At 43.9% G+C, this 57,671-nt stretch carries 56 protein-coding genes, 1 other RNA gene and 1 riboswitch (1 of these 58 running past the window's edge); of the genes, 23 read left to right on the top strand and 34 right to left on the bottom strand.

Annotated elements, in window-relative coordinates; all coding sequences use genetic code 11:
* Together A6K76_RS01315 and A6K76_RS01310 are read left to right on the top strand one after the other, a co-directional pair.
* Positions 1-873: the 3' portion of an ornithine--oxo-acid transaminase gene (locus A6K76_RS01315; protein WP_066461327.1), read on the top strand. 318 nt of this gene lie to the left of the window's left edge; 873 of the gene's 1,191 nt are visible here — the last part of the coding sequence; its start codon lies off the left edge, out of view; it ends in the stop codon at positions 871-873.
* A 160-nt stretch (positions 874-1,033) separates the two neighbouring features.
* On the top strand, positions 1,034-2,053 hold the full coding sequence (locus A6K76_RS01310) for a DUF2804 domain-containing protein (RefSeq protein WP_066461325.1): 1,020 nt from the start codon (positions 1,034-1,036) through the stop codon (positions 2,051-2,053).
* Between the two features lie 53 nt (positions 2,054-2,106).
* On the opposite strand, the gene putP is transcribed toward A6K76_RS01310, so the two are convergent.
* From putP to A6K76_RS01295, 3 genes are all read right to left on the bottom strand, one after another.
* Entirely contained in the window at positions 2,107-3,591 is a 1,485-nt protein-coding gene (gene putP, locus A6K76_RS01305) for a sodium/proline symporter PutP (protein ID WP_066461323.1), read from the bottom strand.
* Positions 3,592-3,645: 54 nt separating this feature from the next.
* Entirely contained in the window at positions 3,646-4,614 is a 969-nt protein-coding gene (locus A6K76_RS01300; RefSeq protein ID WP_066461322.1) for a proline dehydrogenase family protein, read from the bottom strand.
* A 251-nt stretch (positions 4,615-4,865) separates the two neighbouring features.
* The gene (locus A6K76_RS01295) at positions 4,866-6,155 is read right to left on the bottom strand and encodes an AAA-type ATPase lid domain-containing protein (protein ID WP_066461321.1); all 1,290 of its coding nucleotides are present in this window, start codon (positions 6,153-6,155) and stop codon (positions 4,866-4,868) included.
* A gap of 171 nt (positions 6,156-6,326) precedes the next feature.
* Between A6K76_RS01295 and pruA the strand changes: the two genes are divergently transcribed.
* Both pruA and A6K76_RS01285 read left to right on the top strand, forming a co-directional pair.
* Entirely contained in the window at positions 6,327-7,871 is a 1,545-nt protein-coding gene (gene pruA / locus A6K76_RS01290; RefSeq protein ID WP_066461320.1) for an L-glutamate gamma-semialdehyde dehydrogenase, read from the top strand.
* A gap of 303 nt (positions 7,872-8,174) precedes the next feature.
* A complete protein-coding gene (locus A6K76_RS01285) occupies positions 8,175-9,269 on the top strand; it encodes an S-layer homology domain-containing protein (RefSeq protein WP_066461316.1) in 1,095 nt (364 codons plus the stop codon).
* 65 nt (positions 9,270-9,334) lie between these two features.
* Here A6K76_RS01285 and A6K76_RS17155 read toward each other — a convergent pair whose 3' ends face one another.
* From A6K76_RS17155 to A6K76_RS17135, 5 genes are all read right to left on the bottom strand, one after another.
* Positions 9,335-9,460: a hypothetical protein gene (locus A6K76_RS17155; protein ID WP_281181400.1), complete on the bottom strand. Its 126-nt coding sequence runs from the start codon at positions 9,458-9,460 to the stop codon at positions 9,335-9,337.
* Positions 9,461-9,520: 60 nt separating this feature from the next.
* Entirely contained in the window at positions 9,521-9,646 is a 126-nt protein-coding gene (locus A6K76_RS17150; RefSeq protein WP_281181399.1) for a hypothetical protein, read from the bottom strand.
* Positions 9,647-9,706: 60 nt separating this feature from the next.
* A complete protein-coding gene (locus A6K76_RS17145; protein ID WP_281181398.1) occupies positions 9,707-9,832 on the bottom strand; it encodes a hypothetical protein in 126 nt (41 codons plus the stop codon).
* Between the two features lie 60 nt (positions 9,833-9,892).
* Entirely contained in the window at positions 9,893-10,018 is a 126-nt protein-coding gene (locus tag A6K76_RS17140) for a hypothetical protein (RefSeq protein WP_281181398.1), read from the bottom strand.
* A 61-nt stretch (positions 10,019-10,079) separates the two neighbouring features.
* Positions 10,080-10,205, bottom strand: coding sequence for a hypothetical protein (locus A6K76_RS17135; protein ID WP_281181397.1), 126 nt, complete (start codon positions 10,203-10,205; stop codon positions 10,080-10,082).
* A gap of 676 nt (positions 10,206-10,881) precedes the next feature.
* Here A6K76_RS17135 and helD point away from each other — a divergent pair.
* Entirely contained in the window at positions 10,882-13,122 is a 2,241-nt protein-coding gene (gene helD, locus A6K76_RS01280; protein ID WP_066461314.1) for an RNA polymerase recycling motor HelD, read from the top strand.
* Between the two features lie 39 nt (positions 13,123-13,161).
* Here helD and A6K76_RS01275 read toward each other — a convergent pair whose 3' ends face one another.
* The 8 genes from A6K76_RS01275 to A6K76_RS01240 all read right to left on the bottom strand — a co-directional run bounded on the left by A6K76_RS01275 (position 13,162) and on the right by A6K76_RS01240 (position 22,232).
* Positions 13,162-14,172, bottom strand: coding sequence for an ABC transporter substrate-binding protein (locus A6K76_RS01275; RefSeq protein ID WP_066461311.1), 1,011 nt, complete (start codon positions 14,170-14,172; stop codon positions 13,162-13,164).
* An 11-nt stretch (positions 14,173-14,183) separates the two neighbouring features.
* A complete protein-coding gene (locus tag A6K76_RS01270) occupies positions 14,184-15,521 on the bottom strand; it encodes an LLM class flavin-dependent oxidoreductase (RefSeq protein WP_066461309.1) in 1,338 nt (445 codons plus the stop codon).
* A gap of 50 nt (positions 15,522-15,571) precedes the next feature.
* Positions 15,572-16,387 (bottom strand): ABC transporter permease, encoded by an 816-nt coding sequence (locus A6K76_RS01265; RefSeq protein ID WP_066461307.1) that lies wholly within the window; start codon positions 16,385-16,387, stop codon positions 15,572-15,574.
* Between the two features lie 14 nt (positions 16,388-16,401).
* Complete coding sequence (locus A6K76_RS01260) at positions 16,402-17,202, bottom strand: ABC transporter ATP-binding protein (RefSeq protein ID WP_083995167.1); 801 nt, start codon at positions 17,200-17,202, stop codon at positions 16,402-16,404.
* On the bottom strand, positions 17,153-17,497 hold the full coding sequence (locus A6K76_RS01255; RefSeq protein WP_139108626.1) for a hypothetical protein: 345 nt from the start codon (positions 17,495-17,497) through the stop codon (positions 17,153-17,155). Before A6K76_RS01255 ends, A6K76_RS01260 begins: the two co-directional genes overlap by 50 nt.
* A 153-nt stretch (positions 17,498-17,650) precedes the next feature.
* The gene (locus A6K76_RS01250; protein ID WP_066461301.1) at positions 17,651-18,511 is read right to left on the bottom strand and encodes a GNAT family N-acetyltransferase; all 861 of its coding nucleotides are present in this window, start codon (positions 18,509-18,511) and stop codon (positions 17,651-17,653) included.
* A 209-nt stretch (positions 18,512-18,720) separates the two neighbouring features.
* Complete coding sequence (locus tag A6K76_RS01245; protein ID WP_066461298.1) at positions 18,721-20,517, bottom strand: ABC transporter ATP-binding protein; 1,797 nt, start codon at positions 20,515-20,517, stop codon at positions 18,721-18,723.
* Complete coding sequence (locus A6K76_RS01240) at positions 20,514-22,232, bottom strand: ABC transporter ATP-binding protein (protein WP_066461296.1); 1,719 nt, start codon at positions 22,230-22,232, stop codon at positions 20,514-20,516. The genes A6K76_RS01245 and A6K76_RS01240 overlap by 4 nt, the downstream gene beginning before the upstream one ends.
* A 554-nt stretch (positions 22,233-22,786) precedes the next feature.
* Between A6K76_RS01240 and A6K76_RS01235 the strand changes: the two genes are divergently transcribed.
* Positions 22,787-24,802 (top strand): bifunctional diguanylate cyclase/phosphodiesterase, encoded by a 2,016-nt coding sequence (locus A6K76_RS01235; protein ID WP_066461294.1) that lies wholly within the window; start codon positions 22,787-22,789, stop codon positions 24,800-24,802.
* A 50-nt stretch (positions 24,803-24,852) separates the two neighbouring features.
* Here the strand turns inward: A6K76_RS01235 and A6K76_RS01230 are convergent, their stop codons facing one another.
* Both A6K76_RS01230 and A6K76_RS01225 read right to left on the bottom strand, forming a co-directional pair.
* Positions 24,853-25,302, bottom strand: a complete 450-nt coding sequence (locus tag A6K76_RS01230; protein ID WP_066461291.1) for a threonine/serine exporter family protein — start codon at positions 25,300-25,302, stop codon at positions 24,853-24,855.
* 12 nt (positions 25,303-25,314) lie between these two features.
* The gene (locus tag A6K76_RS01225) at positions 25,315-26,067 is read right to left on the bottom strand and encodes a threonine/serine exporter family protein (protein WP_281181396.1); all 753 of its coding nucleotides are present in this window, start codon (positions 26,065-26,067) and stop codon (positions 25,315-25,317) included.
* Between the two features lie 131 nt (positions 26,068-26,198).
* Here A6K76_RS01225 and A6K76_RS01220 point away from each other — a divergent pair, with 131 nt between their 5' ends.
* The gene (locus tag A6K76_RS01220) at positions 26,199-27,584 is read left to right on the top strand and encodes a polysaccharide deacetylase family protein (RefSeq protein WP_066461290.1); all 1,386 of its coding nucleotides are present in this window, start codon (positions 26,199-26,201) and stop codon (positions 27,582-27,584) included.
* A 94-nt stretch (positions 27,585-27,678) separates the two neighbouring features.
* Here A6K76_RS01220 and A6K76_RS01215 read toward each other — a convergent pair whose 3' ends face one another.
* Both A6K76_RS01215 and A6K76_RS01210 read right to left on the bottom strand, forming a co-directional pair.
* Positions 27,679-28,848 (bottom strand): saccharopine dehydrogenase family protein, encoded by a 1,170-nt coding sequence (locus tag A6K76_RS01215; protein ID WP_066461288.1) that lies wholly within the window; start codon positions 28,846-28,848, stop codon positions 27,679-27,681.
* Between the two features lie 171 nt (positions 28,849-29,019).
* The gene (locus A6K76_RS01210) at positions 29,020-29,979 is read right to left on the bottom strand and encodes a 2-hydroxyacid dehydrogenase (RefSeq protein ID WP_066461286.1); all 960 of its coding nucleotides are present in this window, start codon (positions 29,977-29,979) and stop codon (positions 29,020-29,022) included.
* A 159-nt stretch (positions 29,980-30,138) separates the two neighbouring features.
* Here A6K76_RS01210 and A6K76_RS01205 point away from each other — a divergent pair, with 159 nt between their 5' ends.
* From A6K76_RS01205 to A6K76_RS01195, 3 genes are all read left to right on the top strand, one after another.
* Complete coding sequence (locus A6K76_RS01205; protein WP_066461284.1) at positions 30,139-30,372, top strand: MerR family transcriptional regulator; 234 nt, start codon at positions 30,139-30,141, stop codon at positions 30,370-30,372.
* Between the two features lie 326 nt (positions 30,373-30,698).
* Positions 30,699-31,832 (top strand): acyl-CoA dehydrogenase family protein, encoded by a 1,134-nt coding sequence (locus A6K76_RS01200; protein ID WP_066461282.1) that lies wholly within the window; start codon positions 30,699-30,701, stop codon positions 31,830-31,832.
* Positions 31,833-31,848: 16 nt separating this feature from the next.
* Positions 31,849-32,163, top strand: a complete 315-nt coding sequence (locus A6K76_RS01195) for a YbjQ family protein (RefSeq protein WP_066461280.1) — start codon at positions 31,849-31,851, stop codon at positions 32,161-32,163.
* A 216-nt stretch (positions 32,164-32,379) separates the two neighbouring features.
* On the opposite strand, the gene A6K76_RS01190 is transcribed toward A6K76_RS01195, so the two are convergent.
* Positions 32,380-33,366: a homoserine dehydrogenase gene (locus tag A6K76_RS01190; protein ID WP_066461277.1), complete on the bottom strand. Its 987-nt coding sequence runs from the start codon at positions 33,364-33,366 to the stop codon at positions 32,380-32,382.
* A 270-nt stretch (positions 33,367-33,636) separates the two neighbouring features.
* Here A6K76_RS01190 and A6K76_RS01185 point away from each other — a divergent pair, with 270 nt between their 5' ends.
* Positions 33,637-36,060, top strand: a complete 2,424-nt coding sequence (locus tag A6K76_RS01185) for a coiled-coil domain-containing protein (RefSeq protein ID WP_066461276.1) — start codon at positions 33,637-33,639, stop codon at positions 36,058-36,060.
* Between the two features lie 50 nt (positions 36,061-36,110).
* Here A6K76_RS01185 and A6K76_RS01180 read toward each other — a convergent pair whose 3' ends face one another.
* Positions 36,111-36,491, bottom strand: a complete 381-nt coding sequence (locus A6K76_RS01180) for a hypothetical protein (protein WP_066461274.1) — start codon at positions 36,489-36,491, stop codon at positions 36,111-36,113.
* A gap of 462 nt (positions 36,492-36,953) precedes the next feature.
* Positions 36,954-37,068: riboswitch (SAM riboswitch) on the bottom strand.
* A 335-nt stretch (positions 37,069-37,403) separates the two neighbouring features.
* Here A6K76_RS01180 and A6K76_RS01175 point away from each other — a divergent pair.
* From A6K76_RS01175 to A6K76_RS01165, 3 genes are all read left to right on the top strand, one after another.
* Positions 37,404-38,897 (top strand): DASS family sodium-coupled anion symporter, encoded by a 1,494-nt coding sequence (locus A6K76_RS01175; RefSeq protein ID WP_066461272.1) that lies wholly within the window; start codon positions 37,404-37,406, stop codon positions 38,895-38,897.
* Between the two features lie 276 nt (positions 38,898-39,173).
* Positions 39,174-39,905, top strand: a complete 732-nt coding sequence (gene nfsA, locus A6K76_RS01170) for an oxygen-insensitive NADPH nitroreductase (RefSeq protein ID WP_066461268.1) — start codon at positions 39,174-39,176, stop codon at positions 39,903-39,905.
* A 130-nt stretch (positions 39,906-40,035) separates the two neighbouring features.
* The gene (locus tag A6K76_RS01165; RefSeq protein ID WP_066461267.1) at positions 40,036-40,464 is read left to right on the top strand and encodes a hypothetical protein; all 429 of its coding nucleotides are present in this window, start codon (positions 40,036-40,038) and stop codon (positions 40,462-40,464) included.
* A gap of 18 nt (positions 40,465-40,482) precedes the next feature.
* Here the strand turns inward: A6K76_RS01165 and A6K76_RS01160 are convergent, their stop codons facing one another.
* Entirely contained in the window at positions 40,483-42,156 is a 1,674-nt protein-coding gene (locus A6K76_RS01160; RefSeq protein ID WP_066461266.1) for a hypothetical protein, read from the bottom strand.
* A gap of 261 nt (positions 42,157-42,417) precedes the next feature.
* On the opposite strand from A6K76_RS01160, the gene pepT reads away from it, so the two are divergent.
* Entirely contained in the window at positions 42,418-43,644 is a 1,227-nt protein-coding gene (gene pepT / locus A6K76_RS01155; RefSeq protein WP_066461264.1) for a peptidase T, read from the top strand.
* 233 nt (positions 43,645-43,877) lie between these two features.
* Here the strand turns inward: pepT and glpK are convergent, their stop codons facing one another.
* The 4 genes from glpK to A6K76_RS01140 form a co-directional block, all read right to left on the bottom strand.
* Positions 43,878-45,371, bottom strand: coding sequence for a glycerol kinase GlpK (gene glpK, locus A6K76_RS01150; protein WP_066461262.1), 1,494 nt, complete (start codon positions 45,369-45,371; stop codon positions 43,878-43,880).
* 13 nt (positions 45,372-45,384) lie between these two features.
* Entirely contained in the window at positions 45,385-46,182 is a 798-nt protein-coding gene (locus A6K76_RS01145; RefSeq protein ID WP_066461261.1) for an MIP/aquaporin family protein, read from the bottom strand.
* Positions 46,183-46,389: 207 nt separating this feature from the next.
* A complete protein-coding gene (locus A6K76_RS16700) occupies positions 46,390-46,539 on the bottom strand; it encodes a hypothetical protein (RefSeq protein WP_169817971.1) in 150 nt (49 codons plus the stop codon).
* Between the two features lie 589 nt (positions 46,540-47,128).
* Entirely contained in the window at positions 47,129-47,545 is a 417-nt protein-coding gene (locus A6K76_RS01140) for a DUF4395 domain-containing protein (RefSeq protein WP_066461259.1), read from the bottom strand.
* A 145-nt stretch (positions 47,546-47,690) separates the two neighbouring features.
* Here A6K76_RS01140 and A6K76_RS01135 point away from each other — a divergent pair, with 145 nt between their 5' ends.
* Positions 47,691-48,404, top strand: coding sequence for a Fe-S oxidoreductase (locus tag A6K76_RS01135; protein WP_066461257.1), 714 nt, complete (start codon positions 47,691-47,693; stop codon positions 48,402-48,404).
* 48 nt (positions 48,405-48,452) lie between these two features.
* Here A6K76_RS01135 and A6K76_RS01130 read toward each other — a convergent pair whose 3' ends face one another.
* The 6 genes from A6K76_RS01130 to A6K76_RS01110 form a co-directional block, all read right to left on the bottom strand.
* Positions 48,453-48,698, bottom strand: coding sequence for a hypothetical protein (locus tag A6K76_RS01130; RefSeq protein ID WP_066461254.1), 246 nt, complete (start codon positions 48,696-48,698; stop codon positions 48,453-48,455).
* Between the two features lie 132 nt (positions 48,699-48,830).
* A complete protein-coding gene (locus tag A6K76_RS01125; RefSeq protein WP_066461251.1) occupies positions 48,831-49,376 on the bottom strand; it encodes a 5' nucleotidase, NT5C type in 546 nt (181 codons plus the stop codon).
* A gap of 61 nt (positions 49,377-49,437) precedes the next feature.
* Positions 49,438-50,547 (bottom strand): amidohydrolase, encoded by a 1,110-nt coding sequence (locus A6K76_RS01120; RefSeq protein ID WP_066461250.1) that lies wholly within the window; start codon positions 50,545-50,547, stop codon positions 49,438-49,440.
* 85 nt (positions 50,548-50,632) lie between these two features.
* Positions 50,633-50,758: a hypothetical protein gene (locus A6K76_RS17130; protein WP_281181395.1), complete on the bottom strand. Its 126-nt coding sequence runs from the start codon at positions 50,756-50,758 to the stop codon at positions 50,633-50,635.
* Between the two features lie 114 nt (positions 50,759-50,872).
* The gene (locus A6K76_RS01115) at positions 50,873-51,757 is read right to left on the bottom strand and encodes a DMT family transporter (protein ID WP_066461248.1); all 885 of its coding nucleotides are present in this window, start codon (positions 51,755-51,757) and stop codon (positions 50,873-50,875) included.
* A gap of 162 nt (positions 51,758-51,919) precedes the next feature.
* Positions 51,920-52,684: a LysM peptidoglycan-binding domain-containing protein gene (locus tag A6K76_RS01110; RefSeq protein ID WP_066461246.1), complete on the bottom strand. Its 765-nt coding sequence runs from the start codon at positions 52,682-52,684 to the stop codon at positions 51,920-51,922.
* A gap of 321 nt (positions 52,685-53,005) precedes the next feature.
* Between A6K76_RS01110 and A6K76_RS01105 the strand changes: the two genes are divergently transcribed.
* From A6K76_RS01105 to A6K76_RS01075, 7 genes are all read left to right on the top strand, one after another.
* Entirely contained in the window at positions 53,006-53,188 is a 183-nt protein-coding gene (locus A6K76_RS01105; protein ID WP_066461244.1) for a putative motility protein, read from the top strand.
* A gap of 199 nt (positions 53,189-53,387) precedes the next feature.
* On the top strand, positions 53,388-54,020 hold the full coding sequence (locus A6K76_RS01100; protein ID WP_066461241.1) for a YfbR-like 5'-deoxynucleotidase: 633 nt from the start codon (positions 53,388-53,390) through the stop codon (positions 54,018-54,020).
* 147 nt (positions 54,021-54,167) lie between these two features.
* Positions 54,168-54,357, top strand: a non-coding RNA gene (gene ssrS / locus A6K76_RS01095) — 6S RNA.
* Between the two features lie 708 nt (positions 54,358-55,065).
* Positions 55,066-55,491 carry a helical membrane plugin domain-containing protein gene (locus A6K76_RS01090; RefSeq protein WP_066461239.1) on the top strand — a complete coding sequence of 142 codons (426 nt, stop codon included), beginning with the start codon at positions 55,066-55,068 and terminating at the stop codon, positions 55,489-55,491.
* A 34-nt stretch (positions 55,492-55,525) separates the two neighbouring features.
* On the top strand, positions 55,526-56,710 hold the full coding sequence (locus tag A6K76_RS01085) for an NAD(P)/FAD-dependent oxidoreductase (protein ID WP_066461237.1): 1,185 nt from the start codon (positions 55,526-55,528) through the stop codon (positions 56,708-56,710).
* 172 nt (positions 56,711-56,882) lie between these two features.
* Complete coding sequence (locus tag A6K76_RS01080; protein WP_066461235.1) at positions 56,883-57,170, top strand: hypothetical protein; 288 nt, start codon at positions 56,883-56,885, stop codon at positions 57,168-57,170.
* Positions 57,171-57,233: 63 nt separating this feature from the next.
* Positions 57,234-57,503: a hypothetical protein gene (locus tag A6K76_RS01075; RefSeq protein ID WP_066461234.1), complete on the top strand. Its 270-nt coding sequence runs from the start codon at positions 57,234-57,236 to the stop codon at positions 57,501-57,503.
* On the opposite strand, the gene A6K76_RS16875 is transcribed toward A6K76_RS01075, so the two are convergent.
* Positions 57,482-57,671, bottom strand: a 190-nt coding sequence (locus A6K76_RS16875; RefSeq protein ID WP_211271714.1) for a hypothetical protein, incomplete at its 5' end; no start/stop codon positions are given. The two genes, A6K76_RS01075 and A6K76_RS16875, sit on opposite strands and share 22 nt — an antisense overlap.

The following is a 57,671-nucleotide window of genomic DNA, read 5'->3' as shown; positions in this document are numbered from 1 at the left end:
GCAGAGGCAGTCGAATCCGCGATTAAAGCGGCACGTCGTTGGGGCTACGATGTAAAAGGCGTCGAGAAAAATAAAGCGCACATTATCGGCTGTGAAGGAAATTTTCACGGGCGAACGATGGCGGCTGTATCACTTTCGTCTGAAGCGGCATACAAGCGCGGCTTTGAACCTATGCTGCCTGGCTTTTCGCTCATTCCGTACGGGGACATTAATGCGTTAAAGGACGCCATTACGCCGAACACAGTCGCATTTTTAGTCGAGCCGATTCAAGGTGAGGCTGGTATTATCGTGCCGTCCGATGCATTCCTACAACAAGCAGAGGCACTTTGTCGCGAGCATAATGTGCTGCTCATACTCGATGAAATTCAAACCGGCTTAGCGCGCACCGGTAAAATGTTTGCGTACGAATGGAGCAGCATTACACCTGACATGCTGCTGCTCGGCAAAGCCCTCGGTGGCGGCGTATTTCCGATTTCATGCATCGCTGCGAATGAAGATATTTTAAGTGTCTTTAATCCTGGCTCACACGGCTCGACGTTCGGTGGCAATCCGCTCGCATGTGCCGTGTCGATTGCGGCGATTGACGTGTTGCTCGATGAACAGCTAGCGGCACGGTCACTGGAGCTGGGCACGTATTTTAAAGAGCAGCTACTCACGATCGATAGCCCGCTCATTCAGGAGGTGCGCGGTCGCGGGTTGTTTATCGGCGTGGAGCTAACGACATCGGCACGACCGTATTGCGAGGCTCTCATGCATAAAGGCTTGCTTTGTAAGGAAACGCACGATACTGTCATTCGCATCGCCCCACCGCTCATTATCGAAAAACCCGATTTAGATTGGGCAATTGCACAAATTCGCGACGTATTGTCGTAAATGTATATATATTTTCAGCCGTCATGCTACCCAAACATGACGGCATATTTTTTTGTAACTTTTTAGTCGAAACGCATAATATTTCACCCATTTCTGACGAATATTTGATACAATTCAAGATAGAATATAACGGTAATTTTATAGGAAAGGATGTTCGTGATTGCAACACGTTGAAAAGGAAATTGTCGAACCCGTCGTTTTATGTGATCGAAAAGGAAAATTAAACCCAGCGGCAATTGGCTATGCGAAAAAGCCGCTCATTCAATGTAATTTAACAGGACATTTTATGCGAAAAAAGAAGTGGAACTATTGGTGTGTGTACGGCGATGAGCTCATGTTTTCTGCCACGATTAGCCACCTCGATTACGCCGCTGTATGCTTCGTCTACATTTTTGAATACGAAACACAGCGCTATTTTGAAAAAACGATTACGATTCCACTTGGCACAGCTGTCAAAATGTCAAACAACGTATATGAGACCGTATCTTTCCGCTCACACGACATGACGATTCAATTTCGTTATCAGGCGAACGCGACATATATTGACGTACATATTGCCAATTTTGATAACGAAGTATTAGACGTGAAGCTACAAGTCGAGCATCCGATTAATGATGATTCATTAAACGTCACCATTCCATGGGATCGACAAACGTTTCAATTTACAGCGAAGCATCATACGTTGCCGACGACTGGCTACGTAAAAATCGGCTCGCGCACGTTTGAATTTTTCGCTGACGAAAGCTTCGCGGTACTTGATTACGGGCGTGGTGTTTGGCCACGCAAAGCGACGTGGAACTGGGGCATGGCGTCACAGCGGCTCGGTCGTCGGCGCATCGGCTTAAACTTTGGTGGTCAATGGACGGACGGCACGGGCATGACCGAAAATGCGGTGTTCGTAAACGGGAAAATGCATAAAATTTCTGAGGATGTGCAATTTTTGTACGACCGCAGCAATTTCATGCAACGCTGGACGATTGAAACGAAATTTTCAAACCGCGTGCAGCTAACATTTGAGCCGTTTTTCGAGCGCGTTGCTACGACGGACGTTAAGCTAGTGAAATCTGAAGTGCATCAGCTAATCGGCTATTATACCGGGCGCGTACAGCTTGACAACGATACGTGGCTTCACATTCCGCAAATGCTCGGCTGCATTGAGGAACACGTTGCGAAATGGTGAAAAGGTGAGTGCAAAGTGTCTCGTTCGACATTTTGCACTCACCTTTTCTGTTGTTAACGATTTTCTTTTAATAAGCGCTCTGTTTCTGTAAACTCCGCTTCGATTTCCTCATTGCGCTTGTACGTTACTAAACTTACAACGATCGCTACGATTAACGCGAGCACAAAGCCTGGCACGATTTCATAAAGCATCGATGAAAGCGACTCGACTGTCCCCCACACGAACGCAACGACGGCACCTGTTACCATACCCGCGAGCGCACCGTAGTTCGTCAGCTTGCGCCAGTAAAGTGATAATAAAATAACTGGACCGAACGCAGCACCGAACCCCGCCCACGCAAAGCCGACTAAATCTAAAATTGAGCTGTTCGGATTCCATGCAACGACTGCCGCAACAATCGCGACAACTAATACAGCCATACGTCCACTAAATACGTAATGCGCATCGGTCGCATCCTTTTTTACAAGCTCCTTATAAATATCTTCAATTAACGCTGAAGATGTTACGATTAATTGAGACGAAATCGTACTCATCACCGCCGCTAAAATTGCCGCTAAAATAATGCCTGCAATGAACGGATGGAAAATAATTTGCCCAAGTACGATGAATACCGTTTCACTATCGTCTAATGCAATGCCTTGCTGCTGGAAGTACGCAACCCCAACGAGCGCCGTTACAATCGCACCGAGCAAGCTGAAAATCATCCAGCCAATACCGATGCGACGCGCACTTTTCGTTTCTTTCACTGAGCTAATCGCCATGAAGCGCACGATAATATGTGGCTGACCGAAATAGCCTAACCCCCACGCAACAGACGAAATAATTGCCGCCGCTGAAGCAGTTGCTGGCAATAAGCTTAAATGCTCTGGATTCACTAGCTTAATCGATTCAATCGTCTCGCCAATACCGCCTGTTAAGAAAATACCAAATGCGGGTACTGCAATTAACGCTGTTACCATAATTAATCCTTGTAAAAAGTCCGTATAACTTACCGCTAAGAAGCCACCGAATAACGTGTAGCCTACTACAACGAGCGATACGACGATTAAACCGACGTGGTAATCAAAGCCAAATGAGCTTTCGAAAAACTTGCCGCCTGATACCATCCCTGATGATACGTAAAACGTAAAGAATACTAAAATAATAATACCTGAAGCAATGCGTAACAGTTTCGTGTTGTCACGTAGTCGGTTATCTAAATAACTCGGAATCGTAATCGAATCTTTCGTTACTTGTGTGTACACGCGCAGTCGCGGTGCTACAAACATCCAGTTTAAATACGCACCAATTGTTAAACCGATTGCAATCCATGCTTCAACCATACCTGATAAATAAATCGCACCTGGTAAGCCCATTAATAGCCAACCAGACATGTCCGCTGCCCCAGCACTTAACGCTGTAACAGCAGGACCAAGACCGCGCCCACCTAACATGTAATCTGTTAAGTTCGTCGTCTTTTTATACGCGTACCAACCAATCCAAATCATCGTCAGCATGTACAAAATAATGGCGAGCAATTGGAAGCTGTAATCGTTCATGTGCAGTCCCTCCTAAGTTGTCATTTCTAATTAAGCTTTCATTATAGTAATATATTACTTCTTCGACAATCTGCCTAAAATGAATGCACCTGCACCGACTGCGAGCAGCGTCTTCGTTTTCTTCGTTAACAGCTCATTCGTTACGAGCGCAACGTTTTGCGGACGTTCTGCTAGGCGGCGCATAAAGTACCCATACCAATCATTCCCAAATGGCAAGTACGTGCAAAAATTATAGCCCTCTGCTGCCAACTGTAATTGCATCTCTTTTCGGAAACCGTACAGCATTTGAAACTCGAACTGATCTTTCGGAATGTCGTGCTGTGCAACGAACTGCTTCACATGCTCAATGACGTTATGGTCGTGCGTCGCAATCGATGTAAATTTGCCGTGCAATAAATGGTATTCGATGAGCTTCACGTAATTTTGATCAATGTCTAGCTTTGATTGATATGCGACGTCCGCCGATTCTTTATACGCGCCTTTTACGATTCGCAGTCGCACGTCCTTATACTTTTCCAAATTGTCCATCGCCTCAAAAAAGTACGCTTGAATGACCGTGCCGACGTTATCAAATTGCTCTAGCAGTCGCTCCATAAACGTAAATGACGAGTGTAGCCGCGCGTAATTTTCCATATCGAAGTTAACGAAAATGCCGTGCGCGTGCGCCGCTTTCACAATGTCATACAAATTGTCGTAGCAAAATGCCTCATCAATATCTTGCCCGAGCTGCGACGGCTTTAGCGAAATGTGCGCATCGACTCCTTCTGTATGAATGCGCTCGATCACTTGTAAAATATTGTCCTTTGCTTGCAATGCGTGCTCCTTGTCATATACAAATTCCCCTAAGTTATCGACTGTACATGAAATCCCTTGTGCGTTTAACGCTTTAATGCTCTCCATCACTTCATCAATGTTCGTGCCAGCGACGACACTTTGCGCACCGAGCTGCAACCCGTACTTTTGCGCCGCGCTGTTTAATACTTCATTTTCCGATAAATATAAAAATACGTCCTTTAAGCTCATAAAATCTCCTCCAAGCACTATTTTTCGTTATTGTTACTCGGAGTATAATACAAAAATTTGAAAACGCAAAGAAATATTTACACGTATAAACGCGCAAAATAGACGTCAAAACGAGCAAAATCAACGTTTATTGCATTAAAAATTTTTTTCTGCGTCATGAAAATTTTCGTAGCTTAAACATAAGTGCAATCATTTTTTGCATCATTAAACAAAAAAATCATTCGAAACAATATCGTCTCGAATGATTGTATTTACTTCCGCTTTAGGCGATATTGTAAACCTTGTCGGTGAAGCCCGAGCGTCTTCGCAGTTTGTGAAATGTTGCCGTTATGCAGTGCGAGCGCGTGCGAAATGTAATATTCCTCGACTTCGCGCATATATTCATCAAGCGGGCGCAAATCTTGCTTTTCACGAAACGTAAACAAATCGTTTTGCGTGCCGTCTTCTTCCTTCACTTTCCACTTGAAATACGCCGGCAGCATCGCCATTTCAACGACTTCCTCATTCGTCAGCAACGCACAAATATCATCGAGCAGCACTTCTAGCTCCTTTAAGTTGCCCGGCCAATCGTACGTCATAAATAGCTGTTCGACGTTCGGCGCAAGCTTTTGCACTTTCACGCCAAAGTTTCGGCGGCGACGCTCAAAGTAGTCGTTCACAAACGGCATAATGTCCTCGCGTCGTGTGCGCAGTGCTGGCACATGAATCGTTAAATTCGAAAATAAATAATATAAGTTTTTCGATAGCTTACCTGCTGCGATTAAGTCGATTGGGTCTGTGCCGATGCTTGCGATGAACACATGTCCACGATCGGCATGCTCCGTTAACATCGCTAAAATTTTCTCCTGCGCGGGCATCGATAAAAATTCAATGCGCTCAGCAAAAAATGTGTAATTGCTTGATTCAGCAATATATTTTTCGATTTGCTGAATGAGCGTCTGTTCGTTGCGGCGACAAAGTAGCGTAATGAAGCGCTCGTTTTGCTCCGCTAGCTCATGATGAATGCCTTCTGCAATCATATCCTTCCCCGTGCCCGATTCGCCAACGAGCATAACCGGAATGCGACCGATTGCGGCAATTTTTGCTTGCTGAATGACTTGCTGCATCGCCTTTGATACGGCCGTAATAATATCAAATGTAAGCGGCGCTCCGTAACGACTAAGCGGCTGATCCATTAAAAATTCCTGCTGCGTAATGTCACGCGCAAATTGCACACCGAGCACTTCACCAGACGATAGCGTAAACGGACGATAATCGCTCATAATCGTCACTTCCTCGCCGTTTTTATTCCAAAACGTTTGCTTCTGATGCAGCACCGGCTCGTTCGTCGCAATGACTTGATGCAGTAGCTGCTGCCCTAAGTCAACGTCAAGCAGCTCCGTAATGATGCGGCGCTCGATTTCTTGCTTCGACACGCCTGTAATGTCACTCATTTTATTATTGTATAAAACGACGCGACCATTTTCGTCAATTGCACAAATGCCCGTCGTAATATGTTGCTCCATAAATTGATATAGCTCGATGTACTGTTGTAATTGCATTGTTAACTCTCCTTATCCGCCTTATTTTATCACGTTTTACGAGCCTTTCCTGTCGAAAATTCAAATTTTTCGTCACGTAACGATTGATTTATGCAATTATATAATGCACAATAGAAATAAATAAAGCGTGAACACGCAAAATTATTTTGCATACTTGAGGAGGTATTTTACATGATCAATTATCAGCACGAGCCTTTCAAAGATTTCTCACTCGAACAAAACCGTCAAGCTTACACGGACGCCTTAGCACTTGTTGAATCGTATTTAGGTCAAGACTACCCGCTCATCATCGGCGGCGAGCGCATTACGACTGACGACAAAATTGAATCGTACAATCCAGCGAACCATTCACAGCTCATCGGTCGCGTGTCAAAAGCTACGAAGGAACATGCCGAGCAAGCGATGCAAATTGCGGACGCTACGTTTAAAACATGGAAAAAAGTAAAACCAGAATCACGCGCAGACGTTTTATTTAAAGCAGCGGCAATCATTCGTCGACGCCATTTCGAATTTAGCGCATTGCTCACAAAAGAGGCAGGTAAAACGTGGGTCGAAGCAGATGTCGAAACAGCAGAGTGCATCGACTTTTTAGAATATTACGGACGTCAAATGCTTGAGATGAAGGACGGTCGCCCAGTCGCAAGTCGAAAAGACGAGTTCAACCGCTACGACTATATCCCACTCGGTGTCGGCGTCGTCATTTCACCGTGGAATTTCCCGTTTGCGATTATGGGCGGCACAACAACAGCGGCACTCGTAACAGGTAATACCGTATTACTGAAGCCCGCTTCGACAACGCCAGTCATTGCGTATAAGTTTATGGAAGTACTTGAGGAAGCCGGATTACCTGCAGGTGTCGTCAACTTCATTCCCGGTGGCGGCGGCGAAATCGGTGACTATTTAGTTGACCATCACCGCACGCGCTTCATTAGCTTCACGGGCTCACGCGACGTCGGCTTACGCATTAATAAGCGCGCGTCGGTACTCAATGAAGGGCAAATTTGGCTCAAGCGCATCATTGCGGAAATGGGCGGCAAAGATACAATCGTAGTAGACGCAGAAGCCGATTTAGAGCTTGCGGCACAATCGATTGTGAAGTCGGCGTTTGGCTTCTCAGGGCAAAAATGCTCGGCTTGTTCGCGTGCCGTCATCGTTGCGGACGTATATGATGACGTTGTTTCACGCGTAATAGAGCTAACGAACGCATTGACGGTCGGCTCACCAGAGGACGTTAACAATTTCGTCGGCTCCGTAATTGATGCAGCAGCGTATAAAAAAATTACGGAATACATTGAAATCGGAAAAGGCGAAGGAAAGCTCGTTGCAGGTGGCACAGCAGACGACTCGACTGGCTACTTCGTGCACCCGACTGTTTTCGTCGACGTTGCACCCGATGCACGCATTATGAAAGAGGAAATTTTCGGACCGGTACTCGCAGTCGCAAAGGCAGCAACGTTTGAAGAAGCAATCGACATCGCGAACAATACGGAATACGGCTTAACAGGCGCGGTCATTACGAAAAACCGTGCGCATCAAGAATATGCACGTGAGGAATTCCACGTCGGCAACTTGTACTTTAACCGCGGCTGTACAGGTGCAATCGTCGGCTATCAACCGTTTGGCGGCTTCAACATGTCCGGCACCGACTCTAAAGCAGGCGGACCAGATTACTTAACGCTCCATATGCAGGCGAAAACGACGTCTGAAATGTATTAACGAAAAAACCGAAAGCACTTCGCTAATGCGAGCCGCTTTCGGTTTTGTTTAGTTTAAAATAAAAATAATCGCTACAATAATGATCGCTAACACTGGTGGTGATGTAAAAAACTTCTTCATCGTTCGTCAAATCCTTTCGTGCAAATATCCTTTATTTCTATTATACAAGGCATTCGTCGTCTTCACTATCTTATAACTCACCCATTGTCACAAACTAAATTTACAGAACAGTGAAATATATATAGAAATTTTACAATAAAATGCATACAATGAAATCATCTGTATAATTAGGAAGAAAAGACTATGAAAAAATGGCTACTAGCTACTGCATTAGCAGGCGCATTATTATTACCTCAGCAAGCAGAAGCAACGGAGCAAGCGTTTAAAGATGTAACAGACGCTCGCCAAAATCATATTTTATTAAAGCTTGTGTCAAAAGATATTTTGGATCGTGATCAATATTTTTTACCAGCAACAGGTATGACACGTGCAGAAATGGCAGATGTAATTTCTCGTGCATACAAACTTTATACGAAGCGTCCGGCTACTGAATTTGCAGACGTACCAACAGACCATGAACATTATGATGCAATTCAAGCATTATACCAAGCAGGCATTGTCGATGGAAATGAAGGAAACTTTAATCCAGATGGTATCGTAAAACGTGCGCACGTTGCAAAAGTATTAACAAATTTATTGTCGTTAACGCCAAAGCAAACAACTGCTTTTAAAGATGTGCCATTGACAGATGCAAACAATACATATGTCGGCGCACTCGTTCAAAAAGGATTAACGACTGGTTTTGAAGATGGCACGTTCAGACCGAATCAGCACGTAACAAAAGTACAGTTTGCGACATTTGTTTACCGTGCACTTTACGGTAAAGAGCCTGATTTAAAAACACGTCAAATTGGGTCTAATTTAGATTTCGCACCAACAAAAATTTCTGCAGCGAACTATAACATTCCTTTTTTAGAAACAGGCTCACAAACATATATCAAATATGATAAAAATGGCTTCGGTCAATCAAATGGTGCAGATGGGTATCCAATCCTTGTAACGTTTAATAAATCAAGTATCATGATAGGTTTAGATGGTAGTGACTTTATTTTTTATAATGTAGATTTACGTGGCTTAACGGAATTTAAAGAAAGTAAAGGTGTGGACTACGAGTATGATTGGGACAATACATATGAACATCCATATACTGCAACAGTTTCATTTGACGAAACAGTGAAAACAAGCAAATTAACAATTCAAGGTGCTACAAAAATAACGCATTACTATAGTAAAGATGATAGACGTGTAGAATATTACTTCAAAGAAGGCTTCGGTCTTATAAAACAACTTACGGATAGAGAAACAATGTGGGAATTAACGAGCTACAAACTTCGCTAATCTTCTTATAACGTCAAAAAAGCCCCTAGCAAAGTCGATTGCTAGAGGCTTTTCTATATGATTAATTATTTCGTGTAAGAAAGAATCGCTGTTTCGTTCATTGCTTTTAATGCTTGCGTCGCTTCATTTTTCTCCGCATATTCAAACATGCGCACATTATAGTTATCTTCAAATACTGTAATTACCCACATAATTCATTCTCCTCTTTGCGTTCGGTTTTGTGTCAGTTGGCAGCAGCTACGGTCGGTCGATTATTTTGTGTAAGAAAGGATTGCTGTTTGGTTGAAGCCTTTTAACGCTTGCGTTGCCTCGTTTTTCTCTGCGTATTCAAACATGCGTACATTATAGTTGTCTTCAAATACTGTAATTACCCACATAGTTCATTCTCCTCTTTGCGTTCGGTTTTGTGTCAGTTGGCAGCAGCTACGGTCGGTCGATTATTTTGTGTAAGAAAGAATTGCTGTTTGCTCGAAGCCTTTTAATGCTTGCGTTGCCTCGTTTTTCTCTGCGTATTCAAACATGCGCACATTATAGTTGTCTTCAAATACTGTAATTACCCACATAGTTCATTCTCCTCTTTGCGTTCGGTTTTGTGTCAGTTGGCAGCAGCTACGGTCGGTCGATTATTTTGTGTAAGAAAGAATTGCTGTTTGCTCGAAACCTTTTAATGCTTGCGTCGCTTCGTTTTTCTCCGCATATTCAAACATGCGCACATTATAGTTGTCTTCAAATACTGTAATTACCCACATCGTTTATTCTCCTCTTTGTGTAAAGCTGTATTAGTTTTTTATATTAAGTGACTGAGTTGTATTATTTTGTGTAAGAAAGGATTGCTGTTTGGCTGAATGATTTTAATGCTTGAGTTGCCTCGTTTTTCTCTGCGTATTCAAACATGCGTACGTTAAATTGATCTTCGAAAACTGTGATTACCCACATAATTCATTCTCCTCTTTGTGTGAAACTGTATTATTACAGAAGCTATTTTTCTGTTTTTTTCTCGTTACTGTTATACCACAGTATACGCTCATTTTTTTAAAAAGAAAGTAGTTTGTGCACACTTTCACAATTCGTTCAAAAACAGCGCGAATTTTGAGACAACTTTATGAACGTGTATTTTTTTAGCTCGTTTAAACCGTTTTCTTCACCATTTGCAAAATTTTTATGAAAACGTTCTCAAATATTATTCACAAGTATGCACTATTTTTCACGTAAAATTATGATAGGATATACATCTGTCATTTTTTTCGACAGTTAATTAACGATTACTTTCACAGTTCAACAAGCGTGTTGATTAACCAGCTAATAGGCAGGAGCGTATTGCGGCTCGCTTTCCTGGGGCATGGCTTGAGCCTGTAGTCTCAAGCTCATGCTATTCCCCAAGGAGTCTCGCCGCACGCCCATTGCCACTGATATACAGCATTTTTCAGCTTAGTTGCTAAAAAATCATAGATTGCACTTTATAAAAACGGCTAACCAACAGACTTGATAGTTCAATTCATATTTTCATCATTAAATATGAATAACAGGATTGCTCGACACGAGGCAGACTCCAGTGGAAAGCAACGCCACATTATAGTGAATAGTCACTTTTTTCGAAACGGAGGGATTTTTTATGCAGCACGAAGATTTTCAATCGGAGCAGCTTTATTTGCACAACGCACGACAATATATGGAGGAAATTTTGCGCGACTCTGCACGCGATTTAAAAACAGCGCAAGACAACATTCGCACATCGCTCGCTGACTTGGACTATTTAGATTCAAGTTTGAGCTATTTGAACATTTTGGCGAACGCGCGCTTTTTCGAAATGGCACAAACGCAGCAAGATAGTTTACTTGCCGTCAAAAATAGACCGTACTTTGCTCGCATCGATTTTCAGCGCGACGGAGCGGTAGAAACCGAACAGCTTTACATCGGTAAAACGTCGCTGTTTCATCGCGATACGCACGAGCCAATCATCGTCGACTGGCGCTCACCTGTTGCGAACGTCTATTACGACGGGCGGCTCGGGCATCTTTCCTACGATGTGCGCGGTGAGGAATATCGCGGCGAGCTGCATAAAAAGCGCCAATATAAAATTGAAGCTGGCGAACTGCTCGACATTCGCGACGTTGACTTAACGACGACCGACGAACTATTGCAAGAAGCGCTCGCTGGCAAAGCGGACGTGCGATTGACGGAAATTGTATCGACCATTCAAAAGGAACAAAACGACATTATGCGCGCGCACTTAAAGCAGCCGATTATCGTGCAAGGTGCGGCGGGCTCCGGGAAAACGACGATTGCACTGCACCGCATTTCGTATTTCCTCTATACAATGGGCGAGCATTTCAACGCGAAAGATTTAATGATTTTAACGCCGAGCAAGCTGTTTACAAATTACATTGCGGACGTGCTGCCAGATTTAGGTGTCGGCAACATTCGCCAAACGACGTATAGCGATTACGTCAAGGCGGCGCTAAAGCTCAAAGTAAAACTTGCACCGGACAATGTATGGCTCGAACAATTAATAGAAGAAAAGCCACAGCCGTACGAGTGGCTCATTGCGCTAAAAGGCTCGCTGCAATTTCAACAGCTGCTCGATCGCTACGTAGCGCGACTAGAGCATGACATGACGGCGCAGTTTGGAGACGTGTTTTTAGAAAAGTACCGCATCGTGAAAAAGGCGCGATTACAAAAGCTGTTCGCTGAGGAGTTTGCGTACTTGCCGATTGAGAAGCGACTTGCCCGCATTAAGAAGGTGCTACAAGCGGACGTGAAGCGAAAAGAAAAAGCGGTTTATGATGCGTTGTCACAGCGCTATGAAGATACGCTCGATAAAATTTTAAACGGCATTCGCGATCAAGAAAAACGTCGCCGCCTCATTTTCCAATATACGGACGAGCGCGATGCACGACTGCCACAAATAAAGGAAGAAGCGCGCACGAAAACGTCTACGTACATGCGCCGCTTCAAAAAAGTGAACGTCAAGGCGATGTACCGCGAGCTGCTGACGGATCCGATGCTACTTGCCGAGCTTGCGTACGACTGGACGTTCGAACAGCAATCGCAGTTTTTAGCGTTTCATCAAAAGGAGCAATGGCACGCCGATGATTTGGCGGCACTGTACTATTTAACAGCACGCATTAAAGGCATTGATGAAGCGCATAAAGTGAAAGTTGTATTTATTGATGAAGTGCAAGATTATAGCGTTATGCAGCTTGCGGCACTACAAGCAGGACTTGAAACGGATATGTTTACGATGGTTGGTGATTTGGCACAAGGTATTCATAGCTATCGCTCGCTTACAAATTGGCAGGACGTGCAACAACTATTTCCGCGCGTGACGTACACGACGCTCCAAAAAAGCTACCGTACGACGATTGACATTATGCATGTCGCAAACGATGTGCTGTCGAAAATGGAGGACGACTTGCCACTTGTTGAGCCGGTCGTACGCCGCGGTGAAAAGCCTCGATTCATCGCGCGTCATACGTTCGATGTCGAAACAGTTGCCAATGAAGTTGCGCGCATGCGACAACATAGCTTCCGTTCAATTGCACTCATTTGTAAATCGACGAGCGATGCGGTCGACTATGCCGAACGTTTACGTGACGTGCTCGATGTACAGTTGCTGACGACCGATTCCGAGCTTGACCAACAGAAGTTGCTTATCGTGCCGAGCCATTTAGCGAAAGGGCTTGAGTTTGATGCGGTCATCGTGACGGCGTTTGACGTGCCGTTTTATGATCGTCCGCTCGACCGCAAGCTATTGTACGTTGCGTTAACGCGCGCGATGCATGCATTGACGCTGATTGGACCATCGACCGACGCCTTTTTATTAAATGATGCGACGCTTGTAGATGAAGTATAAAAAAACGTAGTGCGGCAATGCTGCCCACTACGTTCTTTATTATTTTGCATACGGATTAAATTCGTTCGTATAAATGTCGCCAATATCGACCGCACCTTCTTTAATCGTGCCGTCCTCCTCTAGCGTTTTTAGCCATACAGCGAAATCTTCATCTGTTAATAAGCCCCCTTGTGCTGATACACCTGGGGATTGGAAGAAGCGCGTATTTTCAACCGCATCGTCTTGCCCGCGCTTCGTTAAAATTGTCGAGTATAGCTCAATTACTTCTTCTTTGTCAGCTTGTTGTAACCAGTCGATTGCTTTTGCTGTGCCTGCTACGAACGTTTTAACGGTATGCGGATTTTCCTCTATATAATCGTCGCTGAAAATTGTCGGTCCAGCTGTAAAGTGACGGTCGTATACGTCAATGTCGCGTGCAACCGTTGCAATGCCGCCACGCTCTAGCGCTAAGTCACGCGCTAAGCCGTTCATAATGACCGCATCGATTTGACCGCTTCGTAACGTTTGCTCAGCTGTTGCCATCGGAATGACGACCGCCGATACTTGTTTGCGCTCCTCCTCCGTTAATCCTTGCTCCTTTAAATAATCCGCTAAAAAAAATTCGTAATGTGCCCCAAGTGTGTTCACGCCGACTTTTTTGCCGATTAAATCTTTCCCTGATGCAATGCCGCTTCCCTCTAGCGCATACAAGCTCGTCGCTGTTGCTTCGTCACTGCCGTACGCCGCGATGACCGCCTTGATCGGTACGTTTTTTGCCGCCGACTTTAAAATCGCACCTGTAAATGCATAGCCGAAGTCAATTTGACCGGTCGCAACGAGCTGAATGCTTTCTGGTCCGCCGACGTAATTGCCGATTATTTCAAGTGTCACATCATCTAAATAGCCAAGCTCTTGCGCTACTTCTGGAAACGTCACAACGCCGGGCTGTGATTGATATTGTAATACTTTATCTTGCTCATCTGCGCTTGCGACTTCCTTTTCACCGCCGCACGCTGCTAATAAGCTACTTCCTAAAATTGCTGCTAATCCGAATGCTTTCCACTTCTTCATACCGTTTCCCCCTATACGTTCGTTACTTGTTGTCGCTTCGCTGGGTGCGTTAACCCTAAATGCTCGCGCAACGTACTGCCATTATATTCTGTGCGGAAAATGCCGCGGCGTTGTAATTCGGGAATAACTAGCTTGATGAAATCATCAAACCCTTGTGGATAAGTCGGCGCTAAAATGTTGAAGCCATCTGCCGCACCGTTTTCGAGCCAACTTTCCATAATGTCCGCAATTTGTGCTGCTGTGCCGACAACTTCGTAATGCCCGCGCCCACCAGAAATGCGCTGATATAGCTGACGAATCGTTAAGTTTTCCTTTTTCGCTAAGTCGACAATTAAATCGTGGCGACTGCCGATACCATTCACTTGCTCGCGTGGAATGTTTGGAAGCGGTCCATCGACATTATAGCCTGACAAATCATAGCCGAAATTGTCCGATAAACGCTTCACGCCCGCTTCTACTGGAATTAAGTCGAGCAATGCTTGATACTTCGCCTTCGCTTCTTCCTCTGTGCGCCCAACAACTGGGAAAATACCAGGCATAATTTTTAAATCCTCTTCAGTGCGTCCGTATTTCGGCAAGCGCCCTTTTAAATCACGATAAAATGCTTGCGCGTCTTCAAGTGACTGCCATGCGGTAAACACGACTTCTGCTGTTCGTGCCGCTAGCTCTTTTCCTTCGTCCGATTGCCCTGCCTGTACGATTACCGCATGCCCTTGCTCCGAGCGTGGTACAGTGATCGGCCCTTTTACTTGGAACCATTCGCCTTCGTGGTCAATTGGCTTTACTTTCGTGCGGTCGTTTAACTGCTCGCCTTGTTGATCGTATACGATGACGTCATCTGCTGTTGCGTTCCATAGCTTCGTTACGACGTCGACATATTCATGCGCTCGCTTGTAACGTACTTCTGGTCGCAAGCTCGTGACGTCGTTATTAAAGTTTGCGGCGCCAAGTGGTGAACTCGTCACAACGTTCCAGCCTGCACGTCCTTTGCTTAATCGGTCAAGTGACGCAAATTGACGTGCGACGTTGTACGGTTCACTAAATGTCGTCGATACCGTACCGACTACACCGATTTTTTCTGTTACGGCGGCGATTGCAGATAGCACAGTAAACGGCTCTAAATGTAAATACGACGTTTGCTCGAATGATTCTGCATCTGGATCGACTGGATTGACGTGGTCAGCAAGGAAAATCGTGTCGAATTTCGCTGCTTCTGCTTTCATCGCCTGCTCACGAATGAAGTCAAAGTTCACGTATTGCTCCTTCGTCGTTGATCGATCTAACCACGCCGCGACGTGATGCCCTGGGAACATGAAAAACGCACCTAAGCTTAATTGTTTTTTTGTCATATAAACCACCCTTTTCACATTAATTTAGTAGGAATTAAAAAGAAAAAATTTTATCGTACTGGCTGCTTCCATCGTGTGAAATAACGCTCTACTGCGAGTAAGCCGTAGTTAATACTTAAGCCGAGCAGCGAGATTGTAATAATGCCTGCATACATTTCTGGAATTAAAAAGTTATATTGTGAATACGTAATGAAGTAGCCAAGACCTGCTTTTGCGCCGACCATTTCTGCGGCGATTAACACTAAAATGGCGCTTGCCCCTGCCATGCGTACACCTGTGAAAATCATTGGCACAGACGCCGGTAAAATGACTTTGTAAAACAATTTGAATGAAGAAATGTTCATTGAACGCGCACTTTTAATGAGCAACGGATCGACGTTTTTCACTGCCGCAATCGTGTTCAGTAAAATCGGGAACGTACACGCAAACACGACGATGGCAATTTTTGATGTTTCACCAATGCCGAGAAATAAAATGAATACTGGCAATAACGCAAGTGCTGCGGTGTTACGGAACACTTCTAAAATCGGATTGAATAAATCGCGTATAACCGGATACCAGCCGATTAATAGCCCTAGTGGAATCGCAACGATAATAGCAATCGCAAACCCTGCAACTGAGCGTATAATACTTGCGCTAAAATGCTCCCATAAGCTCCCTGTTAACAGCAAGTTCCACCATGCTGCAACGACTTCTGTAAATGCTGGGAAAAATGCTTGATCGACAATGCCCATCTTCGGCAAAAGCTCCCATACGATAAAAAATAAAATGAGTACAATCGATTGCTTCAATAACTTTGTCACGTTCGTCACGCCTACGCTTTTTTTCGGCTTCGGCTGTGGTAGTTCTTTATTGAATGTCACCATGCTTCTTTCCCCCCTTAAATGTATGCCCCTTTATATTCCGCTTCGTGTAGTAAGCTCCACACTTCATGTCGCGCCTTCACAAACGCTGGATTTGAACGAATGTCCGCGTCCGCTAAACGATTTTTCAGCGGAATGTCGACAATTTTTTTCACCGTCCCTGGGTTTGGTGATAAGACGACGACGCGCTCCCCTAAGTACACTGCCTCATCAATGCCGTGCGTAATGAAAATAATCGTCTTCTTCGTCTTTTGCCAAATGCGCAGCAGCTCTGCCTGTAACGTTTCGCGCGTTTGGGCATCGAGTGCAGCAAACGGCTCGTCCATAAGCAGCACATCTGGATTAAACGCTAAGCTTCGTGCAATAGCAACGCGCTGCTTCATGCCACCGGACAGCTCATGTGGATAACGGTCTGCGAATTTGCTTAAGCCGACTAACTCTAAATAATGATCGCCTTGCTCCTTCCAATCTTTTTTTGGAATGCCCTTCGCCTCTAAGCCAAACTCGATGTTGCCGCGCGCCGTTTTCCACGGAAACAGTGCGTATTGCTGAAACACCGTGCCGCGATCAAGCCCTGGTCCATCGATTTCGCGTCCGTCGATTAAAATGCGCCCTTTCGTCGGTGTCGATAAGCCGCCAAGTAAATCAAGCATTGTCGATTTGCCGCAACCGCTCGGACCGACCATCGTAATAAACTCCCCTTCATTGACAACGAAATTTAAGTTCTCGACTGCTGTAAATTGTTTTACAACGCCTTTTTGCTGCTCATCACGTACTGTAAATGTTTTCGTGACGCGCTCTAAACGAATTTTTTCCATCTGTATGCCCCCTTGTTTGTAGCTGCTCATGTTGCATTAAAAAATGATCGAGCGTTTTGTTTAAATTGCCGTGACCGAACTTTATATATTTTGTCGAATGCGCTGCGCTTTCGTTAGCGTGCTGTAAAAATTGCAGCATGACGTAGCGGCGCTTTTTCACCTTTTCAAACCCGAGCTCATATAGCCGACAGTCAATCGTATGAAACACCCCTTTATTGACGCGAAAATGTCGCTCGCAAAACTGAAAAAACAACAAATCCGGCTGTTGAATAATGTGCTGTAGCTGTGATTGCACGTCTTCACCCCCAATGCAAAAAGGCTCTCCACATGCTCCGGTTGTCGGATACATGTAAGAGAGCCTCTAGTTTTTCTAGTGAGCTAATTCCTATTAACTTGATAGACTTAATTTAAATTAAACGATTCGAAAAGTCAAACGTTTTTTCAAAATTTATTTTGCGAAGTAATCGAGCTGTGCCGTTTTCGTAAAGCCTGCCTTTTCATAAACAGCGAGTGCCTTCACATTTTCCGTTTCGACATCGAGCAGCACGACGTCATTACTTGCAAGCGCTGCATCGTGCTTTACATGCTGTAAAATCGCCCGCCCGAACCCTTGCCCGCGCAGCTCCCTTTTCGTCGCAAATGCCGTAATCCAGCGCTCGTTATTTAATACCGTCGTCGTTACGGTGCCGACAAGTTGCCCGTTGCTTTCCGCAAGCCAAATCGTCGTCCCCTCGCGCTGTAAATTGTAGTCAATCAGTTGCTGCGACTCATCTGCTGTGTCACCAAATGCATCGGCGTATAGCTCGATTAGTGCCGCTTCATCGTCAGCGTACGGACGGAGCGTCACAGCATTCGTTTCACATAGCATTGGTACTGCTTCAAACGTTGCCTCTGAAAATGAATACGTATAACCGTTCTTTTCAACAAGCGCTCGACCAAACGACGCACCTTCAACAACGACTGCTAAATCACCCGCTGATTGACGCATCGCCAGCGCCTGCTGCATCGCATCAACCATCGCTGTGCCAACGCCGATGTTGCGGTAAAGCGGATCGACGACGAGCGACCAATCAAACGTATGGAAGCCAACGTCATCAAGCGCCGCCGCAACCGCGACTAATTTGTCTGCATCGTCATCATATGCCAGCACGTAAAAGCCTTGCATGTCCGACTGCTGCGCGGCGTACAGGTGAAGCGGCGTGCTGTAGTCTTTGCCGTCAGCTTGCTGTGCCGCCGCTGCAAGCTGCTCAACTTCTTCATATGTGAGCGCATCGACTGGAAACGATGCGGTAATGATAGATATGTTCATGGAAATCACCTTTTCTTAAGTTATGCCACTAATTGTATACGATTGCGGCGATGCGTACAAAAAGAAAAATAAATGTTGATGGTCGCGCATGTGGCTCGCCACGCGCTACCATCAACAGCCTCTTACTCTGAAAAAAGGATTGTGTTAAAGCCTATTCGACTTTTAACACAATCCTTGTTTTATTTAAAATTACTTTTCACGTCGAGCAACTAATGTCCTTCCCACATTCTCGCAAACACGCCGTTTTGTGCAATCAACTGCTCGCGCGTCCCTTGCTCAATGAGTCGTCCTTGCTGCATGACGAAAATGACGTCCGCCTTGCGAATTGTGTTTAGGCGATGTGCAATGACGAAGCTTGTGCGCCCTTCCATCAGCTTCTCTAGTGCTGCTTGAATGTGTAGCTCGGTTACGGTATCGACGCTGCTTGTCGCCTCATCAAGTAGTAAAATAGCAGGGTTCGCCACAAATGCGCGTGCAATCGATAATAGCTGACGTTGCCCTTGCGATAAATTGTCGCCGTTCGCATTTAAGTACGTATCGTAACCATTTTCAAGCTTCATAATGAAGTCGTGCGCGTTTGCCTTTTTCGCCGCATCGATAATGTCGTCAGTCGTTGCGTTTAAGCGCCCGTACCGAATATTGTTTGCGACTGTATCCTCGAATAAAAACGGGTCTTGCAGTACGAACGCCATTTGACTGCGAAGACTTTCACGCGTATATTCGCGCACGTCGATACCGTCAAATAACACGCTCCCTTCATCGACGTCGTAAAAGCGCGCAATGAGCTGCATAATCGTCGTTTTCCCTGCACCAGTTGCCCCAACAAGCGCCACCATTTGTCCGCTCGTCACGTGAAAGCTCACATGCTGAAGCGTTGGCGTTTGCTGCTCGGCGTTGTAACGAAACGTCACGTCATTAAACGATACGTTCCCTTGCAATACGTTCGCTTCTTTCCCTATATCCTCGTCCGCTTTTTCGTCCATAATCGCAAATACGCGCTCTGCACCGGCAATAGCGGATAACACCGTATTGAACTGGTTTGCCAAATCGCTTAACGGTCGCGTAAACTGGCGTGAATACTCGGTGAAAATGACGATTGTGCCGACTGATACGTACCCTTTTAGCGCAAGCATACCACCGACTGCCGCAATGACCGTAAAGCTCATATTGTTTAAAAAATTCATCACTTTCGGAATGTAGCCTGAATACGTCAGCGCCCAAAAGCCGTTGCGTCGCAGTTCGTTCGAGCGCTCACGAAACTCCGCAATAACGTGTTCCTCCTGCGAAAACGCTTTGACGATTTTTTGCCCTGAAATTGTCTCCTCAATCATGCCGTTTAACGAGCCGACCGCTTGCTGCTGCAATTTAAATAGCTTGCCTGTGCGGTTCGTAATCCAGCGCAGCGCTACAAACATAAGCGGAATAATAAGCATCGTTAAAAGCGTGAGCAGCGGGCTTAAATAGAGCATGACCGCAAACGTACCGACAATTGTAAGCACGCTCGAAAACACTTGAATAATCGATGAATTAAGCGTCGTACTGACCGTTTCAATATCGTTCGTCACACGGCTCATTAATTCCCCGTGCTGGCGGCGGTCAAAAAACGGAATCGGCAAGCTTTGCAAATGGCGAAATACGTTCGTGCGCATGCGGTACACTGTTTGCTGTGCAATCGTAATCATCCAAATATTTTGCACGTACGTCGTTACCGAAAGCAAGACGTATACGACCGCAAGCCCAATAATGAAGCGCTCCATGCCGTTAAATTGCCCTGGCACGATAAAATGATCAATCATGTAGCCGATTAAAAACGGTCCAAGCAGCGACAGCGCAGAGCTAAGTACGACCATGCCAATAATGACAATGAGCAATATGCGCTGCTCCGCAAGCAATAGCCAAATGCGATATAGCGTTTGTTTCCAGTCGCTTGCTTTATCGACTTTCTTTTTGCCCTTCTTTTTTAAATCATCCTTCGTAATGACGGGTTCGTAGCCAAATATTTTCATTGTGCAATTCCCCCTTGCTGCGATGCGTAAATTTGTTGATAGAGCGTTGATTGCTCAAGCAGTTGTGCATGCGTACCAATTTGTACAACGCGCCCCTCCTCAAGCAACATAATTTTGTCCATGCGCTCAGCTGTGACGATTTTTTGCGTTACGACAAGCATCGTCATTTGCTCCTCTGCAAGTGCTGCCCATAATGCCGCTTCTGTCGTCACATCAAGCGCACTCGTACTATCATCTAAAATGAGTAGCTTCGGCTGGCGAATGAGCGCGCGTGCAATCGCAATACGCTGCTTTTGCCCACCTGATAAGTTCACACCTTTTTGCCCAACGCGCGTGTCGTAACCGTCATCAAACTGCATAATCGATTCATGAATTTGCGCGCGAACTGCAGCGTTCATTACTTCTGCATCGGTTGCGTCCTTTTTACCCCAGCGAATGTTTTCAGCAATCGTACCTGTAAATAAAATCGACTGCTGTAGCACTAGACCCATATGTGCGCGCAGCTCCTCACGTGACCAGCTTTGAATCGGCAAGTCATTGACGTACACTGTGCCTCCCGTCGCCTCATGGAAATTCGGCACTAAGCTAAGGAGCGTCGTCTTCCCAGAGCCCGTCGCCCCGATAATCGCCACTTTCTCACCTGCTGCAACCGAAAATGAAATGTTTTGTAGCACCGGTTCAACATCCTTTGCATAGCTAAACGATACGTCGTCAAAGCGCAGTGCAATTGGCTGTAAATCGTGTGCAGTCGCCGGCTGTAGATCCTCTAGCCCATCTTCAATAACGAGCACTTCTTTCATGCGATGTGAGCTTGCTTGTGCGCGCGCAAACGCTGAAATAATAAACGCAAACATTGAAAACATCGCCGTCATACGTGTCGCATAGTTAATGATTGCAACGAGTTCACCGACTTGCGTATTGCCCGCTTCAATTTGCGCGGAGCCAAGCCAAATGACAACAAGCAGCGCACCGTTCATGAACACCCATAGCACCGGTAATAAAACTTCCATTAAGCGCAGCGCCTTCATCGTATCGAGTTTTAAGCTGTCTGCGATTTTTTCAAAGCGGCTCGCCTCGTACTGTCCACGTAAATACGCTTTCACGAGACGAATCGCCTGCAAACTTTCCTGCAACACGCGGTTTAGTCGATCGACACGTCGTTGCACTTGCGCAAAGTTACGCGCACCTTTTTTCACGACGATGTATAAAAAAATAACTGCAAACGGCGTGACAATAACGAAATAAAACGCAAGCTTCGCATTAATGAAAAACATCATCACAAGGCTTCCTGCAACGTACAACGGCGCACGCAGCATAATGCGCAGCGACATAAACAATAAATTTTGCACTTGTGTCACATCGCTCGTCAAACGCGTAATTAAACTTGACGCAGGAAATTTCGCATATGTAGACATCGTGAACCGTTGCATTTTTTCAAACAATGCGTTGCGCAGCTCAAACGAAAAGCTTTGCGCCGCATGCGAAGAAAAATACGAGTTCGCGATGCCAAAAAATAGCCCAACTAGCGACAAAGCTAGCAGCACGATCCCCCATTGCTGCACCGCCTGTAAATCATTTTGTAAAATTCCTTCATCAATAATGCGTGCCATAATGAGCGGCTGCAATAAATCAATTGCCAACTCTAGCAGCATGAACAAAAACGCCCAAGCTGCAATCCATTTATACGGCAAAGCATATGAGAACACTTTTCTCATATCAACATAACCTCTCTTTTCTTTCGACTTGCGAAGAAATTTGAATACGCCTATTATGACATAATTTTCTGTCATCGAAAATCATTTTCATTTAAGCTAACATCATACGTAAACGTAATTTTACCTATACGCTATAATATGTTTATGAGTCGTTTTATCACGAAATTTTATATGTTATATTTTATTTTTCATTGTATAAGGACTATTATCTATATAGTGTGCAGAAATATTAGTTTTTTAGGGTATATATAATTAGCGTTCTGGGTATAGAGAAGAAGTAATACACACATATACATTTCGTTTGAAATACACATAAAAAGTTTTAATCGAAAACATAACGAATGAGTACGGTGTAACATTTCTGTAAATTTTTCATATAAAAAATAATAGAATACGTTAAAAAAGGTATCTTCTTTTACCAATAGCCTTTAAAATAGTAAAAAATACCTTATATCAATTCACATCCATATATAATGAATAAAAAAAGTGACTAATTATTTTTATTAAACGAATAACATTAGTCCAAATATATTAAGAATAGGAGAACGAACTAAATGAGTAATTCCCTAAAAAATATAGAAATTGATATCCAGTTCCTAGACCACTATAAGGAACCTGCATTTGCGATTTCACAAAGCGGTACAATTTTCGAATGGAACGAAGCAGCGGAAAAAGTATTCGGCTATACGCGTGAAGATATTTTAACGAACAATACAGACGACTTCACGTCACAAATCACTACAGCTTTGATGCCAAGCAAGGAATCATTCATCAATTTAGCCTCAGTGAAAACAAATCATCAATTAATTTTACAAACAGCTACAAATGAAACGATCTCTGTTTCAGCAGTACTCGTGCCGGCGAAAAAAGGTATCGAGCGTGCTGTCGTGTGCTTATTACACGTTTTGGAGGAAAAAAGTGAAATTGGCTACAAAGTACAACACTTAGAAAGCATTACGAACGGCTTAGAAAAATCATTTATGCTGACGTATTTGGATTATGACGGCTTCATCATCGGCTGCAATAGCCAATTTTTAAAGACGAGCCGCTGGACACCAAAACGCGTAATCGGCAAAACATTTTGGCAGCTGTTCCCAGACAACGAAAATACAGCAGAAGACGTAGAGCAAATTTGGCAGCAGCTTCAATCTGGCAACTCATGGCAAGGCGAAGTGGAAAAAATGACGAAGGATGGACAAACGTACTTCACGCATTTAATCGCTATCCCAACGATTGCAAAAAATTCAAATGACCCTATTTTCGTTCTTATTGAGCGCGATATTACAAATCACCGTCAGTTACAAACACAGCTTGAAAAAATCGCCTACATCGACCAAGAAACTGGGTTAATGAACACGCACCGTCTTGAAAATGTCATCGAAGAAAAAATTAAAGTTGGGCGTCACTTCTCGTTCGTTTATTTAAGCATTGATAAATTTTACACGTTAAAAGATTTATATATCGGAAAATCGGATGAATCACTCATCGTCGAGTTTACGAAGCGCATGAAAATGTACTTCCAAGATAGCGTCATGGCACGCATTAACGAAAGCGATTTCGTCGTGTTAACGCCACTTAGCGATTGGTTCATTCAAGGCTTCCTTACGTACTTACAGCAAAATCCGATTTACAACAATCATTCTGCCGTACCGATTTCAATTAGCGGTGGCATGACGCGCTTCCCAGAGGATCAAACAACATTCTCTCAAATGATGAAAGCATCTGTTGCGACGATTTCAACAGTGCGTGAAGCAGGTGGCAACAACATCGTATCGTTATCAAAAGCATCGCATAAAGCATTAAACCGTCGCTCAGTCGTTGAAAAGCGCTTACTACTTGCACTGGATCAACGCAACTTAGATGTATACTATCAGCCGTTAATTGATACTGCGTCGAAAAAAGTAATCGCGATGGAAGCGCTTGTACGCTGGCATGATGAAGAAATTGGTACCGTGACACCGGACGAGCTTATTCCAATTGCCGAAGAAACAGGCTTAATTAGCGAAATCGGCATGTTCATGCTAGAAAAGGCGTGCTTACAAGCAGTTGAATGGCATACGCAAGGACACGATTTAAAAGTGAGTATTAATTCATCAATTCGTGAATTCCGCGGTAAAAACGTCGCTAAAACGATGCTTGAAATTATTGAGCGCACTGGCTGTCCAACGACGTCAATCCATTTAGAAATTACTGAGAAATTCGCGCTCGAAGCGGAAAGTGAAACGTCGATTATGGCACAAATGCGTACGCTTGAGCAAGCTGGCATTTCATTCATTTTAGACGACTTCGGTACAGGCTACGCATCGTTCCGTTACATGCAGCTATTGCCGATCAAAACGTTAAAAATTGACCAAACGTTTATCGCGTCGATGTTAAAATCGGAAAAATCAGCGCAAATCGTCAACGGTATGGTGCAGCTTGGCAAATCGATGAACTTCTCTGTTATTGCAGAAGGTGTCGAAAATGAAGAGCAAGCAGAGCTACTTCAGCAATTTGGCTGCGACGTGCTGCAAGGCTACTACATTAGCAAGCCAGCATTACCGAGCGAGCTAAAAGCGTTTTTAAAATAAGCATAAAAAAATCCTAGTGGCGATGTTGTCCACTAGGATTTTTTCATTTACTACACCGTTTTTTGCTTCGTCATCGCCTTGCGCATTACTTGTATGAACACTTCAGCGAACACAATACCCATCGCGATCGCCCCGGCAATCATGAACACGCGCGCTGAGTATTGCACCCCCATCGTAAAGTCATTTTCCATTAAGCTGCGCATCGCATTGTATGACGTTCCCCCGGGCACGAGTGGAATGATGCCTGATACGTTAAAAATCATCATCGGCACGCGTAAACGCTTCGCTAAAATGTGGGCGCAAATACCGACGAACATCGCACTCGCAAATGACGCATGAATAATATCAAATGCGTATAGCTCCGTTAACACGAAATAAATGAGCCAGCTCGTCATACCAACAACGCCGCAATATAGAAGCTTACGAAATGGCGCGTTAAAAATAACGCCAAAGCATGTGCTCGCCAAAAAGCTGACGACTGCTTGTATTACATAGTCCATTCCTTCACCCCTTTACATAATTGTTAGTGCAAGTGCGATACCTGAGCCGATCGCGAACGCCGTCAGCAGCGCTTCAATGCCACGCGCGAGCCCTGATGTGAAATGCCCCGCAATTAAGTCGCGAATCGCAATTGTAATAATTACCCCCGGCACGAGCGGCATGACCGATCCGATAATGATCGTATCGAGCTGCTGTCCGATGCCGAGCTCAACGGCAAGCGCTGCAACAAGTCCGACTGCTACTGCGGCGACGAATTCAGAAAAAAACTTAACTTTCGTGGCGTCCGTTACGAGCAATAATATCCAATAACCGAGTCCACCTGCGACCATCGCTGGAATGAAATCTTGCCATACCCCTGCGAACATAATTAAAAAACAACCACTTGCTAACGCTGCTGCTATTATTTGCATAAAAACTGGTAACATATAATTATTTTTTTCTATTTTTTTCAGCTCGTCATACGCTTCTTCTAATGTTATGATACTAGAAGTGAGCTTTCGTGAAATGGTATTTACTAGGGAAATCCGATGTAAATTCGTTGCGCGATTTGGAATTGATGTAATACGTGTCGGCTGTGTACGACCGAGTGAGAATATAATGCCAGTCGGTGTTACATAGCTTTGTGCGCTCGTCATTCCTTGAGAGTGCGCCATACGAAGCATCGTATCTTCCACGCGATACGTTTCAGCACCGCTTTCCATCATAATGCGGCCTGCTAATAAGAAACAATCTATTGCAAATTCTGTTCGCTCGTTATAATCCAAGCTATTTCCCTCCTTTTGCAATATAGTCACAGCAATCTTAACGAACTTATATAGCAAAACGCAATAGCCAATTTATATAGCTTTATTCCACGTTTATTATTTTGCCACACATAGAAAGGAGTCTTTGACAAATGGAACGAAAGCCTGTATCAGAAATGCCGAAATTTTATGCATCATTAATTGCTGCAATCGGCGTTTTCATTATTCTTTGCATCGTATTGTACACCGCGTTTAGTAAACCTACTGCTGAACTATCAAAAACTGCCGCTTCACCTGTATTACCAGAAGCGACTATAACCGAATCTACACACGCTGATTTTCCTACGTTAACAAGCGTAACTGAAGCAGCAAACGATGCACAACTTTCGTATACGTTGCAATATATATTGACCGGCAGCTCATTGCCTGATGCGTTATTAAAAGATGACATCGAGCAATTTAAAAAGCAATATATAGAACTAGCAAGTAACGATACGACAAACAATTTAACCGTGGAAACAAGCGTAACACCGTATATGAATGATTATTATTCATTCACATTACATAAGCGAATTTTACAGCAGGACGCACAAATATCGAGTGAGCTAAAGCATTACTTTTACGATGCGCCAGCACAAAAATTCGTAACGTTTAAACAGTTGCTTGAGCACGATGAAGCGCGTTTAGCAACTGTATTAGCTGTCGTTCGTCAATTCGTCCAAAAAAATAAACAGCTCGCAAGCTTAACGAACGCACCGTTTATGTCAAGTGACTACATACCGAAATGGGAGCACTTCTCACAATTCACATTGTCTAAACATTACTTAACGCTGTCGTTCGTCACAAATGGTACACCTGCGATTGCCGATGTTGCACTACCAATTCGCATGGTACATCATTTATTCGCTGAGGCGTATCGCTTACCTGCACCTGAAATGGAAAATATCATTCCGGCTGATTATGTTTTAGACCCATCGAAAAAACGCGTAGCCATTACATTTGATGATGGTCCGCATGAAACCGTAACACCACAAGTGCTCGACACATTGAAAAAGTATAATGTAAAAGCGACATTTTATGTGCTTGGCCAACGCGTTGTGAATAATCCACATCTTGCACGACGAATTCTCGATGAAGGCCATGAAATCGGTAATCATACGTGGTCACATCCCGATTTAGTAAAGCAAAGCGACAAAGTCATTTTAGATGAGTATAACCGTACGACTAATATAATCGTACAAGCAACTGGCGCACTACCATCGTCATTCCGCGCACCATATGGCAGCATTAACGCCCACGTCGCCTCGCTCGTGCCATTAAAAAATGTACTATGGTCGATTGATACGCTCGACTGGAAGCACCGCGATCCAGAACAAACGCTAAAAATCGTGAATGAGTTATTGCACAACAATGCGATTATTTTAATGCATGACATTCACCAACCAACTGCGGATGCGCTTGACCGCGTACTCGCAAGCATTCAAGCAGCAGGCTACGAAATGGTGACGATTTCAGAGCTGAATGCGTATTTGCAATAAAAAAGAAAAATCATTCGAAACGATGCCGCTTCGAATGATTTTTTGCTTTTAAAAAGGCAAGATGTGCTCACAACACGTCTTGCCTGAACGATTATTACCATTTCACAATCATCGAAGACTTATGCTCCGTCTCGCGAATATCAATACCGCGCTTTGCCATTTCTTGTATATACTTCGCACCTGGTACCGCAAACTCTGGAGGACGAACACCGCGCTCTAAAATTGTTCCATCTATTACCATTTGTACAACGGCTGAGGCTGTCGCACCTGTAACGCGTGCCATCGCAGAAGCTGGCGATCCCTCTTCTTTTTTCAGCATAAGCTCATACTCATACGTCACTTGCTGCTCTGATTTTTCGCCCATTACAACGATGCGCATCAATACTACATCCGCTTCGTCACCTTGTGCTAGCTTTTCCTTCATCACTTCGCGTGTCACATCTCGCACATTTACGTACGTATCGCCAACTTTCACACGTTGATCTGTATCTAAAAAGCCAAGCGCTGCTAATAGCTTGAACTTTTCGGCATGTCCTTCATAACGAATTGTTTTATATTCAAGTGTTTGTACACCTGGGAATGAGCGATGCAGCGTGGAAATACCGCCTGCTGTATAAAACGCTTCTAAAATACCGAAGCGATCAAAGTAAATTTGCTCCATTCCGCTAAGTGACGGCTTTAACTGCTCCTCACCAAGCTCAACGACAAGTGTTGGCTTCGTATAATGGTCAAACATCCCTTCAAGCGAGAACACGTGCGTATATTGCAGCGGCGGCTTCGGCTCAACTGGAATGCCGCCAACGTATAGCTTCACAGATTCGACCGCATCAAGCTTCGAAGCACCGTAACCGACAAGTACATTCGTCATGCCCGGTGCAATCCCCATATCCGGAATAATAATAACGTCTTTTTGTTTTGCTGCATCGTTTAGCTGTAGTACGCGGTCTGTCACGCCGTCAATATGTCCGCCTAAATCAACGAGATGCACACCAACTTTGACAGCTGTTTTAGCTACTTGCTCATTGAACTTATAAAACAATGCATTGACAACGGCTTGCCCTTTCGCCATTACTTCCTCAAGCTGCTGTTCATCATTTGCATCCATTACGACCGTTTCAATTTTTGGCGACTGCAGCTGCTCAATTAATTGAGGCTCAATCAACTTCTTATCCGCTAAAATGACCGACGTAATGCTGTCACTGTTCACTAAATCCCTCGCAATTTCTCGCCCCATCAACCCTGCGCCTAAAACGACTACTTTCATACTACATATCCCCTTCCTCATATTTTGATTACAAAAATCCAAATACCGGAGACGAACAAAAACGAAAAAGGTACTATTATTCTCTTTTAAACTATTATTTTGTACCTTATAACCATTTTCCAACATTTCACGTATGAAAGCAATCGTTTTTCAGCATGAATGAATATATATTTACGTTAAACGATTTTTCGGCTTGTCGTCATCGATAAATGTAAGCAGCGCCTCTAAATTTGTTTGGAACATATCATGACGTGTCTTCACGCTCGCACTTGCAATATGTGGTAGCGCCACGACATTTGGCAATGTGAGCAGCGGGTGATCTAGCGCAATCGGCTCTTTTTCAAACACATCTAAGCCAGCTGCCCAAATGTCCTTATTCAGCAGCGCGTTATATAATGCATCCTCATCAACAATGCCGCCGCGCGATACGTTAATAAGCACCGCTGTTTTTTTCATCAGTTTCAGCTCGCGTTCACCGATTAAATGATGCGTCTCCGCTGTGTACGGCGTGAGCACTACGACAAAATCCGATTCCTTTAATAAATCGTCGAGCTGGCGATAGCGGAATCCATACATTTCTTCATGCTCGTATTTTCGATTACGGTTATGATATAGCACTTCCATATCAAAGCCGCGCGAACGACGAGCGACCGCTGAACCGATGCGCCCCATGCCGATAATCCCAATCGTCGCCCCTGACACTTCCATACCTGTCAGTTGCATCGGCGACCAGCCTTTCCATTCACCTGCACGTAAATAATCTGCACCTTCCACTAATCGACGCGCCGTCGCAATGAGCAACCCGAACGCTAAATCCGCCGTCGCATTCGTCAGTACGTTTGGCGTATTTGTCGACATAATGCCGCGTTCTTTAAATAAGTCGATGCTTAAATTGTTGTAGCCGACCGCTAAGTTCGATACCATTTTCAGCTTCGGCGCACGGTCAAGTAGCTCTTCATCAATGCGATCTTCTAGCGTTGCCCAAATTGCATCGACGTCCCCAACTTGTGCAAGCAGCTCAGCTCGTGGCATCACTTCTAATTCCTCATGCCACTCAATCACCTCTGCAACCTCACGTAATGGTGTAACAAACTGTTCTGGAAACTTACGTGTAATTAACACCTTCTTCATATGCCTCTCCCCCTCTTTAACTATATTCGTACTAATGCAACAGAAGCCCTGCATTTTTTGTATAGATGTTGTCAAATTGTCGAGCAAACATCAATAGTACAAAGCAAAGCATTTCGTATATAATAAAAGATATCACATGTCGAAAGGGGCGAGAATCCTATGTATTATAAAAGCGTCGAGGAAACAGCGAAGGATTTAGGAATGCCGCAGTCGCAAGTGCTAAAGTATATTTACGAAGGTCGCATTAAAGCTATATTCGATGGTGAACAGTTTATCGTCAATACAGGTCAATTTGACTCGTATTTCAATCAGCTAGAGCGCATTAAAGAAGAAATCGAAATTTGGCGCAACACACCAATTCCAGAAGATATGGATGTAAAAGATGAGGACTAAATAGATGAAGTAGGCAGCGTGTATGCGCTGTCTTTTTTTCAATCATGTAATGGAAACGAAGCGTGTTGATTAGCCAATGATGCGGCTGTTCACTTCACGCGGCTTCGCTTTTCTGGGGCTCGGCTCAAGCCTCCTCGCTGCTCGTACCTCACAGCTGTGGGGTCTTGAGGCACGAGCTATTCCCCTAGAAGTCTCGCCGCGGCGCTCACAGCCAACTAAATCGCGCTCGCCATTCCAATTCGGTGCTAAAAACAACGATGCCGCGCTTTAAAAGAGCTAATCAACACTTCTGTATAGAAACGTTATTCACGAAAGGATGTTTTACGATGTTCGCTTCACCAAAAGCAAAACAATGGATTCAAACGCTTCAACAACAGCGCGCATTTTTCACGACAGACGCACAGCTTCGTGATGAAACGCGCACATTCCCACTCGAACAAATCGGCTGGCTTGCACAAAATGGCTACGGTGCATTAACGCTTCCGACTTGTTACGGCGGTGCAGGCTTTTCCGTAACCGATATGATTGCTGTACAAGAAACGCTCGCCACGTTTGATGGCTCAACAGCACTCGCAATCGGCTGGCAGCTCGGCATCGTCGGCGATTTATACGAAAAAAAATTGTGGAACGACGATTTACTTGAATGGATAGCGATGGAAATTTTAGACGGCGCGCTTCTGAATCGCAACGCTAGTGAAGCAGCTACAGGTAGTCCTACACGAGGTGGTCGCCCACAAACGACGGCGGTTCAAGACGGCGATTTTTGGGTAATTAATGGGCATAAAACATTTGCGACGACTTCACCAGCGCTGCGCTACTTTATTGTAACCGCTTGGTGTGACGCATACGACGGCATTTGCCACTTCCTCGTACCACACGATGCAACAGGTGTCACGCTAAACAAAACGTGGAATACCGTTGCGATGCGCTCGACGGCAAGCGACGATTTACTTTTGCAAAACGTGCGTGTGCCACTACATTATTTAGTCGAGGATGCTTCAATGCCGCGCAACTACCGTTTAAACGGCTGGCTACTCCATATTCCAGCGTGCTATTTAGGCATCGCACAAGCAGCTCGTAATTATGCGGTGCATTACGCGAAAACGTATGCACCAAACAGCATCGACACGACAATTAGCGAGCTACCAAACGTCCAAATACACATCGGACAAATGGAGCAAGAGCTTTTAGAAATGCGCCACTTTTTATATTCCGTTGCGCGCATGTACGATGACGAAACATTACGCCCACAGCTAACCGAGGAGCTCGGCGCTGCAAAAGTGAAAGTGTTAAACGGCGCGATTCGCGTAATCGACATCGCAATGCGTCTTTGCGGTGCGCATAGCTTACAAATGTCTTGTCCGCTTCAACGCTACTACCGCGACGTCCGCGCAGGCTTGCATAATCCGCCGATGGAAGACATAACGATCATGAAGCTTGCTAAACATGCATTAAAATGAAAGGAGGTGAATAATTATGTTAACGACGACGACAAGCACGTTAGAAGGTAAAACCATTACTGCTTACCACGGTGTTGTAAGTGGCGAGGCGATCATGGGCGCAAACATTGTGCGCGACTTATTCGCATCGGTAACAGACGTCATCGGTGGACGCTCTAGCGCATACGAAGAAAAGCTAATCGAAAGCCGCGAAGTCGCAATGAAGGAAATGATTGAACGCGCACAGCAGCACGGTGCGAATGCAGTAATCGGCATTAGCTTAGATTTTGAGACGATCGGGCAAGGAATGATGATGTGTATCGCAACCGGAACTGCGGTTACATATGAATAACTAAAAAGAAATCGCGGAGACAAAAAAAGGGATACGACATGTCAATTCGACATATCGTATCCCTTTTCATGTATTAAATCAGATCTGTTCATACGCCACTTTTATACAGCTGAATTAGTTGTCTTCAATAGTAAAACTGAAATGAATGCAGCATGATAGTGGCAGCGAACCGTAATACGCTCCTGCCAGTTCATTGGCTAATCAACACGCTTAGTATTAAATTGAAACCGTAAAGCCTGCACGTTTGCCAATAATTTCAGCGTAATCCTCTACCATTACGCTCGCTGTTGGATACATACCTGCTCCTGGTCCTGTTACCGTTAACGTACCGATGTAGTTCGTTTCCATTGCGACTGCGTTAAACACATCGTCAATCGGATATAACGGGTGATCCGGTGCAACGAGCTGTGGTGCAACTTTCGCTACGATCGTGCCGTCTTCAAGCTTCTCTGCTTCTGCAACGTGACGGTAGCGTAACCCTTTCGCCTTCGCGTCTTCAAGCTGCTCTGTCGTTAACGTATTAATGCCGATGACGTCCACATCGTCCCAGTTTGGCTGCTCGCCGAATGCAAGATCGCAAAGCACCATAATTTTTTTGAACGCATCTTGCCCAGATACGTCATTGTACGGATCTGCCTCTGCATAGCCAAGTCGTTGCGCTTCTGCTAACGCTTCATCATAGCTCCAGTTTTCTTGACGCATTTTCGTTAACATGTAGTTCGTCGTACCGTTTAAAATTCCTTGAATACGACTTACATCGTTTACGAGTAAAATATTTTTCATCGTCTTAATAATTGGCACACCGCCTGCTACTGTCGCTTCGTAGCCTACGTGTACACCTTTCGTTTTCGCAAGCTGCTGAAGCTCCATGCCGCGCTTTGCAAACATTACTTTATTTGCTGTAATAACGTGACAGCGCTGTTCAACTGCACGCTTTAAATATGTGAATGCTGGTTCCTCGTCTACAATTGCTTCAAACACAACTTGTAAGCCGTCAACCGCTAATACATCCTCAATTGAATCTGTTAATAAAGCTGCTGTACCTGGTACGCGCTCATTTTTCGTATCACGCACTAAAATTTTTACAATCTCTAGCTCTACACCTAGCTTTGCTTTTAGCTGTGCGCGCTTTTCATTTACAACATGGTAAATACCTTGTCCTACCGTGCCAAAGCCTAAGATGGCCGCCTTAATTGTCGCCATTCATTTCTCCTCCAAAACGTTTCGTCAAGTTCGAACTATTCCAAAAATTACTTAAAGAAAATTTTACACGAAGTATACATATAAAATCAAGGGAAATCTTCCTTAGACAAACATTTGTCTTTTCCAAAAAGTCATTTTTGACAACTTTCGTTCAGCTCATTCGTTCCAAAAAATAGATGTCCGACTTATGTTTGCGTAATGAAATGGACATTTTATGACCAACCGAAAATGGTTTAATGTAAAAAAATAGCTTTTATAGGAGGATTTCCAATGTTTTTATCAAAAACGAATACAAAAACGGCAAAACGTAAATTAACGCAGCTAGACGAGCATACATTTACGATCGAGGATGCAATCACTAATTTACCAAAATCATTACAGCAAGCGCTTACAGCTTGGCATCATAAATATGCAGACAACGATATCGCAAACTTTGCGCTTTTAAACAATATTTCACAAATGGATCAAGAGCTGCGCGTACACACAGTCATGTCGAAAAAACCGACTGCTGGGCTCGATGAAGACGTCGTCGCATTTTTTAATCACGTATCGCTTCAAAAAGTATTCGAGGAGCTAATCATGCTGTATGAGCACGTTCCTTACCATATCGAGGATGGACAATTTCATACGCTCGGCGGCTTCGAGAAAAAAGGCAACCAGCTCGTCGCATTTATTAGCACAGACGACACGACACCACCGCGCGTGATCAGTGCCCAAACGTTTTTACTAAGCCGCGTGCTCGAAGCGGAAATGCGCCGCAACTTATCAAAGCACGTCTTTACACAATACATCGCTGCTTCAGAGGATCAGCTATTCAAAAAGCAAATGAACACGCTTGAGCATATGTCTGTAATGGAATTTTTACTGAACTATGATATGACAGCTAGCGTATTGTTTTACGCCATTTTTACAAGTCAACTAGAGCGTATACTGCATGACGAATTTAGCGACGATTCCTCTTTTGAAGAAGTGTTAGCGCTACATAAAACGTATAAAGAATCGATTGTAAGCCATTTAGAGCGCAGCATCGGAGCTACAACGATGCAGCAACTACAAGCGCAACTCAAATCGGCTCGCGCAGCTAACAAAGAAAAAGACGCAAAAATCCAAAAATTAAAGGACGAGCTGAAAAAGCAAAAAGATTTAGTAAAAGAAGCGCGCACGACACCAAAAACAGTCATCGAAACCGCTTCGAATAAACAAGAAACGCTCGAGCTACAAACGAAGCTAAAGGACGCAAAAGACGAGCTCGACAAACAAAAGCGCCAATTCGATATTGAGTTAAACGCACAGGAGCGTGAAGTGCGCAAAAAGAAAGGTGAAATTGAGGAGCTTAAAGCAGAACGCAGCGCCTTATTAAAACAACTAAACGAACAAAAGCAAGTGAACGAGCAAGCATCGCAGCTAACGATTGAACAGTGGATGGAACTCGGCAAGCCGCTTCTTGAGCAAGCAACGTTAGAGGAGGAGCTACAACTAGAGCAATATTTCACAATGCTTACACAGCTATTAACAGACCGCCGTGCAAAGCGTCGCCCTCAAACGACGATGAACGATTTATTCGGTTACTATGAGCCGCGCGATGATGGACATTACATCGTATTCGCAAACGGTGACGCACATTTAATTGAAAAAATTCCAAACCCGGTTTATTTACGCAACCAGCAATTCGTGCGCGTCAACGAGCAGTTTGAGCTACTCGAAAATTATCATTATTGCTACTACGATGCCCCGCTGCTTGTCGGCTGTCAGTTTAGCATCGTTGAAATGGTTCAAGACGTGCCGCACATTTATTCAGCAGGCAAGCTCGTCCCGCTTCGTTTAAAGCCGACTGAACGCGCATTGCACGGACAAATTGTTGCCTACACACGCACGCATGAGCTCGCACGCTACTACATGGATAAGACGAGCAACTTAGACGATCTCGCCGCTTCGATCAAACTAAAAAAACATGAGCTTTATCATGTGCAGCAGCTCATCGGTAACGGTGCTGTCGTCATTAAGCCATTCACGCAGGAAGTACTATATAAAGAGCTCCCGGCACATCATAAACTAAACGTATACGACACATTTACGTTCCATGAAGGCGAAATTTTGCACGTTTTCGGTCGTCATGCATTTTACGAAAGCTCAGAGTATTATACGAAACGCCAGCTCGCAACGATTCACGAAATTGCCGAGCAGTGCTTCATTAAAAAAGACAATCGCGAAATCGTCATTTTAAAATACGACCCAGCGCATTATACGCCAACTGAAGGTGAAGTCATTTACGTCGATGAACATCACCGCTACTTATATCGACTAGAAAGTGAAGCGAACGTCGAAGAAACACTCGAGCAAAAAATGGCGCGCAGCACACTGTACGAGCCGAAAAAAGAAAAAGTCGTATTTGAAACGCGCGACGTACAAGGTGACAAACCAGCCGTCACAGTTGTCACACGCACCGATTACTTCGATAGCTACAAAAACCGCCTAAGCCCGTATTACGATGTGACGCTCGCTGATGGCTTCGGACCACTTGAAAAAATTCGACAAGCTGCACGTAAAAGCGAAGTCGTTGTATTATGCACAAGCCATATGTCGCACACAACACGTCAAAACGTATACGATGCAATGCCACACGAAAAAGTAATTGAAGACGATTCACTTGGCGCACTAGGTATCGAGCTACGTTTAATGAGCTACTTTAAATAATAAAAAAGCTCTCGCACAGAAGGAGAAATGTGCGAGAGCTTTTCGTTTTTTTAAACTGCATTGGCTAGTAAGCGGTGTTGACGTGCGACATGGCTTACAATGCGTAATTCATCTGCTGTAAATTTCGGCGCTGGGATTGTGCGATACACAAGTTGGAACTTGCCATATGGTAACGTCCACTCTTTTGCAGGTGCGTCAATATGCGCTGATCCTGCTTGTGCGTATGTATTGTACACGTCTTCTACTGCATAGTGACAAGCTGGAGATGCCACCTCTTCGATAAACGCTGATTGTCCAAAATGCTTCGTCCACACACGGTTTAGCTGCGCTAGCATATGTTGCAGCACCTCGTTATTAATGAAAGCTTGACGCTCGTTCATTTCGTAAATGAAATATGCAGCGATGTTTTGTGCACTGTACTTGTTTGCCATTCGATTCAACTCCTTTACTGTTTTGTTATGGGGTAACAATTGCCTTATTAATGACTAGTATAGACGACAATAATCTCATTGTCAATAATGTTTACAGATTTACTTGGTATTGAATTTTAAAGCGACGTAAAACACGGTTTGTGCACCCCACCTCATATGAGAGACGGCGGTCACACGCGTTGAGCAAATGAGCTCCATTCCTTTTATACCAACTATTCAGAAGCATCGACCTAGCCGCACATGAGCGATTGATCCGTTATCCGCTACGAATGAGCAGCGACCTCATATGAGAGATTTTGCGAGCAGAAATGGTTGCTCCTACAAAAAACTAATCAACTTACTAGGTTTTAAACATTCAATGGTTTACACTCAGGTCACTTCTCCTGAGAAGGAATTTTTTTCTCGCATGAGAGAAAACAAAAACCCTCTTCTTGTATATAAGAAGAGGGTTAAATGTTCCTCCTCTTATCTTTCAAGCTCAAATGAGAACTTGTAGGAATTAGCACCTTACCTTGTTCGTCACAAGCTGGTTGCCGGGTATCACAGGGCCTAGTCCCTCCACCTCTCTGGATAAGAGTTATTGAGTTGTACGTTCCATCGGTTGTTGAGACTGAGTATACTAGACAATTGTTTATACTGTCAACAGAAAGTTCTGAATTTTTTAAATGAAAAGTCGAGAAACAAAATGGAAATTCCTTCTTTGTTCTCCATATTACTCACAAAAATTCGAATTTCTGAAACAAAATAAAGACAAAGTGTTCACAATTATATTCCTAACAAAATGTTATACTAACAATTATAAATAGTTCATGGCATAATTTTCATTTTATTGCATTAATAAGGTTTGTCTTACATCTATATGTCATGTTTTTATTTTATCAAAATAACTTCAAAACAGAGAGGATGATCGGCATGACGACAAATTCAGCTACAACACCTGAAGCAGCTGGCAAACAAAAACGCAATTTGCAATGGCTTTGGATTACGCTCGCATTCGCTGCATTTTTCATCATTACATTTTTACCGAATGATGGCGATTTACCAGTCGCAGGTCAACGAAGCTTAGCGATTTTAGCATTTGCCATTATTTTATGGATTACCGAAGCTGTTTCGTATCCAGTCAGCTCGGCAATGATTATCGGTTTAATTACCGTATCACTTGGGCTTGCCCCATCAATGGAAGACCCTACAGAACTTTTAACAACATCAGGCGCATTAAAGCTTGCACTTGGTGGCTTCAGCAACTCAGCAGTAGCACTTGTAGCAGCTGCACTATTTTTAGCTGCTGCGATGCAAGTAACGAACTTACATAAGCGACTTGCGTTACTCGTATTATCACTTGTAGGAACGAAAACGAAAGCGATTGTTGCTGGTGCGATTATCGTATCGATCATTTTAGCATTTTTCGTACCGAGTGCAACGGCTCGTGCTGGTGCGGTCGTGCCAATTTTACTCGGTATGGTTGCAGCGTTCGGCTTAGCAACGAACAGCCGTCTTGGCGCATTATTAATTATTACAGCAGTACAATCTGTATCGATTTGGAACATCGGGATTAAAACAGGTGCAGCACAAAACATGGTTGCGCTAAACTTCATCGAGGAAAAATTCGGTGTAACCGTTTCATGGAGTGAATGGTTTTTATATGCCGCTCCGTTCTCGATTTTAATGTCGATTGCACTATTTTTCATTATGATTACGCTTATTAAACCTGAGACGAACGAAGTAACGGGTGGTAAAGCACTCATTAAACAACAGCTTGCCGACTTAGATCCATTAAAAGCATCAGAAGTACGTTTAATTATTATTTCGATTGCATTATTATTCTTCTGGTCGACAGAAGGTACACTTCACCCATTTGATACGACAACTGTAACAATTGTGGCGATTGCGTTATTATTAACACCAAAAATCGGCGTATACTCATGGGAAGAAGTGCAACCACTTATTCCGTGGGGTACGATTATCGTATTCGCAGTCGGAATCGCGCTCGGTACAGTATTACTGAACACGGACGGCGCTCAATGGTTATCAGATGCAGTATTCGGTTCACTTGGCTTAGATTCAATGCCTTTGCTTGCGACAATTGCGCTCGTAACTGCGTTTAACATTATTGTGCATTTAGGCTTTGCGAGTGCGACAAGCTTAGCGTCTGCGTTAATTCCAGTATTCATCGTGCTATCGATGACGATTCCTGCTGACAATATCGGCTTCGTATTAATTCAGCAATTCGTTATTAGCTTCGGTTTCTTATTACCAATTAGCGCACCACAAAACATGCTTGCGTACGGTACAGGCGCATTCACGACGAAAGACTTCTTAAAAGCCGGCATTCCGTTAACGATTATCGGGTACTTGCTTGTCCTATTACTGAGTGCGACGTATTGGAAATGGATTGGACTACTGTAGAACATTTTCAATTCAAGACGCAATATTATATGATGAACGTAGAGAACATTTCTCTACGTTCATTTTTCATTTCTTCACTGCTACTTGAGGTTGCTTTTCACTTCGAGGCAGGCTTTCCGCGGGCGTGGCTTGAGCCTCCTCACCGCAAGCGGTTGCGGGGTCTCAAGTCTCACGCTTTTCCCGCAGGAGTCCGCCTCTCGTTTCAAGCAACATGCAGCTTATCAACCTCAATTTCCGGTGATGAATCATCTTTTCATACATAAGGAGGAAAACACCATGGTTCGTGACTTACTACGTGCACATGCATCTGTGCGCAAATACACAGGAGAAATCATCGACAAAGACACGGTGATTGACTTAATCGAAACAGCACAAATGGCAGCAAGCTCTCATTTCGTGCAAGCTTACAGCGTCATTTGGGTAACCGATGAAGACAAAAAGCAAAAGCTAGGCGAATTATCAAAAAACGACTTCCAGTTTAAAACTGCTGGCGCATCATTCCTATTTTGCGTTGACTTCCAACGTCTTTACCAAGCAGGAAAAAAGCACGGCGTTGAAATTTCAGCCGACTCAGCAGAAAACGTCCTTGTTGGCGTAGCGGATGTCAGCTTATTTGCACAAAACTTCGTCATCGCAGCAGAAGCACAAGGCTATGGCATTTGCTACATCGGTGGGGCGCGTACAAACCCTGCTGAAATTAGCGAGCTATTCAACTTACCAGAATACGTCTTCCCGTTATTTGCGATGACGATCGGCAAGCCAACGAAAGTAAACGAAACGAAACCTCGCTTACCAGTTGCGGCAGTATTACACGAAAACAGCTATAACGTCGAGCAATACGACACGTTACTTGATGAGTACGATCAAATGATGGAAGACTACTACGCAAGCCGTTCATCAAATCAAAAAGTATCAAACTGGACGAAGCAAATGGCGGACTATTTAGTAGCGCAAAACCGTCCATTCATGAAAGATTTCTTAGCGACAAAAGGGTTTACGTGGAAATAATGTAGCACAGCATCAAAGAATTTTTCTTTGGTGCTTTTTTTGTTGCTAAAAACGCGAGCAAAAATCCACATTTTCCCACTTATTAATGCTATACTTCTCATTAACAAATTAAAAATACGGAGATGACCGCATGACGTTTTTAAATAAACACGCTTCAACCTTAATTGACCGTAAACTAAAGCGCACAGATAAAGATTACACAACGAAAGTCGAATCGTTCAACGAAGAGGCAGTATTGCTTCATAAGCGTGTACGTCCACTAACAGACGAGCAGCTCGTTTTACGCGTGTCCGAATATGTCAGCTCATACATTCCACATACCGATATTTGGGAAGTGAAATTTAAATCAAATCTACAAAACCTCGAAGTCGCTACGTTGCAAATGATCCATTTAACGTTTACTATGGCGCTCGTACCGAAAAAGCATGAATACGAATGGCGTAAGTTTCAGCAGCTACAAACGACGTTCCCAACATTAAGCGACTTTGCGGAAAAGCAGTTTTTAATTCATTACAATCGTGTGAAAGAGTTGCTACAACAGCCAAAAGGCGAATGCTAAACGCATTCGCCTTTTTTGTTACGGTGTTAACCCTTGAATAACGAGCGCTTTTACCGGTAAAAACTGCTCGCCCGTTGCTGCATACGTAATGTCTACGATGTCACCTTGCTGTAAATAAATTGAGAGCGGTACACTTTCAGAGCTAACGATGTAGTTCGTGCCGTCTTGTAATAAAAACGATACGATCGTGTAATCGCCTGAACGCTCCTTATATACGCGTGAAACTGTTCCTGTAACGGTCGATTCCTCCGCATTCGATGCGCCGTCCACTGTTCCACCGCCGCGACTAAGTGCTGTGCGGTATGAGCGAAGCGCCTCGTTCGGTGTCGTCGCAAACGCTGAAATTTCAGGGTTTGATGCTGACACGATGAAATAATTTTGTAAGAAGCCGTTCGTATCAAGCACCGCCGTTAGCCAGCTCGCCTCGCCGTAGAAATTATATAAAATCGGCATTTCGCCTTCCCATTCCTTCTCGACAAATTGACGCTCGACGATGTTTAATGCGCCGCGTGAATCCATATATGCTTCTGCTGTGTTGCCCGTATAATACGTCGCCTCACCTGTGCGCGCATTCGTTAACGCATAGCCGAGCATTGAATCAACGCCTTCTTTCGGACTTGTGAAATCGGTAAAGTAATACATGTCGCCGTTTTCATCAAAAATTGGGCTGACGTTCGCCTCCGTACCTTCATCTGACGGCAGCTTCACATCTTTTTTCCCGAACTTACTATTCCAGTAGCCGTGCACGTAATTGCCGTAGTAGCTATTTTGTAAGCTCACCGCCTCTGGTGATATCGCGCCATCAATAAACGCAGGTACGTCCTCAAGTTCAAACTTCGACGTCTCACCTGTTGCGGCATCGACCATGACAATGCCTTGCGCGTCAAAGCCGTCACGCGCTGAAATGAACTTTCCGTACGTGCGAATGTAATACGGTTTGCCGTCCTCATCGACTTCAAGCTGTGCATCACCGTTAAATACGAGCGTCGGATAGTGCAAGCGCATGTAACGCTCTAAATCGCTATTTAAATACGCTGACGGCACGTACGCCATTTCCGCTTCGACAAATTTCGGATTCGCCGATGAATCGGTCGCGCTTAACATAAAGTACCCTGGTGTCGTCTCACCGTTCCACCATTTAAAGAAGCCCGAAAACTCGACCGGTGCGATGTAGACGTACTCACCGTTCACCTTTTGAATTTGCAAATTGCCTAGCTCATAAAAGCTCGTGTTCGGCACTTGGCTAAACGATTTTTTCATTTTGTTTTCGGCAAATTGTGGCGGTACACTCGCAGGCGTTTTCGTTTCGTCAAACGGCTGAATTTCGACCCCTTCATTCATTTGTGCCGATTCAAATTTATCGCCTGCATTGAAAATTGGCGCGGCAAATAAATAGCCGACAACGCCCAGCGAACCGACAAATAACAAGCTTTTCACCATTTGCTCCTTACCTTTTGAAAACGCTGCGCCAATTAACGTCCCTGCAACGATTACCGGCCAAAAAGCATGCCAGTTCATATCCGTTTTCGTCACATAAATAACAATCGCCGTCGCAATAAACGCGATGCCAAAAATAACAGTTGCGGCGATTGCTTGCTGCTTCGTACTAAACGATTCTGGCTTTTTTAACGGCACAATAATCGCTGTCGCAACGAGCGCGACGATCGCAGCATATACAAACATCATTCCCATTACCCTCACCCTTTCTTTCATACATATACGGAAAACTGCATAAAAAAGTTTCAAATATTCACTATATACATGATGATTGAAATTTAAAATGCGCACGAGGCTCGAAACAAGAGGAGGACTGCTGCGGGAAAAGCGCGCCTCGATGTGGAGAGCAAACGAACAAAACGCTACAATACACTCATCGTCTATATAGAACGTAAATATTCCGAATACCGAAGTAAAGTGCTACAATAGCGATATACATTAAAGGAGGGTTTTTACATGAAAGAACAAGTAATCGAACGTTTACTACGCTACGTAAAAATCGACACACAATCTGATTTCAATTCAACGACAACACCGTCAACAAAAAAGCAATTCGACTTATTGCATATGTTACAACAAGAGCTTGCGGACATCGGCTTAACGGACATTACGCTCGATGAAAACGGCTATTTATTTGCGACGCTGCCTAGCAATACAAACAAAACTGTGCCGACAATTGGCTTTTTAGCGCATGTGGATACGACGACGGACTTTAGCGGCACGAACGTCAACCCACAGCGCATCGACAACTATGACGGCGGCGACATCGCACTAAACGACGAGCTGACGATGCGCGTTGCAGACTTCCCAGAGCTTGCCGGCTATAAAGGGCAAACGCTTATTACAACGGACGGTACGACGCTGCTTGGCGCAGACGACAAAGCAGGCATCGCAGAAATTATGACAGCGATGCACTATTTAGTCGAGCACCCAGAAGTGAAGCACGGCGACATTCGTGTAGCGTTCACACCAGACGAGGAAATCGGACGCGGACCTCATAAGTTCGACGTTAAAGCGTTCGGTGCAGACTACGCGTACACGATGGACGGCGGACCACTTGGCGAGCTGCAATACGAAAGCTTTAATGCAGCCGGTGTAAAAGTGACGACACGCGGCACGAGTGTACACCCAGGCTCTGCGAAAAATAAAATGGTGAACGCGATCACAATGGCTATCCAGTTCCAAAACGAAATGCCACGCGACGCTGTTCCGGAAAAAACAGAAGGATACGAAGGCTTCATTCATTTAATGAGCTTTAACGGGCATATCGAAGAGGCAACGATGAGCTACATTATTCGTGACCACGACCGCGACAAGTTCGAGGAGAAGAAGGAGCATATGCGACGCACCGCGAACATGATTCAAGCGATTTACGGCGACGATGCGATTACGCTTGAAATGGAAGACCAATATTACAACATGGGCGAAAAAATTACGCCGGTGTTTGAAATTGTCGACATCGTGAAAGAAGCGTTCGCAAAGCTCGACATCGAACCGATCGTACAGCCAATTCGCGGCGGCACAGACGGCTCACAGCTTTCATTTATGGGGCTGCCGACACCGAACATTTTTGCAGGTGGCGAAAACATGCACGGTAAATACGAATATGTAAGCGCTGAGACGATGGAAAAAGCGACGAACGTCATTATCGAAATTGTGCAGCTATTTGAGCAAAAGGCGTAACAAACTGGTCGCGCTATGGGGGCGAACATGATGTTTGTTCTGAAGGCGGTGTCACAGGACGTGACGCTCACCGTCTTCCTTGAGCCTCCTCGACACTCATACTTCGTGTCTGTAAAGTCTCAAGCGTCGCGCTTTTCCTCTAGAAGTTTCGCCGCGCGCGTCCAATTGCTTCACTACTGCATATAAAAAAGGCACGAAACGCTGTTACATCAACGTTCGTGCCTTTTGTCATGTCATTTAAACACTTGCGCCGCCTTCACAGCTTTTTTCCAGCCTGTATAAAGCTCGTCACGCTGATCTTCCTCCATTGCCACTTCAAAGCGACGGTCTAAGTTCCAGTTGTTTGAAATGTCATCGAGCGATTGCCAAAAGCCGACCGCTAAGCCAGCTAAATACGCCGCACCGAGCGCTGTCGTTTCATTCACTTCAGGACGCTCAACCGGCACGTTTAAAATGTCTGCTTGGAATTGCATTAAAAAGTCATTTTTTACCGCACCACCGTCAACGCGCAACGTATTGAGCGGAATGCCCGAATCCGCTTCCATCGCACTGAGCACGTCCTTCGTTTGATACGCAAGTGATTCAAGTGTTGCACGGACGAAATGTTCCTTCGACGTGCCGCGCGTTAAGCCAAATACCGCACCTCGCACGTCCGAATCCCAATACGGTGTACCGAGCCCAACGAACGCTGGCACGACGTACACTCCTTCTGTTGAATCGACACGCTTTGCATACGCCTCACTATCCGCTGAATTTTTAAACATGCGCAAGCCGTCGCGCAGCCATTGAATTGCCGAGCCTGCAACGAAAATCGAGCCTTCTAGCGCGTACGTTACTTTGCCATCTAGCCCCCATGCAATTGTCGTTAACAAGCCGTTATTCGATTTCACCGCTTTTTCGCCCGTGTTCATAAGCATAAAGCAGCCTGTACCGTACGTATTTTTCGACATGCCTTCTTCGTAGCACGCCTGCCCAAACAGTGCCGCCTGCTGGTCTCCCGCAATGCCTGCAATCGGAATTTCTTTACCGAAAAAGTTTTTCGGCGCCGTTTTACCGTACACCTTCGACGATTCACACACTTTAGGAAGCATCGACGCTGGCACGGTTAATAGCTCTAGCAGCTCTTCATCCCATTTCAAATCGTAAATGTTAAACATGAGCGTGCGAGATGCATTCGAATAATCTGTAACGTGTGCTGCGCCTTCTGTTAGTTTCCAAATAATCCACGTATCGATTGTGCCAAACAGCAAATCGCCCGCTTCAGCCTTTTCGCGCGCCCCTTCAACGTTATCTAAAATCCATTTCACCTTCGTACCTGAAAAATACGCATCGATGAGTAAACCCGTTTTATCGCGGAACAAATCGTTATGCCCTGCTTCCTTTAGCTCCTCACAAATGCTCGCCGTTTGACGCGACTGCCATACGATCGCATTGTAAATCGGCTTGCCTGTATGTTTATCCCACACGACCGTCGTTTCGCGCTGATTCGTAATGCCGATACTTGCTACTGCATCAGCTGGAATATTTTTTTGCGACAGCACTTTTGCGATACACGACAAAATCGAGCTCCAAATTTCCTCCGCATTATGCTCAACCCAGCCAGACTGCGGGAAAATTTGACGAAACTCCTGCTGCGCTGTGTGTATAACGTTGCCACCTTCATCAAAAAGCATCGCTCGTGAACTCGTCGTCCCTTGATCTAACGCCATAATATATTGTTTTGTCATCGAAAAACTCCCCCTATTGTTCTACTTTTGACACCGTTGCTTGCGCCGCTCCAAAAATCGCGACGACAACGATGCTAAATAATACAAATAACATCATACTATTGCCGTTCCACAAAAAGTCGAAAAATACCGCTCCGTACACACCGCCAATAATAGGACCAATAATCGGCACCCACGCATACGACCAATTAGAACTACCTTTGCCCGGAATCGGTAAAAGTGCATGGGCAAGTCGCGGACCGAAATCACGCGCTGGATTGATCGCATAGCCAGTCGGACCGCCAAGCGCCATACCGATGACGATAATGAGCACACCGACTAAAAATGGATTTAACCCATCTGTAATTGTATTCGTCCCTAACGCTAAAATTCCTACTACAAGTGCAAATGCGCCGACCATTTCTGCCCCAACGTTCGACGGCGTATGCTTAATCGCAGGTGACGTCGCAAATACGCCGAGCTTCGTTCCTTCATCTTCCGTCCCTTTCCAATGTGGTAAATACACTAAGTATACAAGCACCGCACCGATAAATGCGCCAAGTATTTGTGCCACAATGTATAACGGCACGTCCGCCCACGCAAAATTACCGATCGTCGCAAGTGCAATCGTTAGCGCTGGATTTAAATGCGCACCGCTAATCCCACCGACCGCATAAGCTGCCATCGCAACGGCAAAGCCCCACGCAATTGTAATGACGACCCAACCGCCACCGAGCCCTTTTGATTTATGAAGTGACACACCAGCTACAACACCACCACCGAATAAAATGAGCAACATCGTTCCAACTAACTCTGCTGTAAAGGTTGACATACAACTCCCCCTTATTGCGATTTGTTTGTAGGTACAAAAAAAGCCCACGCGCTAAAAACCTACTGATGCTATTTTCGAGTAGATTTACGACGTGGGCTTACAAATGTACAACCACAAAATGTTAACTTATTGTCATTTTATTCATCATTTCGATACAAGTCAAACGATTTATTGTATTTTTCGACAATTTAACACACTTAAAGAACGCTATTTAGTTTTTTGTTTACGACGATTGAAATTTCCGAGCACGATGAGCACGCTACCTAAAATGAGCGATAGCCACCACCATGTTGAGCCATTTATGCTTAAGTACGCTGCAAACGCTAATAAAACAGCTCCTAAAATATATTGACGCACGTTATCACCTCATTTCTCATATGTGGACGAATTAGCTAAACATGTGATGCAGCTCGCAGTCACGACGTTGCCTTTTATTATATTGTACACCGTCACGCATCAGCTCGTCTTACGTACCGCACAACGACAAAAAAACCGACGCTTGGAGAGAGCGCCGGCTTGGAGTTCACACTGCCTAAAATATGAGGGGGGTTTCAGGCAAGCATACTGTTAGAGTGAAGCTAACTTCTGGAGAAAAGCGCTAAACTCGATCCTTTCACAACTGTTTTTGTGAGAAGGTGTAATCTTTATATCTAAATGATAATATTTCTCAACTTAAAAGTCAACATATATTCTCAATTATATATTCTAATTGAGAAATAAAAAACACCACGTTTGGAGAGAACGTGGTGCACGGAGAAAGTTTACACTGCCTAAAATTATGAGGGGGGTTCTAGGCGCGTAAGTATTATTAGGATTAGCTAACTTCTGGAGAAAAGCGGCTAAATCCTACCTTATCACAACTGTTTTTGTGAAAAGGAATTACCTTATGTCTCAATGATAATGCTTATCAATTAGAAAGTCAACATCTAATTGAGAATATTTTCATTTACTTCGAAAGCGAGCGACGGTATTGCCACTGCTTCAACTGAAAATGTAAAAAGCAGCCGATACAAAAGCCGCATAACGCAATGCCTGACGCGATCGCCACCATCGCACTAAACGCGTAGCCAATCGCATTTATACCGAGCATGAATCCAGCAAACGATAACGCTAAGCACGCAATCGCAATGTATGAGTTGAAGCGCTGCTGATTGACGTCCTCTGGTATGTAGCTGCTTTTTGGCTTGCGTAAACATAACGCTGCGATGCGCATAATCGGATTGAAGCGAACGAGTCCAAGCAAGTTCGCAATAAGCGGAATGAGTAATAACAATGCCTGTCCTGTAACAATCGTCAGCACACTCGTTACAAAAATAACGACTTGATTCGCCCGCACGACAGGACGAGGAATGGAACGTATCATAATAACCAACCTTCTTTCTAGGTATTAAAGATTGTAAACGATATGGCGGCAAAATGCAATGGAATGAATTATAATAGATGAAAATCCTATGTGTTGATTAGCCAACACGCCGAGATGAAAATATAACGATAAGGTGATGACAAACATGCCCGCTTTAACAATGGATCAAGTGCGCTTATTAAACTCATATAGCATTTACACAACGGAACCGAAGCGCACGCTATTTACAATGGAACATATTTTACACCGTGAGTTTTTCCACGGCGATTTCGCAAACTTAATGGTCGGCATTACAGGTGCTGCGACGGAAACTGCCGCTGTATCGCATTTCACACGACGTTACGGCATGTTTTTCGCGCTACAATTTTACATGCTCGCTGCGTATGATGAAATTTGGGACGGCAAAGTGAGCGACATTTGCTTTGATATAACAGAGGAATACGGCGTACATACAGTCGGCATGTTCGTGAATCCGAACGACTGGCGCTACGTGGACGACGACGAGCGCGAGCAAGTCATTAGCAAAATTTTATTCCAGCAAGGTCACGAAGTAATGCGCCAAGTGCGGAAAACGACAACGATTTCCCCGCTAACGATCTGGGAAAACTTTTTCGGCTACTTAGTGTGGCATTACCATACGCTGCTTAGTAACCCAGGGCTTGCCGATCAAGCGATGGACGATTTAGAACTGTTAGAAAACCCGAAAGTATGGGCGCGCTTTTCCGATAAATCGTTATTTGCGGAATATACAGGCGGCGCACATCCATCGAAGCTTATCGATGTGCCCATTCGTAAAAGCTGCTGCTTATCAAAAGACATCCCTGGCTTAATGGCTTGTGGACACTGTCCAATTCAATAACGCAAAAAGAGTGTGCGACAGTCGACGTTGACTGCTGCACACTCTTTTTTACTTCACTTGCTGACGAAACTGAATTGCTGGCTCATCGTTATACATGATGATTGCTGTACCGACCCAGCCTTTACTTAATAGCGATTGCTGCGTTTCGACGTCATGAAAGTCTACGAAGCGATATCGTTTATATAGCGCATCGCCACGCTCGCTTAGTACAAAGCCGTCCGCCGTTACAGCCGTAATGACGAAATGCTGGAGTTGTTCTGTTAACGTTTGTTGCTGCTCTGCTAAAATGACCACTTGTTTGTCGTCCTTTCCAAAAATGTCTCTCATCATTATAGTCACAAACGTACTATCGAATACGATCATTTGCTCAAAAATATAAAAAAGAGAATTGTGTTCGACAAACTTTCGAAACAATTCTCCGTTTTGCTATTTTGTATTAACTTCCACTTCGACGTTTGCGAAATATTCGCGTACGCCTTTCCAGCCATATACGCGTGGGAATTCGTCGCTCCCTGCGTTCGTCGGCTGGTCAAATAAAATCCCTTGCCCTGTGAAGTTGCGTAACTGCTGCACCGTATCGTCAATTAAGTAATCGGCGTTCACGACTTTTTTATTGCCACAGAAAATGAAGTATTGCGGGTTTAAAAATGGGAAGTGCTCAAGCAGCCATTCATATTTCGCTGTAAAGCTTCCTGGCACGTCCATTGCCGCTGTCGCAATGTAAATGTCGTACGTTTCATTTAATTCTTTCAATACGTCATATGCGTCTTCATCTAAAACAGCTAAGTCGCGGAAAAAGCCTGGCTCGTTTACCATTTCCCAAAACTTGCGTTGATCTTCCGCGTCGTGCTCACCTTGGAAAATTTCTTTTATCGTTAGTTCTTTACCGTACAGTGCGCGCGCCTCTACTAAAATTTTATCAAAAAAATTCGCTAGCACTTGGTCCATATCTACTGCAATGCTTTTTCTCATAAAACCCTCCATCTAATCTATACTACGACTAAGCTTACATGTTTTCACAACATTCGTGCAACTATTTCGCCGCCTCGATTAACGTTGCCGCTACCGCCTTTGCACCGATCAACAACGCCTCCTTCTTAAACGTCATAAGTGGATGATGCAGCCCTGGCGCTAAATCCGCTCCGATGCCAATCATTGCCGCATGCAGTGTCGGCTTCGCAATCGTGTAGCAATGGAAGTCATCGCTGCCTGGCGTATGTACTGAAGGTGCGATTGCCTCACTCGGGAACGTTGTCGCTAATGCACGCTCCGTAATCGCCACCGCCTCTGCTGATACTTGCGCTCCTGGTGTAAAGTCTTGCCACTCCCACTGTAGCTCTACGTCAAACTGTCGCTGTAAGTTGTTAAAAATCTCCTCAATGCGCGTTTTTTGCAGCTGCAGCACGTCGTTTTTTTGCGCGCGCACGTCGATTGAAAACTCACCCGTTCCTGCGATAATGTTCACACCACCACCGTCCGCGACCATTTTTGTAATTTTCGCCGAGCATACTTCAAACGGATCGATATGCATCATCGCTAGTTGCTGATGCATCGCCGCAAACACATCGATTGCACTTTTTCCTTGATGAGGGCGTGCCCCATGTGCATCAACGCCAAGTATTTTTCCTTGTAAAAAATATGCCGCGCCGTGATGAATGGCCGGCGACACTTGCCCGAACATAAGCTCTTCTTGCGGACGTAAATGCACGCCGAATAAATGCGTCACATCGTCTAATGCGCCGCGTTCAATCATTGAAATCGCTCCGTTCCCTTGCTCCTCTGCTGGCTGGAAAATGAAACGGACGCGCTTGTTTAACGCCGCTTCCTTCACGTACAGCAACGCGCCAAGAACCATTGACATATTCGCATCGTGCCCACATGAATGATTCGCCTGCCACGTGCCGTTTACTTCCTGCCATAATGCGTCAATGTCCGCACGCACCGCAATGACGTCGTCGCCTTCACCAATTTCTGCAATAAGCCCTGTTACGTCGTCAAAACGTCGGTACGGTACTTGCAAGTCGTCTAAAATGCGTGAAAGTGTGTTCGTCGTCTCAACCTCCTTCCAGCTCACTTCAGGATTCGCGTGGAAATAGTCAAACCACGTATAAATTTGCTGTTCAATTGTTTGCTCTGTAAACATGCTGCTGCCACCTTTATTTATCGTTGCTTTCATTATATCGATTTTACAGCAAAAGAAAAACGATGAGTGATTGCCACTCATCGCCTTACAATGATGTTAAAAAGCCTTCAGGTAACTCGATTTCCTGTAATTCCACCGATACTTCCGTCGTTGTTTCCACCGATTCTACACCTTCTTGATCAAGTAAATACGTTTCGAATTTTGAGTTCATGTGCAACGCTCCTAATAGTAAGAATATTTAGATAAATAATACTTTATACTATTATAAATACAGATGCAACATTCTATCGCATTCATCGAAAAGAAGTATAAAATCAATCTCAAATTAAGATATGTTTTGCATAGCACGTTTTCGTTTCCTGAACGTCGGCTTCACTTCCGCAATGAGTATCGCAAGGAAGATGAGCACACAGCCGACAATCATGCGCCCTGTTAATAGCTCATGTAAAATGATGACCGATAAAATCGTGCCAAATAGCGCCTCTGTCGATAAAATGATCGCGGACTTTGTCGGGTTCGCATATTGCATGCCGATATTTTGACAGACGTATGCGATCACCGTACAAAAGATCGCTAAGTAGACGATTGCATATAGCCCTTCTTGTGGCACATTCGTCGTCAGCTCGCCCATAAAGCCTGCCGTTACTAAACTAAGAAGCGAGGCGGTCATAAACTGCACAATCGTTAGCGCGAGTGCGTCCTCCGTTTTCACGAACACATTCGTATAAAAAATATCAAACGCAAATGCGAGCGCACACGCAATCGATAATAAGTCGCCGATGTTCATCGTCAGCGAGCCTTGCAGCGATAAAAAGCCGATGCCGACAATCGCAATGACAGCTGCTAAAATTTCAAAGCGGTCGAAGCGTCGTTTATAAATAATGTATGCGATGAGCGGCACGAAAATGACGTTTAGCGCTGTTAAAAATGCATTTTTAGACGGCGTCGTATACAGTAAGCCGTACGTTTGAATGACGAACGCTAAAAATAAAATCGACCCGAGCACAGCACCTTTCCAAAGCACTGCCTTATTAATGAGCTTTAATTTTTTTCGAAACACAATACATAAAATCATCGTTGCGAGCGTGAATCGTCCCGCCATAAGCTGAAGCACCGTTAAATATTCAAGCCCGATGTCCATACCGATAAAGCCGCTTCCCCACATAAGTGCTGTAATGAGCATGAGCAGCTCGCCTTTATACTTTCTCATCCTTTTGAAACCTTCCTTCGTCAACTTTCTGAAAAATCATTTACAATTTCATTAGCATAGCACGTTCGTTAACGGAAAAAAAGCGAGTATGTACAAAAAAACTATCACAAACAGCGTAAAGACCGTCAGTGATAGTTTATATAGCAATGCGCTATTTACGCATTAGTTTAAAATTTTAAGTGTTACTGTACGACGTCCCCAGTTCATCGCGTCTGCTTGTGATGGAATGAATACGTCAATGCGGTTTCCTTTAATCGCGCCACCTGTATCTGCTGCGATTGCTTCACCGTATCCTTCTACCCATACACGTGTGCCAAGTGGAATAACGCGTGGGTCTACTGCGATTACTTTTAAGTTAGGGTTTGAACGAATGTCCGTACCGTTCGCTGTAATACCAGAGCAGCCTGCGCAATATGCAGTATAAGCTGTTGCTTCCACTGTCATCGTTTGTACAGCGCTACGTGATGTTTGCTGTGATGATTGTTGAGATTGTGCGTTACGCTTCGCTGTTTCGACTGGTGCGCGTACAGAACCGTTTTTCACAACTAATACGTCACCTACGTGAATCGTATTTACAGAGCGTAAACCGTTCCAATCTGCTAACGTTTGTGCTGTCGTGCCGTATGCTGCAGCGATTTCAGCTAACGTATCACCATTTTTAATTGTGTAGTGTACTTCTGATCCTGAATTTGCTGATGCTTTTACAGATGAAGTACCACCTACTTGCAATGTTTGCCCCGCATAAATTAAATCCGAGCTTAACCCGTTTGATGCTTTTAACGACCCTACTGATACATTGTAGCGCTCAGCGATTGTTGATAAAGATTCGCCTGATTGTACTTTATGATTAGCAGCCGATGCGTCGTTTGCGGCAGCCCCGATTCCAAATGCCATAATTGCAGCCATTGCCCATGCTTTCGTGTTCATTATATAAATTCCTCCAAAGTTGAATTAAATCCGATTGTCCAAAAACTTTTATTTTGTAGCTGATGTATACTTTACCTTCTGAACATTACAGCCATATTACAAAACAAAGTGTAATCAGTTACAAACATATTTCGATAACAATGGATATTTATTCATATGAAACATTTCAATTTACCTAAAAAACACGTCCTAACCTAGGTATATCAACGTTTTTTCATATGCATAAACAATTTTCTTATATTTCAATGTGTCACATATATAACATCGCTTGTCACAAACAATAACTATTATTGCCGATATATACAGTAGGAGGTGAGATGAATGGATATTAATTCAATTATGTCTTCACAGCTTGCTGAGCTACAGCAAACATTACAAATGTCGTTATTAGACAAATCAATGAACACGCAAGCCGGCGCCGTTGCACAATTGTTAGAGGCAGCCCCACAAGCACCAGCTGCACAACACCCATATAAAGGCTCTGTTGTCGACGTATCAGTATGATGTTGTAACGAGCGTATTGATTTGCTGCTCATAAAATAAGGAATTCAACACGCATATCACCATTATATTTACTTATGTAAAGCCTCCTTTAGCAATTGTTAAAGGACGCTTTTTTCTTTGTTAACATTTCGTATAGCACGATTCATTTTATTCTTTTTCGGGTATAGTAATGGCATAGAGAGATAGGGAGGAATGTTGTATGGGGATTCATCAATTTTTCACTAGCTTAAATGATTTAGAGCGCATTATTCGTTGCCCAGGACGCTTTAAGTTCGAGGAGCATAACGTCGCAGCACATTCATGGAAAGTTTCGCAATACGCGATGTTTTTTGCGACACTTGAGGAAATGGAAGGCGCAACAATCAACTGGAAATCATTATATGAAAAAACGATTAACCACGATTTTGCGGAAGTGTTTATCGGCGACATTAAAACGCCTGTAAAGCATGCAAGCCCAGAGCTAAAGCAAATGCTGTCACATGTCGAAGAAAAGATGATGGAGAAGTTCATTTTAGATGAAATTCCAGAACGCTTTCAGGCAGTGTTTTTCGACCGTATGAAAGAAGGTAAGGACGCAACGATCGAAGGACTTCTACTCGAATTTTCCGACAAGCTTGATCAGTTTTATGAGTCATTTGCTGAGCTAAAACGCGGTAACAAAGATCAAGAATTTATTGTTATTTACGAAACAGCACTAACAAAACTGCTGCGTATGCCATTGCCAGCAAGCGTCATATATTTCCGCGACGTCATTTTACAAGATGCGATTCAAGAAGATACACATATTGATTTATATACGTTAACAGAGCAAATTTTAAAAGAAACGATGTAATCAATCGCTTCAAATTGTTTTCCCACTTTAAGGGAAAGCTTTTTATTTTGCTAATTTTTGACGAACTTGAATTACGATGCTTGTAACTTGACATTTTTTTTACATATCACTTACTTGCTATATTATAGCAGTTCACGTATTATGTTTATAAAGCTACATTGCTCGTACAATATTAAGTTTTAACCTTTATGCTGTAAAAGGGAGTTTTAATCGTTTAGGAAATGGCGTGCCTTCACTCTTTTGACTGAAGGATAAACAGGAACTAAATTGCGAACACCCACTTTGAGGAGTGGTGGTTTAAAACTTTCTATTCATATTACGTCATTGTAGCTTTATACTATTGTTGATACAGCAAGACCTATATAGACGCTCTACTACGGAATGCAACGTAGTAGAGTTTTTTTATGCTCTTTATCGCGATAACGTAAAGTTGTTTTCCATGTCGAGGGAGTCTTTTTCGAAAGCGTGGAAGCGAACACGATGTTTGTTCGAATTCCAGCTGCAGTTCGTATGTTGTTTCAAGCAACATTTGAGCGTCACTCCTAGCTTATGCTCATACACTTCTTTTCAACAAGCATGAAAAAAATATGGCGAAATGATAACGTATTTTTGAATCACCTAAACATTTTATGAAATATATAACAATAACTCAAAATACTTAATTGAAATAACGTGTCAACAGCTTTATAATTTAATATGTCATGTCACAAAGAGGCGTTGATAATGCAAGCCTTCATATAACTTTGTAAAGGTAATTTTGGAGCTCCTTCATTTTATTATACTGCCGAATTCTTTGTAATATTGTAGTTAGTGCTGACTGTTAAGAAATGAGGCTTAATAGTCTTTTTATCAAAATTCAATCGAGAATCTTCACACCTTAATAAGTAAGGGATGAATTACTTCTAACCGTAAGAACGACGGGGTTAGCTTACTAAATGACGAATCAATTGGTTTGTAATCGTAGGAATCCGCCACTTCAAAAGAAACGAAATGGTGGTAGTTCAAGAAACTAAAAAAGATTAGTGATGGCAAAGGAGAGTTAAACATGTCAGAAACGAACAACCAACAGGTAGAAGTATCTGTAACACAAGAACAACTAGACGTTTTAGATCAATTATTAAAGCCAGAGGTACAAGCTTCATTAACTACATTAGTAGATAACTTACCAAAGCTTGCAGAAATGACAACACTTTTAACAAAATCATATGAGTTCGCACAAGCTGTAGCGACAGATGAAACGTTAAAAGGTGATACAGTGAGCGCAATTTCTGAAATGGCTTCACCAGTAGTAGGTACAGCGAAATCTTTAGCCCAAACTGCAATCGAAGCAAAAGACCGTGCTGATGAAAGCCAAGAAACAATCGGTATTTTCGGTTTAATGAAAATGTTAAAAGACCCTCAAGTACAAAGCGTATTCCGTTTTGCTAATGCATTTTTACAAGTAAATGCTGAGCGTCAAGCAAATAAGTAATTTCAGAACAAACAGGACGGAGGATTATTTAATCATGTCAAAAGAGATCGTCATCTTAGGTGCTGGTTATGCTGGTGTGTTATCAGCTCTTACTGCACGCAAATACTTAAATGCCAACGAGGCAAAAATTACAGTTGTTAACCAATTCCCTACACACCAAATCATCACTGAGCTTCACCGCTTAGCTGGTGGTACAATCGCTGAAGGCGCAGTTGCGTTACCGCTTAAAAAAATCTTCAAAGGCTTAGATGTAAACTTAGAAATCGCAAAAGTAAACAGCTTTGACGTTAACGCGAAAAAAGTTGAATTATCATCTGGCAAAACATTATCATACGATACATTAGTTGTTTCTTTAGGTAGCCAAACTGGTTTCTTCGGTATCCCAGGCTTAGAAGAAAACTCAATGGTATTAAAATCAGCTGACGAAGCAAACAAAATTCGCAACCATATCGAAGACCGCATTAAAGCATATGCAACGTCTAAAGACGAAGCGGACGCAACAATCGTAATCGGTGGAGGCGGCTTAACTGGTGTTGAGCTTGTTGGTGAAATCGTAGACAACTTCCCGAAAGTTGCTGCAAAATACGGCGTAGACTTCGCTGACATTAAAGTAAAATTAGTAGAAGCTGGCCCACGCATTTTACCAGTATTCCCATCAAACTTAATTGACCGCGCAACAGAATCATTAGCAAAACGCGGCGTTGAATTCATTACGTCTACTCCTGTAACAGGCGTTAAAGGTAACGTAATCGAGCTTAAAGATCGTGAGCCGATCGTTGCAAATACATTAGTTTGGACTGGTGGCGTTGCTCCACTTCCATTAGTAGCTGAATCTGGTTTAGCTGCTGATCGCGGTAAAGCAACAATCAACGACTTCTTACAATCTACATCTCACCCTGATGTATTTGTAATCGGTGATGCATCTGCACACATTCCAAACCCAGGTGACCGTCCTACTTACGCACCAACTGCACAAGTAGCATGGCAACAAGGTGAAGCTGCTGGTTACAACATCTTCGCTCAAATTAAAGGTACTAGCATGAAAGAATTCAAATTCACAAACTCTGGTACACTAGGTTCATTAGGTCGTAAAGATGCAATTGCAACAATCGGTGCAAGCAATACGCAATTAGTAGGCTTACCAGCGACATTAATGAAGGAAGCTTCAAACATCCGTTACTTAACGCACATTAAGGCATTATTCGGCTTAGTATACTAATATAAACAACAAACGCCCTCATTGCGTAAATAACCCGCTAACGTATTCCCTACAATACGTTAGCGGGTTTTTATTTACGTCGTTTTGTAAGCAGGGCTTAGTGCTACTCCACATAGCGGACGCGTTCCACAAGCACGAGGGTGACACAGCTTAGCCTCAGTCCAGGGCTTCAGTGACAGCTAAAGCAGTTGCAGCTGCATTATCAAAGTATGCCAAAAAAATTGATTCTGCGATCGATACTGCTATTGACGCTTTACCATTTGTATCGGATCAGAATAAAACAACATGGAAAAAAACATTAACTACGGTTGCACTAGTTAAAGTTTTAAATAATTTCATTGGTGTTACGGATACAGTTGAGGGTTTTCTCATTAAAGGGATTTTAACATTAATTCCTGGTATGCCAGAATGGATAGCATCGGGAATCGCTAAAACATTAATGATGATTTTACCGATTTAATATCATATAATAATAAATCCCTAAAAAATTTTTAGGGATTTAAAAATAGAAAGAAGATATGTTATGAATCAAAAACTACCTTGGTATTTAAAGAAAACATCTGTCTATATATTTTGTATCCTTATGCCACCAATTGGGTATCTTATTTTACTTATCAATTTAAACAAATTTGAATATAAAGAAAGAATTGAATATTTATCTATTGCTACTATTATGACAGCAATTTGGTTACTAAAATTCTTACCAGAAACGCTCAATAATATAGTATGGATACTAATAATAACTTTTCTAATTGGTAGTACTATTATAGGTTATTTCAAAAAAAAGAAATAAACATTCTCAAGCGTGTTGATTAGCCAATCAATTGGCAGAAGCGTATTGCGGCTCGCTTTCCTGGGGCTCGGCTCAAGCCTCCGCACCGCTCCTGCGTCGCGCTTTACGGGGTATTGAGGCACGAGCTTTTCCCCAAGGAGTCTCGCCGCACGCTTACTGCCATTAATA

The sequence above is a fragment of the Caryophanon latum genome (assembly GCF_001700325.1).
GTDB classification, from domain to species: Bacteria; Bacillota; Bacilli; order Bacillales_A; family Planococcaceae; genus Caryophanon; species Caryophanon latum.
This window is presented reverse-complemented; position numbering and strand designations above follow the sequence as displayed.

Excerpts from the sequence above, each read along its gene's own strand:
- putP (WP_066461323.1), bottom strand. The coding sequence starts at position 3,591 with ATGAACGATTACAGCTTCCAATTGCTCGCCATTATTTTGTACATGCTG.
- A6K76_RS01300 (WP_066461322.1), bottom strand. The coding sequence starts at position 4,614 with ATGAGCTTAAAGGACGTATTTTTATATTTATCGGAAAATGAAGTATTA.
- A6K76_RS01295 (WP_066461321.1), bottom strand. The coding sequence starts at position 6,155 with ATGCAATTACAACAGTACATCGAGCTATATCAATTTATGGAGCAACAT.
- pruA (WP_066461320.1), top strand. The coding sequence starts at position 6,327 with ATGATCAATTATCAGCACGAGCCTTTCAAAGATTTCTCACTCGAACAA.
- A6K76_RS01285 (WP_066461316.1), top strand. The coding sequence starts at position 8,175 with ATGAAAAAATGGCTACTAGCTACTGCATTAGCAGGCGCATTATTATTA.
- A6K76_RS17155 (WP_281181400.1), bottom strand. The coding sequence starts at position 9,460 with ATGTGGGTAATTACAGTATTTGAAGATAACTATAATGTGCGCATGTTT.
- A6K76_RS17150 (WP_281181399.1), bottom strand. The coding sequence starts at position 9,646 with ATGTGGGTAATTACAGTATTTGAAGACAACTATAATGTACGCATGTTT.
- A6K76_RS17145 (WP_281181398.1), bottom strand. The coding sequence starts at position 9,832 with ATGTGGGTAATTACAGTATTTGAAGACAACTATAATGTGCGCATGTTT.
- A6K76_RS17140 (WP_281181398.1), bottom strand. The coding sequence starts at position 10,018 with ATGTGGGTAATTACAGTATTTGAAGACAACTATAATGTGCGCATGTTT.
- A6K76_RS17135 (WP_281181397.1), bottom strand. The coding sequence starts at position 10,205 with ATGTGGGTAATCACAGTTTTCGAAGATCAATTTAACGTACGCATGTTT.
- helD (WP_066461314.1), top strand. The coding sequence starts at position 10,882 with ATGCAGCACGAAGATTTTCAATCGGAGCAGCTTTATTTGCACAACGCA.
- A6K76_RS01275 (WP_066461311.1), bottom strand. The coding sequence starts at position 14,172 with ATGAAGAAGTGGAAAGCATTCGGATTAGCAGCAATTTTAGGAAGTAGC.
- A6K76_RS01270 (WP_066461309.1), bottom strand. The coding sequence starts at position 15,521 with ATGACAAAAAAACAATTAAGCTTAGGTGCGTTTTTCATGTTCCCAGGG.
- A6K76_RS01265 (WP_066461307.1), bottom strand. The coding sequence starts at position 16,387 with ATGGTGACATTCAATAAAGAACTACCACAGCCGAAGCCGAAAAAAAGC.
- A6K76_RS01260 (WP_083995167.1), bottom strand. The coding sequence starts at position 17,202 with ATGGAAAAAATTCGTTTAGAGCGCGTCACGAAAACATTTACAGTACGT.
- A6K76_RS01250 (WP_066461301.1), bottom strand. The coding sequence starts at position 18,511 with ATGAACATATCTATCATTACCGCATCGTTTCCAGTCGATGCGCTCACA.
- A6K76_RS01245 (WP_066461298.1), bottom strand. The coding sequence starts at position 20,517 with ATGAAAATATTTGGCTACGAACCCGTCATTACGAAGGATGATTTAAAA.
- A6K76_RS01240 (WP_066461296.1), bottom strand. The coding sequence starts at position 22,232 with ATGAGAAAAGTGTTCTCATATGCTTTGCCGTATAAATGGATTGCAGCT.
- A6K76_RS01235 (WP_066461294.1), top strand. The coding sequence starts at position 22,787 with ATGAGTAATTCCCTAAAAAATATAGAAATTGATATCCAGTTCCTAGAC.
- A6K76_RS01230 (WP_066461291.1), bottom strand. The coding sequence starts at position 25,302 with ATGGACTATGTAATACAAGCAGTCGTCAGCTTTTTGGCGAGCACATGC.
- A6K76_RS01220 (WP_066461290.1), top strand. The coding sequence starts at position 26,199 with ATGGAACGAAAGCCTGTATCAGAAATGCCGAAATTTTATGCATCATTA.
- A6K76_RS01215 (WP_066461288.1), bottom strand. The coding sequence starts at position 28,848 with ATGAAAGTAGTCGTTTTAGGCGCAGGGTTGATGGGGCGAGAAATTGCG.
- A6K76_RS01210 (WP_066461286.1), bottom strand. The coding sequence starts at position 29,979 with ATGAAGAAGGTGTTAATTACACGTAAGTTTCCAGAACAGTTTGTTACA.
- A6K76_RS01205 (WP_066461284.1), top strand. The coding sequence starts at position 30,139 with ATGTATTATAAAAGCGTCGAGGAAACAGCGAAGGATTTAGGAATGCCG.
- A6K76_RS01200 (WP_066461282.1), top strand. The coding sequence starts at position 30,699 with ATGTTCGCTTCACCAAAAGCAAAACAATGGATTCAAACGCTTCAACAA.
- A6K76_RS01195 (WP_066461280.1), top strand. The coding sequence starts at position 31,849 with ATGTTAACGACGACGACAAGCACGTTAGAAGGTAAAACCATTACTGCT.
- A6K76_RS01190 (WP_066461277.1), bottom strand. The coding sequence starts at position 33,366 with ATGGCGACAATTAAGGCGGCCATCTTAGGCTTTGGCACGGTAGGACAA.
- A6K76_RS01185 (WP_066461276.1), top strand. The coding sequence starts at position 33,637 with ATGTTTTTATCAAAAACGAATACAAAAACGGCAAAACGTAAATTAACG.
- A6K76_RS01180 (WP_066461274.1), bottom strand. The coding sequence starts at position 36,491 with ATGGCAAACAAGTACAGTGCACAAAACATCGCTGCATATTTCATTTAC.
- A6K76_RS01175 (WP_066461272.1), top strand. The coding sequence starts at position 37,404 with ATGACGACAAATTCAGCTACAACACCTGAAGCAGCTGGCAAACAAAAA.
- nfsA (WP_066461268.1), top strand. The coding sequence starts at position 39,174 with ATGGTTCGTGACTTACTACGTGCACATGCATCTGTGCGCAAATACACA.
- A6K76_RS01165 (WP_066461267.1), top strand. The coding sequence starts at position 40,036 with ATGACGTTTTTAAATAAACACGCTTCAACCTTAATTGACCGTAAACTA.
- A6K76_RS01160 (WP_066461266.1), bottom strand. The coding sequence starts at position 42,156 with ATGGGAATGATGTTTGTATATGCTGCGATCGTCGCGCTCGTTGCGACA.
- pepT (WP_066461264.1), top strand. The coding sequence starts at position 42,418 with ATGAAAGAACAAGTAATCGAACGTTTACTACGCTACGTAAAAATCGAC.
- glpK (WP_066461262.1), bottom strand. The coding sequence starts at position 45,371 with ATGACAAAACAATATATTATGGCGTTAGATCAAGGGACGACGAGTTCA.
- A6K76_RS01145 (WP_066461261.1), bottom strand. The coding sequence starts at position 46,182 with ATGTCAACCTTTACAGCAGAGTTAGTTGGAACGATGTTGCTCATTTTA.
- A6K76_RS01140 (WP_066461259.1), bottom strand. The coding sequence starts at position 47,545 with ATGATACGTTCCATTCCTCGTCCTGTCGTGCGGGCGAATCAAGTCGTT.
- A6K76_RS01135 (WP_066461257.1), top strand. The coding sequence starts at position 47,691 with ATGCCCGCTTTAACAATGGATCAAGTGCGCTTATTAAACTCATATAGC.
- A6K76_RS01125 (WP_066461251.1), bottom strand. The coding sequence starts at position 49,376 with ATGAGAAAAAGCATTGCAGTAGATATGGACCAAGTGCTAGCGAATTTT.
- A6K76_RS01120 (WP_066461250.1), bottom strand. The coding sequence starts at position 50,547 with ATGTTTACAGAGCAAACAATTGAACAGCAAATTTATACGTGGTTTGAC.
- A6K76_RS17130 (WP_281181395.1), bottom strand. The coding sequence starts at position 50,758 with ATGAACTCAAAATTCGAAACGTATTTACTTGATCAAGAAGGTGTAGAA.
- A6K76_RS01115 (WP_066461248.1), bottom strand. The coding sequence starts at position 51,757 with ATGAGAAAGTATAAAGGCGAGCTGCTCATGCTCATTACAGCACTTATG.
- A6K76_RS01110 (WP_066461246.1), bottom strand. The coding sequence starts at position 52,684 with ATGAACACGAAAGCATGGGCAATGGCTGCAATTATGGCATTTGGAATC.
- A6K76_RS01105 (WP_066461244.1), top strand. The coding sequence starts at position 53,006 with ATGGATATTAATTCAATTATGTCTTCACAGCTTGCTGAGCTACAGCAA.
- A6K76_RS01100 (WP_066461241.1), top strand. The coding sequence starts at position 53,388 with ATGGGGATTCATCAATTTTTCACTAGCTTAAATGATTTAGAGCGCATT.
- A6K76_RS01090 (WP_066461239.1), top strand. The coding sequence starts at position 55,066 with ATGTCAGAAACGAACAACCAACAGGTAGAAGTATCTGTAACACAAGAA.
- A6K76_RS01085 (WP_066461237.1), top strand. The coding sequence starts at position 55,526 with ATGTCAAAAGAGATCGTCATCTTAGGTGCTGGTTATGCTGGTGTGTTA.
- A6K76_RS01075 (WP_066461234.1), top strand. The coding sequence starts at position 57,234 with ATGAATCAAAAACTACCTTGGTATTTAAAGAAAACATCTGTCTATATA.